This window comes from Pontibacter sp. 13R65 (assembly GCF_047525655.1).
GTDB lineage: Bacteria > Bacteroidota > Bacteroidia > Cytophagales > Hymenobacteraceae > Pontibacter.
This window is the reverse complement of record NZ_JBLIQL010000026.1, coordinates 1-56,800: the sequence shown is the minus strand read 5'-3', so window position 1 is coordinate 56,800 and position 56,800 is coordinate 1. Positions and strand designations below refer to the sequence as shown.

General features: G+C 45.2%; 43 protein-coding genes, 1 pseudogene and 3 riboswitches. Of the genes and pseudogenes, 25 read left to right on the top strand and 19 right to left on the bottom strand.

From position 1 onward, the window contains the following. Positions 1-268: 268 nt before the first annotated feature. Positions 269-1,840 (bottom strand): tyrosine-type recombinase/integrase, encoded by a 1,572-nt coding sequence (locus ACMA1I_RS20750; RefSeq protein ID WP_337070394.1) that lies wholly within the window; start codon positions 1,838-1,840, stop codon positions 269-271. On the opposite strand from ACMA1I_RS20750, the gene ACMA1I_RS20745 reads away from it, so the two are divergent. After that, a complete protein-coding gene (locus tag ACMA1I_RS20745; protein ID WP_337070393.1) occupies positions 1,832-2,218 on the top strand; it encodes a hypothetical protein in 387 nt (128 codons plus the stop codon). The two genes, ACMA1I_RS20750 and ACMA1I_RS20745, sit on opposite strands and share 9 nt — an antisense overlap. A 1,108-nt stretch (positions 2,219-3,326) precedes the next feature. Here the strand turns inward: ACMA1I_RS20745 and ACMA1I_RS20740 are convergent. Next, positions 3,327-3,617, bottom strand: coding sequence for a DUF983 domain-containing protein (locus ACMA1I_RS20740; protein WP_337070392.1), 291 nt, complete (start codon positions 3,615-3,617; stop codon positions 3,327-3,329). Between the two features lie 593 nt (positions 3,618-4,210). Between ACMA1I_RS20740 and ACMA1I_RS20735 the strand changes: the two genes are divergently transcribed. From ACMA1I_RS20735 to ACMA1I_RS20715, 5 genes are read left to right on the top strand one after another with little or no spacing between them, the layout of a single operon-like run. Then, on the top strand, positions 4,211-5,698 hold the full coding sequence (locus ACMA1I_RS20735) for a cobyric acid synthase (RefSeq protein ID WP_337070391.1): 1,488 nt from the start codon (positions 4,211-4,213) through the stop codon (positions 5,696-5,698). A 4-nt stretch (positions 5,699-5,702) separates the two neighbouring features. Then, entirely contained in the window at positions 5,703-6,722 is a 1,020-nt protein-coding gene (locus ACMA1I_RS20730) for a pyridoxal phosphate-dependent aminotransferase (RefSeq protein ID WP_337070390.1), read from the top strand. Then, a complete protein-coding gene (gene cbiB / locus ACMA1I_RS20725) occupies positions 6,701-7,639 on the top strand; it encodes an adenosylcobinamide-phosphate synthase CbiB (RefSeq protein ID WP_337070389.1) in 939 nt (312 codons plus the stop codon). Before ACMA1I_RS20730 ends, cbiB begins: the two co-directional genes overlap by 22 nt. A 20-nt stretch (positions 7,640-7,659) precedes the next feature. Beyond that, positions 7,660-8,187: an AAA family ATPase gene (locus tag ACMA1I_RS20720; protein WP_337070388.1), complete on the top strand. Its 528-nt coding sequence runs from the start codon at positions 7,660-7,662 to the stop codon at positions 8,185-8,187. 2 nt (positions 8,188-8,189) lie between these two features. Further along, the gene (locus tag ACMA1I_RS20715; protein ID WP_337070387.1) at positions 8,190-9,521 is read left to right on the top strand and encodes a cobyrinate a,c-diamide synthase; all 1,332 of its coding nucleotides are present in this window, start codon (positions 8,190-8,192) and stop codon (positions 9,519-9,521) included. 79 nt (positions 9,522-9,600) lie between these two features. On the opposite strand, the gene ACMA1I_RS20710 is transcribed toward ACMA1I_RS20715, so the two are convergent. The 4 genes from ACMA1I_RS20710 to ACMA1I_RS20695 form a co-directional block, all read right to left on the bottom strand. Further along, positions 9,601-11,562 (bottom strand): putative cobaltochelatase, encoded by a 1,962-nt coding sequence (locus ACMA1I_RS20710; RefSeq protein ID WP_337070386.1) that lies wholly within the window; start codon positions 11,560-11,562, stop codon positions 9,601-9,603. A 21-nt stretch (positions 11,563-11,583) separates the two neighbouring features. Next, complete coding sequence (gene cobN / locus ACMA1I_RS20705; RefSeq protein ID WP_337070385.1) at positions 11,584-15,876, bottom strand: cobaltochelatase subunit CobN; 4,293 nt, start codon at positions 15,874-15,876, stop codon at positions 11,584-11,586. Positions 15,877-16,002: 126 nt separating this feature from the next. Beyond that, on the bottom strand, positions 16,003-16,653 hold the full coding sequence (locus tag ACMA1I_RS20700) for a hypothetical protein (RefSeq protein WP_337070384.1): 651 nt from the start codon (positions 16,651-16,653) through the stop codon (positions 16,003-16,005). Continuing rightward, entirely contained in the window at positions 16,653-17,036 is a 384-nt protein-coding gene (locus ACMA1I_RS20695) for a (2Fe-2S) ferredoxin domain-containing protein (protein ID WP_337070383.1), read from the bottom strand. The genes ACMA1I_RS20700 and ACMA1I_RS20695 overlap by 1 nt, the downstream gene beginning before the upstream one ends. Positions 17,037-17,155: 119 nt before the next feature. Continuing rightward, a riboswitch (cobalamin riboswitch) is annotated at positions 17,156-17,344 on the bottom strand. A gap of 160 nt (positions 17,345-17,504) precedes the next feature. Next, a riboswitch (cobalamin riboswitch) is annotated at positions 17,505-17,715 on the top strand. Between the two features lie 26 nt (positions 17,716-17,741). Between ACMA1I_RS20695 and ACMA1I_RS20690 the strand changes: the two genes are divergently transcribed. The 11 genes from ACMA1I_RS20690 (at position 17,742) to ACMA1I_RS20640 (ending at position 31,223) form a co-directional block, all read left to right on the top strand. Next, the gene (locus ACMA1I_RS20690; RefSeq protein ID WP_337070382.1) at positions 17,742-18,968 is read left to right on the top strand and encodes an ABC transporter substrate-binding protein; all 1,227 of its coding nucleotides are present in this window, start codon (positions 17,742-17,744) and stop codon (positions 18,966-18,968) included. After that, on the top strand, positions 18,968-20,056 hold the full coding sequence (locus ACMA1I_RS20685) for an iron ABC transporter permease (protein ID WP_337070381.1): 1,089 nt from the start codon (positions 18,968-18,970) through the stop codon (positions 20,054-20,056). The genes ACMA1I_RS20690 and ACMA1I_RS20685 overlap by 1 nt, the downstream gene beginning before the upstream one ends. Then, entirely contained in the window at positions 20,056-21,108 is a 1,053-nt protein-coding gene (locus tag ACMA1I_RS20680) for an ABC transporter ATP-binding protein (RefSeq protein ID WP_337070380.1), read from the top strand. Before ACMA1I_RS20685 ends, ACMA1I_RS20680 begins: the two co-directional genes overlap by 1 nt. Positions 21,109-21,173: 65 nt before the next feature. Continuing rightward, positions 21,174-21,371: riboswitch (cobalamin riboswitch) on the top strand. A 106-nt stretch (positions 21,372-21,477) separates the two neighbouring features. Further along, complete coding sequence (locus tag ACMA1I_RS20675) at positions 21,478-23,673, top strand: TonB-dependent receptor (protein WP_337070379.1); 2,196 nt, start codon at positions 21,478-21,480, stop codon at positions 23,671-23,673. 78 nt (positions 23,674-23,751) lie between these two features. Next, the gene (locus ACMA1I_RS20670) at positions 23,752-24,348 is read left to right on the top strand and encodes a cob(I)yrinic acid a,c-diamide adenosyltransferase (RefSeq protein WP_337070378.1); all 597 of its coding nucleotides are present in this window, start codon (positions 23,752-23,754) and stop codon (positions 24,346-24,348) included. Continuing rightward, on the top strand, positions 24,345-24,857 hold the full coding sequence (gene cobU / locus ACMA1I_RS20665) for a bifunctional adenosylcobinamide kinase/adenosylcobinamide-phosphate guanylyltransferase (RefSeq protein WP_337070377.1): 513 nt from the start codon (positions 24,345-24,347) through the stop codon (positions 24,855-24,857). Before ACMA1I_RS20670 ends, cobU begins: the two co-directional genes overlap by 4 nt. A gap of 47 nt (positions 24,858-24,904) precedes the next feature. Continuing rightward, positions 24,905-26,578 (top strand): nicotinate-nucleotide--dimethylbenzimidazole phosphoribosyltransferase, encoded by a 1,674-nt coding sequence (gene cobT, locus ACMA1I_RS20660; RefSeq protein WP_337070376.1) that lies wholly within the window; start codon positions 24,905-24,907, stop codon positions 26,576-26,578. Further along, positions 26,578-27,369, top strand: a complete 792-nt coding sequence (locus tag ACMA1I_RS20655) for an adenosylcobinamide-GDP ribazoletransferase (RefSeq protein ID WP_337070375.1) — start codon at positions 26,578-26,580, stop codon at positions 27,367-27,369. The genes cobT and ACMA1I_RS20655 overlap by 1 nt, the downstream gene beginning before the upstream one ends. Before the next feature lie 47 nt (positions 27,370-27,416). After that, positions 27,417-27,908, top strand: coding sequence for a histidine phosphatase family protein (locus tag ACMA1I_RS20650; RefSeq protein WP_337070374.1), 492 nt, complete (start codon positions 27,417-27,419; stop codon positions 27,906-27,908). Positions 27,909-28,482: 574 nt separating this feature from the next. After that, on the top strand, positions 28,483-28,611 hold the full coding sequence (locus ACMA1I_RS20645; protein ID WP_337070373.1) for a hypothetical protein: 129 nt from the start codon (positions 28,483-28,485) through the stop codon (positions 28,609-28,611). A gap of 152 nt (positions 28,612-28,763) precedes the next feature. Beyond that, entirely contained in the window at positions 28,764-31,223 is a 2,460-nt protein-coding gene (locus ACMA1I_RS20640) for a TonB-dependent receptor (protein WP_337070372.1), read from the top strand. A gap of 275 nt (positions 31,224-31,498) precedes the next feature. On the opposite strand, the gene ACMA1I_RS20635 is transcribed toward ACMA1I_RS20640, so the two are convergent. The 4 genes from ACMA1I_RS20635 to ACMA1I_RS20620 all read right to left on the bottom strand — a co-directional run bounded on the left by ACMA1I_RS20635 (position 31,499) and on the right by ACMA1I_RS20620 (position 36,551). After that, complete coding sequence (locus tag ACMA1I_RS20635) at positions 31,499-31,720, bottom strand: hypothetical protein (protein WP_337070371.1); 222 nt, start codon at positions 31,718-31,720, stop codon at positions 31,499-31,501. A 113-nt stretch (positions 31,721-31,833) separates the two neighbouring features. Next, a complete protein-coding gene (locus ACMA1I_RS20630; protein ID WP_414703957.1) occupies positions 31,834-34,515 on the bottom strand; it encodes a LuxR C-terminal-related transcriptional regulator in 2,682 nt (893 codons plus the stop codon). 468 nt (positions 34,516-34,983) lie between these two features. Further along, the gene (locus tag ACMA1I_RS20625) at positions 34,984-36,051 is read right to left on the bottom strand and encodes an SDR family oxidoreductase (protein WP_337070369.1); all 1,068 of its coding nucleotides are present in this window, start codon (positions 36,049-36,051) and stop codon (positions 34,984-34,986) included. Between the two features lie 149 nt (positions 36,052-36,200). Further along, entirely contained in the window at positions 36,201-36,551 is a 351-nt protein-coding gene (locus ACMA1I_RS20620) for a helix-turn-helix domain-containing protein (protein ID WP_337070368.1), read from the bottom strand. Between the two features lie 180 nt (positions 36,552-36,731). On the opposite strand from ACMA1I_RS20620, the gene ACMA1I_RS20615 reads away from it, so the two are divergent. The 4 genes from ACMA1I_RS20615 (at position 36,732) to ACMA1I_RS20600 (ending at position 42,504) form a co-directional block, all read left to right on the top strand. After that, positions 36,732-37,856 carry an NtaA/DmoA family FMN-dependent monooxygenase gene (locus ACMA1I_RS20615; RefSeq protein ID WP_337070367.1) on the top strand — a complete coding sequence of 375 codons (1,125 nt, stop codon included), beginning with the start codon at positions 36,732-36,734 and terminating at the stop codon, positions 37,854-37,856. A gap of 26 nt (positions 37,857-37,882) precedes the next feature. Next, positions 37,883-38,683, top strand: coding sequence for an NADPH-dependent F420 reductase (locus tag ACMA1I_RS20610; protein ID WP_337070366.1), 801 nt, complete (start codon positions 37,883-37,885; stop codon positions 38,681-38,683). A gap of 220 nt (positions 38,684-38,903) precedes the next feature. Continuing rightward, complete coding sequence (locus ACMA1I_RS20605; RefSeq protein ID WP_337070365.1) at positions 38,904-39,917, top strand: LLM class flavin-dependent oxidoreductase; 1,014 nt, start codon at positions 38,904-38,906, stop codon at positions 39,915-39,917. A gap of 1,576 nt (positions 39,918-41,493) precedes the next feature. Beyond that, complete coding sequence (locus ACMA1I_RS20600) at positions 41,494-42,504, top strand: hypothetical protein (protein WP_337070364.1); 1,011 nt, start codon at positions 41,494-41,496, stop codon at positions 42,502-42,504. 148 nt (positions 42,505-42,652) lie between these two features. On the opposite strand, the gene arr is transcribed toward ACMA1I_RS20600, so the two are convergent. The 5 genes and pseudogenes from arr to ACMA1I_RS20575 all read right to left on the bottom strand — a co-directional run bounded on the left by arr (position 42,653) and on the right by ACMA1I_RS20575 (position 46,806). Next, entirely contained in the window at positions 42,653-43,069 is a 417-nt protein-coding gene (gene arr / locus ACMA1I_RS20595; RefSeq protein WP_337070363.1) for an NAD(+)--rifampin ADP-ribosyltransferase, read from the bottom strand. A 503-nt stretch (positions 43,070-43,572) separates the two neighbouring features. Then, a complete protein-coding gene (locus ACMA1I_RS20590; RefSeq protein ID WP_337070362.1) occupies positions 43,573-44,424 on the bottom strand; it encodes an SDR family oxidoreductase in 852 nt (283 codons plus the stop codon). A gap of 63 nt (positions 44,425-44,487) precedes the next feature. Further along, positions 44,488-45,304 (bottom strand): annotated as a pseudogene (gene ygiD, locus ACMA1I_RS20585) (4,5-DOPA dioxygenase extradiol). A gap of 392 nt (positions 45,305-45,696) precedes the next feature. Continuing rightward, positions 45,697-45,936: a Crp/Fnr family transcriptional regulator gene (locus tag ACMA1I_RS20580; RefSeq protein ID WP_337070361.1), complete on the bottom strand. Its 240-nt coding sequence runs from the start codon at positions 45,934-45,936 to the stop codon at positions 45,697-45,699. 357 nt (positions 45,937-46,293) lie between these two features. Beyond that, complete coding sequence (locus ACMA1I_RS20575) at positions 46,294-46,806, bottom strand: hypothetical protein (RefSeq protein WP_337070360.1); 513 nt, start codon at positions 46,804-46,806, stop codon at positions 46,294-46,296. Positions 46,807-47,258: 452 nt separating this feature from the next. Between ACMA1I_RS20575 and ACMA1I_RS20570 the strand changes: the two genes are divergently transcribed. The 4 genes from ACMA1I_RS20570 (at position 47,259) to ACMA1I_RS20555 (ending at position 52,841) form a co-directional block, all read left to right on the top strand. Further along, positions 47,259-47,804 carry a hypothetical protein gene (locus ACMA1I_RS20570; protein ID WP_337070359.1) on the top strand — a complete coding sequence of 182 codons (546 nt, stop codon included), beginning with the start codon at positions 47,259-47,261 and terminating at the stop codon, positions 47,802-47,804. Between the two features lie 236 nt (positions 47,805-48,040). Further along, on the top strand, positions 48,041-48,178 hold the full coding sequence (locus ACMA1I_RS20565) for a hypothetical protein (RefSeq protein WP_337070358.1): 138 nt from the start codon (positions 48,041-48,043) through the stop codon (positions 48,176-48,178). Between the two features lie 102 nt (positions 48,179-48,280). After that, positions 48,281-51,964: a phosphoribosylformylglycinamidine synthase gene (gene purL, locus ACMA1I_RS20560; RefSeq protein ID WP_337070357.1), complete on the top strand. Its 3,684-nt coding sequence runs from the start codon at positions 48,281-48,283 to the stop codon at positions 51,962-51,964. A 580-nt stretch (positions 51,965-52,544) separates the two neighbouring features. Further along, a complete protein-coding gene (locus ACMA1I_RS20555) occupies positions 52,545-52,841 on the top strand; it encodes a hypothetical protein (protein WP_337070356.1) in 297 nt (98 codons plus the stop codon). A 116-nt stretch (positions 52,842-52,957) separates the two neighbouring features. Here ACMA1I_RS20555 and ACMA1I_RS20550 read toward each other — a convergent pair whose 3' ends face one another. The 4 genes from ACMA1I_RS20550 to ACMA1I_RS20535 form a co-directional block, all read right to left on the bottom strand. Continuing rightward, positions 52,958-53,191, bottom strand: coding sequence for a hypothetical protein (locus ACMA1I_RS20550; protein WP_337070355.1), 234 nt, complete (start codon positions 53,189-53,191; stop codon positions 52,958-52,960). A gap of 29 nt (positions 53,192-53,220) precedes the next feature. Continuing rightward, positions 53,221-54,012 carry a GDSL-type esterase/lipase family protein gene (locus ACMA1I_RS20545; RefSeq protein ID WP_337070354.1) on the bottom strand — a complete coding sequence of 264 codons (792 nt, stop codon included), beginning with the start codon at positions 54,010-54,012 and terminating at the stop codon, positions 53,221-53,223. 471 nt (positions 54,013-54,483) lie between these two features. Then, the gene (locus ACMA1I_RS20540) at positions 54,484-54,888 is read right to left on the bottom strand and encodes a hypothetical protein (protein ID WP_337070353.1); all 405 of its coding nucleotides are present in this window, start codon (positions 54,886-54,888) and stop codon (positions 54,484-54,486) included. Between the two features lie 571 nt (positions 54,889-55,459). Continuing rightward, positions 55,460-56,428: an ROK family protein gene (locus ACMA1I_RS20535; protein WP_337070352.1), complete on the bottom strand. Its 969-nt coding sequence runs from the start codon at positions 56,426-56,428 to the stop codon at positions 55,460-55,462. Positions 56,429-56,800: the final 372 nt, after the last annotated feature.

Sequence of the window (56,800 nt, the reverse complement as noted above, 5' to 3'; positions counted from 1 at the left end):
GATTTAAAATCTTTATCCCGAATAATTAAAGTTACAGTTCCTCCGTCCATCCAGAGTTGAACATCTTCAATTGTTAGTTTATCTGAAGTATTGAACACTTTTATAATTTGTTATTTTCGCACAACTACTGTATATACGACAACCTACGCTTATCTGCACTATGTACGTAGTAGCAAAGCCCTCTTTTAGCGCCTATTTGCTGATCGTATCTGGTATTGGTGAGTGAGGTATGCATATGTTTATATTGTTAAGCGAATATATGTGATTACTAGAGATTATCCAACGGACTGACAATTTTATCCAAAGCATGGGTGGTAATATGGGTATATATCTCAGTGGTCTTGCTGCTCCGGTGGCCCAGCAGCACCTGGATGTAGCGCAGATCTGTCCCCTGCTCCAGTAGATGGGTAGCAAAGGAGTGGCGTAGCATATGGGGTGTAGCGGGTGCTTTCACCCCAGCCTTTTCTTTACAGGCCCGGAAAACGTGACGGATGCTTTCTACCGTATACTGCCCACCCGTCTGCCCCTCAAAGAGCCACACCTTAGGCTTGTATTGTTTGTAGTAGGCGCGCAAACTCTCCAGCAGCTTTTGCGAGAGCAAGGTGGTGCGGTCTTTCTTGCCTTTTCCGCCACGTATGAGCAGCAGGTTGCGCTCCGATTGTACATCCGTAAGCTTCAGATGAATCACTTCCCCAATCCTTAAACCACCGGCATACAAGAGTTGAAGCATGCAGCGGTGTTTTAAGTTCTCTGTCACAGACAGGATTTTGAGCACATCCTGCTTGCTCAGCACCTGAGGAAGGCGCTCTGGCTTTTCTGGTCGCTCTACCTGGTTTAACTGCACTTCATGCCGCAGTAGCACCCGCTGGAAATAAAACTTCACAGCATTGATGGATTGATTCACGAATGAAACAGAGTACGTGCCTGCCTGCACCATGCTGCGATGGTAGTGGTTGATCTGTTCTTCCGAGAAAGCATGTATCACATTCAGCTCCTTGACCTTGTGCGCATTCAAAAAGCGAAGCAGCAGGCTGTGGTAGGTACGTATGGTACTAAGCGAGTAGTTGAGCAGAAACAGCTTTTCCAGGTAGGCAAGCGGGCAAGGGAGGTACCCCTGGCCTTTCTGGTAGCTTTGTTCCCAAAGCCTGGCCTGCAGGGCCATGTCTTTGACCTGCATCGTTTGGGCCAGCCATAACTGGGCTACAGGTTCCAGTTCTGAAAGCAGCGAGTGCATAGACTGGCTTTGTGTATTAATCACAAAGCACTGCATGTCTGAAAGCCAGCGGGCCACCTGGCTCTGCTTCAGGCAGGAGAAGATCTCCTTGTTGTATTGGTAGCTTAGTTGTATATAAGCTTTGCCCTGGTGTTCCAGGGGCTGCAGGCGTACTACAGGCCGTACAGGCACCTTTTCCAGTGGTTCGGTTAAAACAGCACTTTCTTGCTGTAAAATGACCGTTCCGTGGGCTGGGCGCAGGCGCCTGGGTTTATATAAGTAACGGGTATCCACTTTAGCAAGCCCTTGGAAATGCTGGTGCAGCATCTCGATAACCTGATTACTGTGGTGCATGACAAAGCACTTGTAGGTCTTGCTGTACCTGATCCAGGCAGCTTCTTTTAAGCGCTTTAAGATAAAGGGGTTCGGCTTGTGCAAGATACGGATAAAGGATTTGCCCCCGTGCTCCAGCGGATTTAAGAACAATACAGGTAGTTGATGCAGATAAGCCATGGCAAATAAGGATTTACGACCTGTAAAAGTAAAATCTTTTATAGCCGTAGCCGCGTTTATACGCGAGTATACACGGATATACGCGCTTATAAACGCAGCTAAGTTATGAACCACTCCAGAACTTGCATCCAATGCGGAACAGCCATGGTGGGCAGAAGCGATAAGCGCTACTGTTCTGACTCCTGCCGACACCTGGCCAACAACGTGGTAAAGCAGCAAAATCAACACGAGCGCAGGATTCTCCACATCAATGCCACGCTCAGAAAGAACCGCAGCATCTTAAAGCAGCTTAGCCCGCAGGGCAAGACCACTATCCCCCGCCAGTACCTGGAGCTAGCAGGCTTCGACTTCCGCTACCTTACCCAGATCTACCGCACCCGGAAAGGAAACACCTACCACCTATGCTATGATTATGGCTACCTGCTCTTACCTGAGGAGAAGGTGCTGATTGTCAACTGGCAGCCCTACATGGATGAGCCTGGCAAAGAGTAGATGTCTTGAAAATATATTTTTGCTTTTCTATTGAAGAAAGGCTTCTAAAATAGAAAGATCTCTGTGGATAAAGTTCGATAATTCAATCCTTCGGTCTACTCGAAAGCCCTTTCAGGTAAAACTGGAGCGGCTTTTTTGGTTTGATAAAATTCCCTTTCGGCGAAGTACATAAATTCATATTCCTGAAACCATGATGATTTTATGATATTTTGTTTCTTTAAGTTACGGATTATATTCCCCCCCTAGACCGCCTTCAATACTTAATTTCATATTTTCCGTATCCTATGTAGTCACACATATTAGAGATTTATATAGCATAATTTTGGTCCGCTTATATCCCACGAACTGAATAATCAGCATAAATTTGTGCACTTTCATAACTTCTCAGAATAACACCTAAAAGTTATATTATGAAACACCATTAGAGCAGTTTACTTTTCCTGCTAATTCCCTTCATCAATAAGGCACAGGTAGTTCAGTAAATCCCTGCTTCAGATCCATATGGTAATCTTAAATAAGCCTTTAGATGTTTTATCACTTCCTCAGAAAGAGATTTATGGGCAAAACCTGAAATAAGCGTATAATTTTGTGCCTTTTCTCTATCAGCTCTGCATATTGAAAAAGAAAGGGTATAAAGATGTACCTTTCCTGTAAGCGTGGATTCGTAAGGAGAAAGAGCGTCTAAAAATTCCTATCCCTCTATAAAAGGCATGTTCAGGTCCAGAAATTTGAGTTTTGGCTGGTTATTTCTAACAATGTTACTCACCATATTCTATAACACCTCATTTGCATGGAAGTTTTTTTTAGTCTCTCAGAAAAATGGCTTATCTAGAGTGCATTACTTGTGATAAAAGTATTAATCTCACTATTATGTATGTTATGCATACCATTAGTCCGCAAAGAGTTAAGCAAGAGAATGAAACCTCCTATAACCTGTCCTAACTTGTCAGATACAAATGAGGTGTCCCATCTTGTACAATAATTGTAACAGAGTATAAAATAATTCTTTCTGCGACTGAAAGACAGCTTATGTTATAATTAACTCCGATGCCAAGAATAGCAGGTGCAATATTCTGTACACTCTGCTTACCATCTTTCAGATGCCTTATTAGCTTGTATGCTTTTTAGAAATATGGCTACAAGGCCCTTCATATCGAACGAATATATTAATCCAAAGTACTCGGGACAACCTGAAGATGATAGGTAATAGGGCAACCACAGTAACAGCCATCAGCCCCATCATCATAACCACAGTTACCTCTTCCACAAGCTTATACAGGATAAAGAACCCTGCCAAGAAGATGGCTACGTTAAAGGCAAAACTCACGTACATCGCCCCATAGTAGTAGCCAACTTCTGGTTCAAAAGCTTGTCCGCAACACGGACAATTTTTATGCATATCTGCAAATTTGGTTGTATATAAAGTACCTTTTGGGAACATATTCCCTTCACGGCATCTTGGACACTTTACCGTTAATATACTATTCAAAAATGAGGTTCGCTGCTCCATAACTATTTAATTACTTATAAAACCATAGTACAAATATAGGGAGAATACCTGCTTTCTATACGGAACAAAAAGTTTTATCAATCAGACTTTTCTCTATCTTTTGAGTTCCTCCACTAATACGTTCAAGTTATCGCCTACACCTAAATCAAGAGTCACAACATTTACTAGGTGGTCGTTATAAGACAATTTTCTACATTTCCTCTTTGAAGAAAGTATCATCTTACGAATCATCAATATTTCTGAATTGTCCCTATGTCCTTTTGCTAAATTGAGGAAACTTTATGTCTATATAGATTTTCAGGTCAGGGAAACAATTGTTTAAGGTTATTTTTAGCATTGTTTAAAATAACATTACATATGGCAGAAAAAGAATGTTTAGCAACTAGATGATATAGCCTCTTTACCTAAGAATATTCGATTGCATTAACAATTATGCCCCACTACTATGGTTTCACAGCTAAATTTGCAAGCTTGCAGCTGCAATGGAAAAGACAACACCCCTTTTAGGTCCCATTATGTTTGTCGGAACCGCCTCCGATGTTGGCAAAAGTGTTATTACGGCTGGTTTTTGCAGGATATTTAGGCAGGATGGCTATACGCCTGCCCCTTTCAAGGCGCAGAACATGTCGTTGAATAGCTATGCCACACCAGAAGGTTTAGAGATAGGCAGAGCGCAGGCCGTACAGGCTGAAGCAGCTGGAATCCCCTGCCACACCGACATGAACCCGGTACTCCTGAAGCCTACTACAGACAAGGACTCACAGGTAGTGCTGCATGGCAAGCCTGTTGGCACGCAATCAGCCTATGACTATTTCATGGGGAACAACCGACAGGAACTCTTTGTAGAAGTAAAAAAGGCCTTTGACAGACTTGCTAAACGGTATTCTCCCATTGTATTGGAAGGAGCCGGAAGCATCTCGGAGTTGAACCTGAAGCACCGGGATATCACCAACATGCGCATGGCCCTTCATACAGGGGCCGCCACCTACCTGATTGGCGACATTGACCGGGGTGGAGTCTTTGGCAGCCTGTACGGCACAATCGCGCTACTCACACCAGAGGAGAAGCAGTGCATCAAAGGAATCATTATCAACAAATTCAGGGGCGACAGCAGGTTGTTTGAGGAGGGCAGGCGGATGATTGAGAACTTATGCGGGGTGCCTGTGGTGGGTGTCCTCCCCTATTTCCAAGATATCTTCATAGAAGAGGAGGACTCAGTGTCGCTGGAGAAGAAATACAGATCGGCTGTCGCAAGCAAGGTGAACGTTGCAGTGGTTTTGATGAATAGAATGTCCAATTTCACTGATTTTGACCGGCTGGAGAAAGACCCTCGCGTGAACCTGTACTATACTGACCAGCCCGCAGAAATAGCCAAGGCCGATATAGTAGTGCTACCTGGCAGCAAGAACACCATCGAAGACCTGATCCACATCAAGAACAATGGTGTGGCACAGGCCATTTACGAGGCCCACAGGAAAGAGAAAACTATTATAGGCATCTGCGGTGGTTACCAGATGATGGGAGAAACAGTGGAAGACCCGCATCAGGTAGAAAGCAGTATCACAAACACTACTGGCCTAGGTCTATTACCGGTCCGTACCGTTCTTCAATCGGAAAAAACCACCCAACAGTGTAACTTTACCTACAGAGACTCTGCGGAAAAGTGCAAAGGCTATGAGATACATATGGGCCTCAGCACGCCCACCTGTGCAGCAAGTCCTGTTAATTTTTTCACTGATGGCCGCACTGACGGATTTTTCCTGAACAGGAAATGCTGGGGCACCTACCTGCACGGGGTGCTGGATAACACTGTTGTTGTGAACGACATTTTAGCAGAGTATACAACTGTGTCTGGAGAAGCTATTGATTACCAGCAGTACAAGGAGGAGCAGTATGAAAAGTTAGCTGCTGTTATCCGGAAACATGTAGACATGGACCTGATTTACCGCAGCTTACAAACTAAAAATTGAGTACATGTTACACGGACACGGAGACGATGCCTACCGTTACAGGCGTGAAATTAGAGCCGATTTTAGCACCAACGTATGGTATGGCGGTGAGCCAGCCGGTTTAAAAGAGCACCTGTTTAACCAATGGTCCCTGGTACAAAAGTACCCAGAAGTTTTGGCAGAGAGTTTAAATGAGCAGGTTGCACAGCATTATGATATAAAGCCAGAGCAGGTACTCATCAGCAACGGCACTACGGAGAGCATCTACCTGATAGCACAGGCCTTCAGAGGCAAGAGAACTACTATTGCCACACCTGCCTTTGCCGAGTACGAGGATGCCTGCCGGATGCAACAGCACCAGGTAGCATTTATACGCTGGGACGAACTTTACAGCAGTTCCAGGTTAGCGACAGAACTGCTGTTTATCTGCAATCCTAACAATCCGACCGGAAGCGTTTTTTTACCTTTAGAGGAGCTTATCTCTGGGAACCCCCAAACACTTTTTGTGCTCGATGAAGCTTTTATTGAGTTTACGCTTTCCATAGAAACAGCTGTTCCCCTACTTAGCCGTTATGAGAATTTAGTTATACTCCGCTCCATGACCAAAGCCTTTGCCATACCCGGCTTGCGCCTGGGCTATATATTGGCTCATGAGAAACAAATTAACCTGCTAAGAGACTTAAAGTTTCCGTGGTCTGTAAACACCTTGGCGATAGAAGCGGGGAAATTTATATTTGATAATTACGAACTCCTGCAATTACCAGTCAGGCAGCTTTTAGAAGATAAAGAGTCTTTTGCGCTCCAACTGCAACATACAGGAGTTACAGTATACGAAAGTCATACCCATTTTTTCCTGGCTGAAACAACACAGGGCAATGCTGCAGAACTGAAGCAATTCCTGGTTGAGCAGCATGGACTCCTGATACGAGATGCAAGTAACTTCAGAGGATTAAAGGAGACGCATTTCAGAGTAGCCACCCTTGCACCAGCCCAAAATCAATTTCTTATTAAGGCCCTGTCGACATGGAAAAATCACTGCTCCTGATTATCCCGCTCGCTTTAGGATACTTGCTGGACCTGTTACTTGGCGACCCAGAGAAATTGCCACACCCGGTGAGGTTTTTTGGCAATCTCATTTACAAGGGAGAGCAGCTACTGAACAAACAGAAGCATCGGTTCCTGAAAGGTATTCTGCTGGCGCTGGTGCTATGCCTGCTGACTTTCTATACCTTTAAAATAATGGTTGATTTGTTGCTTTCGCTCCACGCTTACCTTTACCTTGTATTTGCAGGAGCCTTTGTTTTTTATGGGTTGGCCAATAAAGGATTGATAGACGAAGGACGAGCGGTTTTCCAGGTACTGCACACGCAGGGGCTGGAGGCAGGCAGAAAACAACTTTCCCGGCTTGTTGGCCGCGACACTTCTAACCTCAACTCGCAGCAAATCAGAATTGCGGTGCTCGAAACCATGTCAGAAAACCTTAGCGATGGTGTAATTGCCCCCTTGTTTTACTATGCGTTGGCGGGCGTGCCGGGCATGATGGCCTACAAGATGATTAATACCCTGGATTCGATGCTGGGTTACCGGAACCAGCGGTACGAGCAGTTTGGTAAGTTTGCCGCCCGCCTCGACGATGCGGCAAACTTTATACCTGCCCGTGTCACCGCCTTGCTTATGGCGCTTGTAACCTGGTGCTGGCAGGCAATGGTATTTGTTTTTAAATACGGACGCAAACATAAAAGCCCTAATGCAGGCTATCCTGAGGCAGCATTGGCAGGCATTCTGAACTGTCGGCTCGGAGGGCCTAATGTTTACCATGGTGTGCTGGTTCATAAGCCCTATATTGGCGAGCAAAACAGAGCAATTGAGCACCAGGAAATCTACCGCGTCAGCAGGATAAACCACAGCACCTGTTTTGCCATGGTGGCAGCCATTATGCTGCTCAGCCTGCTAGTGCTCTAAATCAATCTTCCCAAACAGGTATGCACAGCTATATAATTTCAGGAGGACCCGGAGCAGGGAAAACTACCTTGCTACAGGCCTTGCACCAGAAAGGATTTGCCACCTCCGAAGAAGTTTCCCGACAGCTTATCATTCAAGAAGTTTCCAAGGGGAATAACTGTCTGCCGTGGGTAAACCTCCCCTGCTTTGCCCTTAAAGTCCTGAAAAGGATGATGCAAGATTATGAGCATGCCCAATCATACTCCGGCACTACGTTCTTCGACAGAGGTATACCCGACATTATTTCTTACTTGGAAGCAGCCAATCTTCCCGTGGATGAAGTTTACCAGCAAGCGGTGCAGCAACATCGTTATAATCGGGTTGTATTTCTGGCGCCCCCCTGGCAGGAAATTTATGTAAACGACAGCGAGCGCTGGCAGACTTTCGAAGAAGCCGTAACCTTACATAACGCCATTAAAGCAACCTATCAATCGCTACAGTACACCATCCTTGAGTTGCCGAAAGCTACGGTAGCGGAAAGGGCCGACTTTATTGTATCTCATCTTTAGCTATGACACAATTACTTAAGCCTCAGTTCCTAATTGCTGCACCCTCCAGCGGTTCTGGCAAAACTACTGTTACTTTAGGCCTGCTGCGGGCATTCGCGAACAGCGGCCTAAAGGTGCAGCCTTTTAAATGTGGCCCCGATTACCTCGACCCTGTGCACCATAAGATAGCAGCGCAAAGCACTAGCATCAACCTGGATACATTTATGGCCAGCGCAGCACATGTTAAGCAAATTTATCAGAAATATGCAGCAGAGGCAGACGTAGCGATTGCAGAGGGAGTAATGGGTTTGTTTGATGGTGCTGAGAAGATGAAAGGAAGCAGTGCTGAAATTGCTTCGCTGCTGGGAATTCCCGTTATCCTAGTAATCAACGCTAAAGCCATGGCCTACTCCGCTGCCCCTCTAATTTATGGCTTCAAAAATTTTTATGCGGGTATTTCCCTCAAGGGAGTTATTTTCAACAATGTAAATTCTGCTTCACATTACAGTTTTTTGCAGGATGCCTGTCAGGATGTTGGTGTTGAAGCGCTTGGTTATTTGCCGCACCAGGAAGATATTAAAATCCCGTCCCGGCACCTGGGCTTAAGCACCTCCTCTGCGATAGACTTTGATGCCTTGTGTAATAGAATTGCATTCTCTATTTCAAAAACAGTAAACTTAAATAGGCTGCTGGAAATCACCCAATCAACACTTGTTTTACCGGAAGTAGCTAATGTAGCTGCAGCATCGTCGGAGAAAAAGTACAAGATAGCTGTAGCCCTGGACGAAGCTTTTAGCTTTACCTATCATGAGAACCTGGAAGTGCTGCACCAGTTGGGGCAGGTGACCTTCTTCAGTCCTTTGCAGGATGAAGTTCTTCCGGAGTGTGATTTGCTGTACCTGGCAGGAGGGTATCCAGAGCTTTTTCTGGAGAGGTTGAGCCAGAATAAAACTATGCTCCGATCTATAAAAGCCTACTGTGGGTCTGGTGGCAGGTGCTATGCGGAATGCGGAGGCATGATGTATCTTGGCAAGTCTATTATTGACATTGCCGGGCAGGAATTTGAAATGGTGAATTTCCTGGACTTGGCAACCTCTATCGAAAAGCCAAAGCTGCATTTAGGATACCGCAGTGTCAGAATAAATGACACCGAAATAAAAGGCCACGAGTTTCACTACTCGACCTGTATAGAACTCGAAAATGCTAAAGTTCTAACATGCAAGGTTACTACTGCAAAAGGAATGGCCGCACCATGCAGCATCTATCAGAAACAGCAAACAATAGCTTCTTACATCCACCTGTACTGGGGCGAAAACATTGGCTTTATTCAGCAGTTAATAAAAGGTAACTTTTAGAACACGCCAGCGGATAAACAACAGGATTGGACAAGAGACAACTTCTTTATTTTAAACAGGCTTTTCTCAGGAAATCTTTTTACAACACTTTAGCTACTAATGGAGTTAATGTTTCAGCTGTTAGCTCCTGAATAGATACATACTGTGCTCCCAAGGCTTTAGCCAGTTCTGCGGCTCTTCCTAACTGCACATAGCTACTCTCTGTATTCAGCACTAAACCGGAAACGTTCTTCTCCTTTAGTTGAGAAGCCAGTTGTAAGGTCTGGCTCCAGGGCTCACCACCGCCAGGCAAGGCTACATTTGCTTTGCCGTCACTTAAAATCACCAATAGCGGCTGTAAATCTTTTTTGGGGTTGAGCTTGTTTAAGAGTTGGCAGGTTAGCTGCAAGGCATGCGGAAGCGGAGTTCTTCCTCCTGTTGGCAAATTGCGCATAGCCTGTTCGGCAAGTTCCACACTATTGGTAGGCGGCAGCAGCACCTGTGCTTCTATTCCCCGAAAAGCGATAAGCCCCACTTCATCCCTGCTTTGATAAGCATCTGTCAGAAGGCTAAGAACGGCGCCTTTTACAGCTTCCATACGCCGGCTGGCGGCCATAGACCCTGAAGCATCCACTACAAACAGAATCAGGTTGCCTACTTTGCCGCTACGGACTTTCTGGTGCAGGTCCTGACGTGAAACAGTAAGCTGTTCAGGGTCGCGCAGCAGGGACTGGTATACAGTTGCCTCTACTGCTAAATCAGTAGGACTGGTGTCAGGTACAGCACGAACAAAATGCCCTCTTTGCGTATGCATGGTTTTGTTTCTACGGCCAGCTGGTGGTGCCTGCAGCAAAAAGTTTTTAGCAGGCACGGTTTCAACTTGTGGCGATGCTATTGCCGGGGCAGCTCCAAATACCTGTTCTGCTGCGGGTGAATCTTTTTGTATTGCTTCCTCCTCCTCCTGTTTCTGCTCCGTATCAGGCGAGGTTTCCTCTGCTAGTTCAGAGGTAATCTCAGGCTGAGTAGCGGGATTATCATGTGGCTGGTTTTGGGGTTTGGAGGAAGCTTGTTGCATCAGCTCATCCAGTTTATCTCCGTTTAATTTATCTTCTGAAAAAGGTGTTTTGCGCTTCCGGTGCGTTAGAGCCAGTTCAGCAGCTTGGCGTACGTCCTCAGCCGTGACTTCAAGTCGTTTAGCCCATGCTGCCAAGGTCAGTGCGGTTTTGTATAGTACAATATCTGCCCGCAGGCTGGTTACCCCTAATTCAGTGCAGAGCTGGCTGATAAGGGTAAGCAGGCCTTCCGGAAAGATTACGGATGGGAGTAATTGTCTGGCAGCAATAAGCTGCTGCTGCAAGGCTTTCTGCGGCGTTTTATAATGTGCCCTAAACTTATCTGTGTCCGCCTCAAAGGCAATCCTGCGGCGCACGACCTCTGTCCTCTCCTTTATATCTCCCGGAGCTTCTACGTCTACCATTATACCGAACCTGTCCAGGAACTGGGGGCGAAGATTGCCTTCCTCCGGGTTCATCGTGCCAATAAGTGTAAACCGGGCCGGATGACTTACCGAAAGGCCTTCGCGTTGTATGGTATTTACACCCATGGCGGCTATATCCAACAGCACATCTACCAAATGATCGGGCAACAGGTTAACTTCATCAATATACAGTATCCCCTGGTGCGCAGCCGCTAAGAGTCCTGGCTGAAGTTTCTTTTTCCGCTCTGCCAGCACGCCCTCCAGATCCAGACTACCAATCACCCGATCCTCCGTAGCGCCTAAAGGCAGGTTAACAAAAGGTGACATGGCTTCCACTACCTGCACATCAGGCTGCTGGCAGGCAGCACAAACTGCTAGGAGTTTTCCCTGCGCACAATTGTACGGGCAGTCAGCTACTTTCAAAATAGGTGGCACTATTTCCGCAAGGGCGCGTGCTGCTGTACTTTTTGCCGTTCCTTTTTCACCCCGAATGAGCACACCGCCTATACCTGGGTTAATAGCGCTTAACAATAAGGCCAGCTTCAGCTTCTCCTGCCCTACAATGGCAGCAAATGGATAATTCATAATGGTAGGTGTAAATACATCTTATACTTCATGACGGGCTTCCAGCATTGTCTCACTGCTCAGGTAAACATCTTGTAATGCCTGGAGCACTTCAGTGGTTGGTGTAGCCCACATACCCCGTTGAGCGGCCTCTAGCAAGCGCTCGGCAACGGCATGTAAAGCCCAGGGGTTGTTGTCAGAAAAGAACTGCTGCATTTCCGGTTCGAGAGCGTAGGTCTCAGCTATTTTTTCATACATCCAATCATCTACTACATGCGCTGTGGCATCGTATCCAAACAGATAGTCTACGGTAGCTGTTAGCTCCAGACCGCCTTTATAGCCATGCCGCTTAATTCCTTCCAGCCATTTAGGGTTCACGACCCTGGAACGAAACACTCTGTTAACTTCTTCTTTCAAATCGCGCACCACCGGCCGGGACGGGTCCTGTGAATCCCCGAAATAGTTTTTAGGCTGTTGCCCGGTCAGGCTGCGGATGGTGGCAATCATGCCGCCATGGTATTGCAGGTAATCATCACTATCAAAAATGTCGTGCTCCCGGTTATCCTGGTTATGCAGCGCCACTTCCACCACTGAGAGTCGCTGGGCAAACTCACTACGGGCTTCAACGCCACTGGCACTACCGGTATAAGCATAGCCACCCCAATTAATGTAAGTTTGGGCAAAATCAGCATCAGAATGCCAGTTCCTTTCCTGTATAAGAGGCAATATACCGGCACCATAGCTGCCGGGCGGTGAGCCGAAAATACGGAAACCTGCCCGCTGCTCTGCTTCCTCCATAGGCATATCTCCCTGTGCCTGTAATGCTGCCAGGTCTCTTAAATAATGCTTGCGGACATAATTCTCTTCTGCCGGCTCATCCAGCGAGAGCACCAGTTGTACCGCTTCATCCAGCAGCTCAATCAGATGGGGGAATGCATCTCTGAAAAACCCGCTGATGCGCGTCGTAACATCAATGCGGGGCCGCCCTAATTCCTGTAACGGTATCACCTCCACCTTTACGACACGTCGGCTCTCTGTCTGCCAGACAGGGCGAACACCCAATAGCGCCAGGATTTCTGCCACATCATCGCCATGGGTACGCATAGCGCTGGTTCCCCAGATACTGATGCCTACGTTCTCAGGGTAAAGGCCTGACTCTTTCAGATGGCGTTCCAGTACCTCCCGCGCTAATTGCTGGCCTACCTGCCAGGCCGCCTGCGACGGCAAGGCCCTTGGATCGACGGTATAGAAATTACGACCGGTGGGTAATATATGGGCCATTCCGCGGGTTGGTGCGCCACTTGGTCCAGCAGGCACATAGCCCCCTGATAAACCATGCAGGAGATTCGTTATTTCATCGTAGGTATGTGCCAGGTTCGGCATTACTTTACGGCAGACAAACTCCAGCACCTGTTGTATGGGTTCCAGGCCTGCCTGTGCAGGCGCTATATTGAACGTTTCCTGCAATACGTCAGGAAGTGAAGCTATCTTGTAATTATGCTGGTGCAGGACCCGGAACAGATGGTTGCTTAATTCATCTATCACTTCCAGTGCATCTGCTCCTGTTACTACAGGTCTTCCGGCTAATGTTTCAAACTGCGTGGGCAGCGTATTTATCCGCTTTCCTTTGTGAGCTAAGAGGTCTGATATGTCAAATCCAAAAAGGGAAGCGACGGCTGCCTGAAGGCCTGGAACTTCTATGTTAGCAAGCCGCGTAAGCGATTGCAGCATATCAGTCAACGCTTCTCCGGCTGGCGCTTCCCCTAAGATATGCAGGCCGTTCCGGATCTGGGCGGCTCCCAGTTCACATAAATACCCGTCGATATCCTCAATCAAATGGGCAATATCCTTTCCGTCCATTTCAGCAAGGCTTGCCGGCACGCCTTCAGGTGTCATCTCGTCGTCCCAGTCATGCTTGTGGTCCCCGTGGTCGCGCTGTAGCATCACTGCCAGGTCTTTATCTAAATTCGTTTGTTTAATCAGGTCCCATATCTGCCGTTGCAGCAAAGGCAGTTTCGTCGGATCCAGTGTTTCCACCTGGTAGTATTCATCTACAAGCTGGGTTAACTGGGCCAGTTCACCATAGCTGTCAGCAGAGGTCATCGGAGGCGTAAGATGGTCCACCACCACCGCGTGGGCCCGCCGTTTGGCCTGCGAACCTTCGCCCGGGTCGTTTATAATGAACGGGTAAAATAGTGGCAGGTCTCCTAAGAAAGCATCCGGAAAACAATCTTTTGATAGCCCTATCCCCTTTCCCGGAAGCCACTCCAGTGTTCCGTGCTTCCCGACATGCACCATGGCATCGGCGCCCCACACATCGCGAAGCCAGCGGTATAAGGCGTAATAATGATGGGTGGGTGGTAAATCAGGCTGATGATAAATAGCATCCGGGTCCATGCCATAGCCACGGGGTGGCTGTAGCGCAACCAGCACATTGCCAAACTCCAGGCCTGCCAGCGAAATATGTCCGTTGTGTACATAAGTTTCTCCCGGCGGCGGTCCCCACTGCTTCTCTATTTTTTGCTGCAAGGCAGTAGGTAGTTGCGAAAACCAGGCAGCGTATTCTTTAGCTGGTACCCTGCCTATAGCATCAGTTAATTGCTCCGGTGTCAGGTAGGTTTCATCGTAAGAACAACGGCTAATCAGATCGTGAATGAGTTGCGTACCGGAAAAAGGAAGATCTCCTGTTTGATACCCTTCTGCCTGCATTGCTTGTAGGATAGTCATCAGGGATGCCGGTGCATCCAAGCCTACGGCGTTGCCTATCTGTGAGGCTTTGCTGCTGGAATTGGTAAAGATGAAGGCAATCCTTTTTTCCTGGTTAGGCAAATGCCGTAAGCGGGCAAATCGGGCTGCCAGGCCAGCAACACGTTCTACTCTATCCTCCAGCGGTTCGTATCCTTTTGCTTCACGCCCTTTTTCTTTAAAGGAAACAGGCACCGTGATAATGCGTCCGTCAAACTCCGGAATGGCTACGTTCATCGCCGTGTCAAGCGGATTTAGTCCACGGCTGGACGCTTCCCACGGCCCGCGCCCCATGCCGCTGGTGATAGCCTGCAGTATAGGAATATCCAGCTGACTCAGCACCTTTTCTCCGGACATGCCAGCTTCGGTTGCATTCCCATCACGCATGGCGAATGAAACAGTGTTGACTAAAACATCTATCCGCACATCGTTCTCTTCCCTAAAAAAGCCAAAAGCATACGGCCACCTTGTTTCAGGATCAATGGCTTTTAGGGAAGCTGTATAAACAGGTAGCACGTTCAGGCCTTTATCTTCCAAAGCCCTGACCAGTGAATCTATAAAAGTTGTATTGCCACTAATCCAGTGGGCACGGTATAAAGTGAGCCCTACTGTAGGATATGCTAGGTTTTGCCTTTTCACCCAATCCAGCATGCTGGCATTTTCAGGAAGATCAGGATGATAAATGCCGTGGTCAGGTAACATAACGGGCGCTTCGTATCCAAAGCCTGTCATGAGCAGGTGGTCAGACAGAAAGTGTAGTAGCGAAACTAGATTAATATGGCCGCTTGCCTCCAGGTACGCCTGGGCTTCATGCAGAACCGCGGGCGATACCGTGGAAACGGCAGCAAACTCGGGGTTAAGTTCGCCGGTGCCACTCAGCACAATTAAATGCTGCCCCTGGTTTTTAGCGCGGCGCACCAATTCACCAAAACCAGGAATACTGCTTGGGCGGCCTAGTATGCGCAGGATGGTGATTTGGGCAGCTGCAATCTCCCGGTCCAGTAACTGCGCCATGTGCGCCTCACTTTTTACAGCCAATAGGTTTATACCCATTGTTTTTGGGAAATCTTCAGGCAATACCTGCAGGGAGCGGTGCAGCGTCAGTAAATCGGTATCGGCGTGTGTGAGGAAGACGATGCCTCCATCTGGTTCAGGTACTTTATCGGAAGAAGCAGGAATCTCAGCGCCTTTCCAGGTGTAAAACTGGAAAACATATTCATTAAGCTCTGCGGGTGGAACCAGAAAACCATCCGCCGCAACCATGCTTTCAATATAATCGAAAATGGCTTTCACCTGCCATTCGTTATTAATAGAATGAAACCATACAGAGTGTCCGTCAAAGAGTAAGGTCACTACGTTGGCTAGCGTACAGGGCCCGAGGCATCCGCCTTTCGTCATGTGCACTATATTCCGCAGCTTGCGCTGCAGCCACTCGCTTTTATACAAGTCAACCGGAACAGGTGCATAGCCCCTATCCACCCTGCCACAGCAGCAAGCATTATAGCAGTAAGACAAATGCCCCCGGCGCTGCACGAGGTTAATGGCTTTCCCATCGGATCGTATCACCCGCTGACGCTTAAATTCTCTCATGTGGCTTCTATTTTGTTCTCCTTGATAAAAAATGAAGACCAGGCCTAGTAGAAGGTTATTCCTGATAGTATTGCCGGATCAAGTAAACTAGCCTTGACAGACTGCTTTCACCGCTATAAACAAACTTTATAGCAGCCCAAACACCTGTTCCAACACCGGATAAAGCCCTATGGCGATGGAGAAAAGTCCGGCTGCAGCCATCAAGTATTTAAAGAAGAACCTGCTCCGCTTGAACATATGGGAAAAGGACAGCGTGAGGAGGTAACCGTAAAGGGTCATGGTCAGCAAAATGCCCACAGACTGATAGATGATAATCCAAAGCGCAGCGTAGCCATCATCTGCGGCCATGGTTAAAGCTACCGTGCACGCACCTCCCGTACCTGCCACACCATGCAACATGCCTATGCCCAGAGAGCGGGGCACAACAGCAGCTTTCTTCTCCGCTTTTACAAGGGGAACCACCACTGGATTATCTTTTCTGAAGACTAAGCGCATCGTACTGATGCCAATCCAGACCATCATAGGCCCAACCACCCATTCTGCCACTGTACTAATACTGGCAGGCAGGGAAGATTTTAGCAGTAGTACACATATACTTAGCAGAATCAGGGTAAATGAATGCCCCAGCGCCCATTGGCTGGATTTCCAGATGACGTTGCGCAGCTTAGCATTGCTGTCTTTTTCAGAACTGAGTACAGACACGGCTGCCATATGGTCGGCCTCAAAAGAGTGCTGTACGCCCAGTACAAAAGACTCAATAAGTAGAGGGGATGGCATCAGTTACATGCAGGTTTAGATGAAGTAACTTCTGCCGGGTCCATGCCATCATCTCCTTCATTAAACAGGATATTTTCCAGCAACTGCCCCTGCATTACATGGCTGGTGACAATTCTTTCCGCCCGGCTTACGGTCATCTCCCTGTACCAAACACCATCGGGGTGTACAAGCATTGTTGGGCCACTTTCACACTGGCCTGTGCACAAAGTTTTGATAGTATGTACCTCCGCTTCTAAGGCGTTTTCTTTAATAGAGGCTCTTAGGGCTACGATATTTTCCTCGCCTCCTTTTTTGTTGCAGGTAAACCCGCTACACATAAAAATGATTTTGTTTACTTTGGTCAGGTCCTTACCCACGGCTTTATCGTTGTTTATAGAAAACATAACCTGCCTGTACACAAACAGATAGCATAAGCTTCTGTTGGTGCAGCAGCAGGATTGATTACAATAAAATAGTTAAAGGAATACAGGTTTAACTATCCCAAGCCTTTTACCCGAAAGCATTGGAAATTGCTTGTACTGGCAGGTCTTCTGACTTACTCTGATTTGTCGGGCCTTCCCATCCGGTACATGGATAGTGGCAAGAGGATTGACAAAACGCTACTCGAGCTTACAGCAGCGGGAACTGTTCCGGACTCTCACCGGATTCCCTATTAATTCCCTCCCGGGAAACCAATACAAGGCAAAAGTAGACAATTATTTGAGATACCACCAAATATAAGCAGTATGGCCTGGCAGAATGTGTAAAGAAATGGCAGGCTCAAAAGGCCTGTTGATGCAATTTCATTCTGGAGAGGCTTTAACATTTGCAGTAGCTTTTACTTCGTCTAGCTTTAAATTCATAAATCTTTATACCTTTGCCTGTACATAGGTAGCTGGACCCGTACTTCAAAAAAAGTACGGGTCTGCTTGAAAAGGGAATACCGGTGAGAATCTGGAACAGTCTCCGCTGCTGTAACCTCATGATAATAAGCTGACAATATAATGCCACTGTTCTGTATAGAATGGGAAGGCTGTCAGCTTTGGGGAAGTCAGAAGACCTGCCTTTGTAGATACCACTCACAGCTTTCGGAAGAAAGGCTAAGAGCTATGATAAAAAAAAGCAGGAAACCCGCGAAGGCCTGCAGGAAAGGGATTTTCCTGTTCGCCTACCCCCATTCTTTTGTTTGTAACTGCCTCATCGGTCTGTTGCTGTTGGCCAGCTCCTGTGAGCAAACTCCCAAAGAAGTCTCCCAAAACACTACTGCTACGCCACAAAACCTTTTCCCGGAAAAGGCTGAGGTAAAGCACGCCAATGGATTTACTCTATCATACCACGGCAACTACAAAGTGGTGCATATTCTGAATCACTTCGAAAATAAATCTGATACATTACAATACATCCTGGTTCAAAGAGGCACCCCTCCTCCCCCACATTATCCTGATGCCCAGTTAATAGAGATTCCGGTACGCCATTTAGTTGGTATGTCGTCTATGCATGTGGGGCTTATAGATTTTGCGGAGTCTGCCGATGTACTGGTGGGGCTTGGAAATCTGAAGTATGTTTCTTCATCTCACGTGATACAAAACATAGCCGCCGGTAAAGTGAAAGAAGTAGGCCGAGGCAGCGAGATGAACGATGAGTTACTTATTGCCATGCAGCCCGACCTCGTGATGGCAGTAGGAAGCCCCGACGCCACCTTTAGCCGTTATCAAACCTTGATTGGTGCAGGTATTCCGGTGCTACTGAACACCGAATGGCTCGAAACCACCCCTTTGGGCCGTGCAGAATGGGTGAAGCTGATGGCCGCACTCTTAAACAAGGAAGAACTTGTAAATGAAAAATTCGCTTACGTAGAGAAGGAGTATCTCCGTTTGGCCGCGCTAACTAAGAGCACTACGGATAAACCAAGCATCATCACCGGAATGCCGTACAAGGACATCTGGGCGGTGCCCGACGGAGACAGCTATATGGCCCACTTTCTTAAAGATGCCGCTACGACTTATCACTGGTCTCATGTAGCGGAAAAAGGAAGCCTTCAACTGGACTTTGAAGCCGTTGCGCCAGTAGCTTTACAGGCTGATTTCTGGCTGAATGTGGGCTATGTGTATAGTAAGAAAGACATCGCCGCAAAAGATGTGCGTTATAAAGACTTCAGGCCTTTTGAGCGGGGCACCATCTACAATAATAACAAACGGGTAAACAACAGAGGCGCCAACGATTACTGGGAGTCCGGGGCTGTAAGCCCGCACCTTATACTTGCAGACATCATCAGGATACTGCACCCTGAATTACTGCCGGAACACGAACTTGTGTACTACAAGCAGCTTTTGTAATGGCAGGAAAATTATATCCTGTTCCAGAGCCTTCGGTAGTACACCCGGAGAGCCAGGTAAGCCATATAGCAATTTACGGGCTCCTTTTGCTGGTAGTCCTTTGCTTTATCCTGGATGTAGCGCTAGGCTCTGTTTCTATTCCACTCAGCGAGGTGGTTTCTATTCTCTCAGGGCAGGGATCTGATAATGCGGCATGGGTCTATATCATAGAAAAAATCAGGCTGCCCAAGGCGCTGACTGCCGTTATGGTAGGTTGTGGCCTTTCGGTAAGCGGTCTCCAGATGCAGACCCTTTTCCGTAATCCGCTGGCCGGCCCGTCCGTGCTGGGCATCACCTCCGGGGCCAGCCTGGGCGTAGCATTGGTCATGCTCTCTGCCGGAAGCATTACCAGTCTGTATACCATCAAAGAGCTTGGTATATCCGGCAGCTGGCTCATTGTGCTTGCTTCTACACTGGGGGCAGCTTTTATCCTGCTCCTTATTGTGGCCATCTCTGCCAGACTAAAAGACAATATCATCATGCTGATTGTGGGTGTCATGATTGCCAACATCACTATTTCTATTATCAGCATCTGGCAGTACTTCAGTGCGCCGGAGCAGATAAAAGAGTACCTGATGTGGACGTTCGGATCATTGGGAGGAGTGACGGAAACGCACCTGTATGTGCTGGCAAGTGTTGTTGCCTTCGGTTTGCTTCTCTCTTTTTCCTCCTCTAAGCTCCTCGATGCCCTGCTGCTGGGAGAGAACTACGCCAGAAGCATGGGTCTGACTGTTAACCGGGCACGCCTGCTCATCATTACGAGCACCAGTATCCTGGCTGGCGGCATAACCGCTTTCTGTGGTCCGATTGGCTTTATAGGTATTGCTGTGCCGCACCTGGCCCGCTCCCTTTTTCATGTATCAAACCACCGGGCGCTTATTCCCTACTGCTGCCTCACAGGCACAGTGTTCATGCTCCTTTGTGACATTATCGCGCAGCTACCCGGCAGTCAGACCGTGCTTCCTATTAACGTAATCACAGCACTGATTGGCTCTCCTGTCGTTATCTGGATTATCATCAGCCGAAACAATTTAAGAGCTTCTTTCTGATGGACCAGACCCAACAGCCCATTTTACAAGCCCTCGATTTGACCATCGGATACAAAAAAGGGGCAAAACGCGAGATGAAGGTAGCGGGTCCGCTTCAACTAACGGTGTATCCAGGCCAGCTGATATGCCTGCTAGGACCTAACGGAGCAGGTAAATCAACTTTAATACGCACGCTGGCTGGCCTCCAGCCTATGCTGCATGGTACTGTAGAGATAACTGGAGAAAGTATACACCAGCTGAAGCCGGCAGAGATGGCCCGGAAACTGAGCATGGTGCTGACAGAAAAAGTCAGAACTGGGAACCTGAATGTTTATTCCCTCGTGGCCCTGGGTCGCTATCCCTATACAGGCTGGCTCGGCACTTTAAGTACTGCAGATAAAAAGGTTATCCACTGGGCCATTGAGGCTACTAAAACAGCGCCATTTCTGCACCGGAAAACAGACCAGCTGAGTGATGGTGAGAACCAGAAAGTAATGCTGGCCAGGACGCTGGCACAGGACACACCGCTCATTATATTGGATGAGCCAACTGCCCATTTAGATTTGCCAAACAGGATAGAGCTCATGCGCCTGCTGCACCAACTGGCAAGGCAAACGAAAAAAGCTATTCTGCTGTCCACACACGAACTGGACCTGGCGCTACAGGCGGGCGACCAGGTGTGGTTGTTAGATGCTGAAGGAAAGATGAAGCAAGGTGTACCTGAAGATCTGGTGTTGGACGGCTCCTTCGAGGCTGCCTTCGATAAGGCAGGCTTTCAATTCGACAAAGCCACCGGCACTTTTAATATGCACGAGCCGAAAGACCGACACATACACATGATTGGAGAGGGCGCTACAGCCTTCTGGACCCGAAGGGCGCTGCAAAGAGAGGGCTTCGCTGTCTCAGGCGAAAGCCAGGAGGATGATACGGTTGAGGTGATTGTGCAGGGCGACAAAGCCAGATGGGTAAGTAAACTTGACGGCACCTATACAGAACACCACACTATAGCTGACCTGCTGGCGGCTTTAAAAGCAGTGGCAAGCGCAGCTAATAAGGCCAAACAACGGATATAACACTGACAGAAAATAACTATTAACTATAACCACCCAGAATGAAAAAATAGACGACCACAAACTAAAACGACACACCGTATACAGGTGGCTATGCCGCAAAATGCATGGCCTTAAAAGGGAATCCGGTGAAAAACCGGAGCAGTCCCCGCTGCTGTAATCCTGCGAAGCGCCTCTGATAGTATGTGCCACTGTTCTGCAACAGAATGGGAAGGCCATCAGAGGTCAGGAGAGCCAGAAGACCTGCCTATGTACAAAAGAGCACTATGCATTCGGGTGAAATGCTGGCAGGCCCATTTTTCATGAAGAATAAATATGCCTGTGGCAATCAGAAAGCCCACATCCAAATCCTTGTAATCAAAAACTAATACAATGAAGCCAAAGGCACATTATTCTATTCTCAGAAACGCATTTATTCTGGGGGCTACCTTCGCCACCTTTCCTGTTGCTGCACAACAATTTCCAGCCGATACCCTAAAGGTTAAAAACTTATGCGAAGTGGTGGTGACAACCACCCGCTCAGCTGTTGAAAAAAACAAAACTCCACAAAGTATAGAGGTTATTTCGCAGCAGGATATTGAACTAACTCCAGCACAGGATTTCACAGACATCCTGAAGAAAAATTCTACTGTCAATGTGATACAATACCCAGGGCTATCTGCCGGTGTAGGTATCAGAGGTTTCCGCCCACAGTTCAGTGGCTTAAACCAGCGCACCTTGTTGCTCGTTGACGGGCGACCTGCCGGAACTGTAAACCTGGCTACTATCAACCCGGCCGATATTGAGCGCGTTGAGGTTCTGAAAGGTCCTGCATCTGCCCTTTACGGCTCACAGGCAATGGGTGGCGTGGTAAATGTGATTACCAGAAAGTCGAGCGGTAAAATCAGGTCTTCTGTATTTGCAGAGTATGGCTCCTTCGAAACGGTGAAAGCTGGTGCTATCACAGGCGGTAACATTACAAAAAAGCTGGACTACGACCTTTCCTTTACCACCTTCGACAGAAACAGGAACATGAAACTGGGAGAAGGCAATTTGTTTCGGGACATGCTGAATGCGGGCACAGCCACTAAATATTACGCCGAAGGCCCTGAGGAAGTAGATGACAGCCGAGGCGATGGTTTGCGACGGGAGTATACCCGGTTAAACTACAACACAGGGAGCCTGCGCTTAGGTTACCAGCTTAGCAGCAACTGGCGCGTTGATGTAAAAGGCGAGCGTTTTGTGGCGAAGAACGTAGAGGCTCCCAGTGATATTGCTTTTGGCAACGAACAGCCAAGCATAAAAGATATCAGCAGGGCAAACGGCGAATTAAGCTTATCTGGTAACTTCAGAAATCACCAACTTTCTTTAAGAGGCTATACGGCAGAGGAAAACAACTATAATAATACACTGGTGTCGCGCGGCGCTCCAATTGTCCCCTACCTTTCCTTCCAAAGCAGTACTGCCTGGCAAGGCATACAGCTGAAAGACGTTTACCAGCTGAACCAGCACACCATTATCGCCGGCGTAGACCATAACAATGCCTCTACCAGATCCCGGTCCTTTAACAGCGATAACACCGAAAGGACACCATACTCTCCGAGTTACAGCCTGGTATCATCAGCCGTATATGTGCAGGGACAGTTTCGTTTTCTAGAGGAAAAATTAATTGTTAACCCGGGCGCGCGTTACGACCTCATTACCTACAATGTAAAGCAAACACCGCTCCTGAACACCTACATGCCGGGCAAAGAAACCAACCCCTTCTTTAGCCCAAGCCTGGCAGTGCAGTACCAGTTGCTGACCCCACTTACAGTGCATGCTTCAATCGGCCGTGCTTTTGTAACGCCGGATGCCTACAATGTGGCTGGCTATTCAGAGTCGGTGGCCGCTAACGGCAAGGCGGCTGTTACGCAAGGCAATCCAAACCTGGAAACTGAAAACAGCACTACCTGGGATGCAGGGCTTCGCTTTGGAAAAACAGGCTCAGGCTTTACAGCTGATATCACCTATTTCCGAACCCATGTTAATGACCGTATCACCACGATAAGAACGAACCCTGAAACGGCAGAGTATACGGAAAGTGGCTATGAAATAGCCTCCCGTACCACCTATGTAAACGCCAATGAGGCAAACATAAATGGCCTCGAAGCTGAAGTAGGTTACGACTTCGGAGCTTTGCAAAACCACAGCTATATACTCCGCCTGTTTGCCGGCGCTACTTCTATCAGAAGAGCAGAAGAAGTGACCATAGCAAGCGATGGTTCTGCTACGGCTAAAGATATCGCGAATGTGGCAGACCTCACCATGAACTATGGTTTGGAGTACAGCAATCTTAAAGGACTGAACCTACGCCTAAACGGGCGCTATGTAGGCAATAGAAAAGACACGGATTTCAACGACCCAAAATACCCGATAATAGAATATCCGGCTTTTATGGTGCTGGATTTCAGCACAGCCTACACCTATGCGCAGCAGCATACCATTACCCTGTTAGTGAACAATATCACAGATGAAAACTACTACGAGAAACGTGGCTATAACATGCCAGGCCGTAACTTCACTGTCAGATACGGTTTCACATTCTAAGGGAATGATTCACCTGCTCCGCCGGATGTAATTATCTGGCGGAGCAGATTTATTTTAAAACATGAAAAAAAGAAACAAATGAAGATATATACTAAAAAAGGCGACAAGGGCACCACGGGTCTGTTTGGCGGCAAGCGCGTTTACAAAGACGATGTGCGCGTAGACTGCTACGGCACTCTGGATGAGGTAAACTCTACCATAGGCTTGTTGCGTGTAAAGCTGGGCAATGACCACGCATGGCAACCAAACCTGCACAAGATACAGAAGGACATGATGGATATGATGTCGCACCTGGCCCGACCATCTGATGCTAAGAAAATAAACACGAACCCAATGCCGGAGGATGGCGCTGCCTTTTGCGAAAACTGGATAGATGAACTGGAGTCGAATATGCAAACGGCTTCTGATTACTTCCTGCTGCCAGGCGGGAACGAGGTGTCTGCCCTTTGCCACATGGTTCGCACCCAAATGAGACGGGGCGAGCGCCGGCTGGTAACCCTGATGAAAGAAGATGAGATACACGTGGCCATCCCAGCCTACATTAACCGCCTCTCCGACCTGTTCTTTACACTAGCCAGAGCCGAAATGGACAAAGCCGGGGTTGCGGAAGAGAAATGGCAGCTGTTCTTATACAAGCGCTTTAAGAAAGCAGAGCCAGATCATAAGGAGGCATGATAACGTTTATCACAGGCGGAATTCGCAGTGGGAAAAGTAGGTTTGCACAGGAAATGGCTCTACGGCTAAGCCAGGCCCCTGTGTATATTGCCACTGCCAGAGTGTGGGACGAAGATTTCAGGCAGCGCGTGAAGCGTCATCAAGATGAGCGCGGCCCGGAGTGGACTAACTACGAAGCTTATACAGATTTGTCACAACTCCCGCTTCAAAACAAAGTGGTGCTGATTGATTGTGTGACGCTCTGGCTTACCAATTTTTTCATGGACTTTCAGAATGACCTGGAGAAATCATTGGCTGCATTCAGGAAAGAAATAGATAACATCAGCCAATTGCCCGGCACTTTCCTTATTGTTTCAAATGAATTAGGCATGGGCTTGCACGCCGACACAGAAGTTGGCCGCAAGTTCACAGACCTGCAGGGCTGGGCCAACCAGTATGTGGCAGCCAAGGCAGAAGAAGCCATTTTTATGGTATCAGGATTACCCTTGTATATAAAAAGGCAGGACTAAGTTTCTAGTCAACTCAACCGGTAAGTATAGGACAAAGAACAATTTTTATGTTAGAAAATATACTCCGTGCAAGGAGAGACACCCGTCATTTCACAAGCGAAGTTGTGCCCGATGAGGTGCTCCAAAAAGCACTAGGGGCTGGCCATATGGCTCCTACTGTAGGACTAACAGATGCTACCCGGTATTATGTTATCAAAGAGCAGGAAGTAAAGTTGGAGATAAAGAAGCTTTTTCAAAAGTATAACCAGAAAGCCGCTGACCTGATAGAGGAAAAAACACAGAAAACCGCCTATGCCGCTTTAAAGCTGGAGGCTATTGTAGATGCTCCCCTTGGACTGGTGGTGTGCTATGACCGCTCCGTGCTGAACTCTTTTACCATCGGCACCATCGCCAGTAACGACACCATCAAGTTCAGCGCCGTATGTGCCGTTCAGAATATCTGGCTGTCGTTAACGGAACAGGGCTACTCCATGGGATGGGTGTCTATACTGGACTACTACCAATTCAAAAATTTATTGGGGTTACCCGAGGATGTGGAGCCTTTGGGGTATTTCTGTGTTGGCAAGCCAGCTACAGACTACGACAAGCAGCCCATGCTCCAACAGCAGGGTTGGAAGCAAAAATCCGCTGCGCCATCTGTAACGGAAGTTAAAGAAGTGAACCAGAACGTTACTCCCGCATTTGCACAACCACAAGTTCATACACCCCAACACGAAACCCTGGCTGAACGGCTGCAGTACATCATCGACCAGAAAACAAAGCCAACAGGGGCATTAGGGGTATTGGAAAGTCTCGCCCTGCAAATAGGTAAAATATTTAATACAACTACTCCTGAAATAAAACACCCGCACCTGGTCGTTTTTGCCGCTGACCACGGCATTGCACAACATGGGGTAAGTGCCTACCCTCAGGAAGTGACCAACCAGATGGTGAAGAACTTTATAGAAGGGGGTGCCGCTATCAATGTTTTCTGTAGGCAACACCACATCACACTCAGCATAGTTGATGCAGGTATCAATTACGACTTCCCTCCTAACCTGCCCATTATGCATCATAAAATGGGAAGAGGCACCCATTCCTTTTTACATGGCCCGGCCATGACACCAGACCAGGTGCACATTTGCCTGCATAAAGGAGGGGAAGTCATAAATAGCATACACAAAAGTGGGTGTAACACCATAGGTTTTGGCGAAATGGGCATAGGAAACACGTCTACTGCAGCTGTTTTAATGAGCCTGTTGTGCAACATCCCTGTTGAGCAGTGTACCGGGAAGGGCACTGGTGTAGCAGATGAGAAGCTTCATAAAAAACAGCAGATACTGAAGCAGGCAATACAGAATTATACAGGAAGCAAGGAATCTTTTGCACTCATGGCACATTTTGGTGGCTTTGAAATTTTGCAGATGGCCGGGGCTATACTGCAGGCAAAAAGAAAGGGTATGCTGCTGCTGATAGACGGTTTCATTTCTAGTGTCGCTTTTCTGTGTGCCTATAAAATCGACCCGAAAGTAAAAGACAATGCTGTTTTCTGTCATCAGTCCGATGAAGCAGGTCACAGACTTTTGCTTCAGTATTTAGAAGTAAAGCCACTCCTTCGCCTGAACATGCGTTTAGGAGAAGGGACAGGATGTGCCGTTGCTTTTCCTCTACTGCAAAGTGCGACTGCTTTTTTAAATGAAATGGCCAGCTTTGAGAGTGCGGGCATAAGTAACAAAGCCTGATGAAACGGGAGATTAGCATCTTTTTTACAGCACTAACCTACTATACCCGTATCCCCTGCCCCGGCTGGGTTGGCTATCAGGAGAGTTACCTTCACCAGGCAACCCGGTACTTCCCCTTAGTAGGCTGGATAGTAGGGCTTGTTGCTGGCCTCCTTTATCTTGCCGGCACTTACCTGTTTGGGGCTGAACTGGGAATTCTTTTGTCCATGGCAGGTTCCATACTTTTAACCGGGGCTCTCCATGAGGATGGTTTCGCAGATGCATGCGACGGGTTCGGCGGTGGATGGACAAAAGAACGCATTTTGGAGATAATGAAGGACAGCCGCGTCGGCACCTATGGTGTGGTCGGGCTGATACTTATACTGGGCTTTAAATTCTTTTCGCTACAACAGTTGGTAAGCAACAACAGCATACAACCTATCACTCCCCTTCTTTTGTTTATCACGGCTCACGCACTCAGCCGCTTTGTGGCATCCACCTTTATTTTCACACACACTTACGTTCGCCTTTCCGAAGACAGTAAAGCAAAGCCTGTTGCCCTGGGGGTAGAGAATGATAATTTGGGTATAGCGGCTGCACTGGCTTTTATACCACTACTCGCTTTAACCTATTTTGCGGGTAAGCCTTTACTGGCCATTGTCCTGATTCCATTGTACCTCATCAAACTGTACATGGGCCGCTATTTCACCAAATGGATTGGCGGGTACACCGGTGACAGCCTTGGAGCAGCACAACAGATTTGTGAAATCATTATTTACCTGACATTCATCGTGCTGTGGAAATTTACCTGATTCGCCATACAACACCAGCTATAGCTAAGGGGCTTATTTATGGGCGATTGGATGTACCCTTAGCCGATACGTTTATTGAGGAGAGAGAAAAGATTCTTAAGAAGCTACCATCAGAATTAGGTGTTATATACTCCAGCCCTTCCACCCGGTGCACACTGCTTGCCGCCCATATTTCAAAAAGCTACAAAACAGACGAGCGGCTTTGTGAGGTCAACTTTGGGCGCTGGGAGGGTAAAACATGGGATACGCTTGATAGGGAAGAATCACATGCCTGGATGCAGGATTTTGTACATGTCTGCCCACCCGAAGGAGAAAGCATGTTCCAAATGCAGCAGCGGGTCATGCTGTTCTGGCGAGAGCTGCTCCGACTTTCTACTGACAGTGCAGCTGTTGTAACGCATGGAGGAGTGATCCGCATCATCCTGGCAGCTCTCCAGCCTGTACCGTTAAACTCCTCTTTCGAAATCAAGGTAAGTTTAAGTGATGTGATTTTAGTGCGCCCGCACCTCGATAGAAAGTTTGAAATTGTAACTATGTAATAGCATTACAGTCTATAATGTATAGATTCTTCAAGGACTGTAAATCAAATAAACATCAATCAGTGTCTCTTGTTCTTCATCCTTCTTTTAAAAAGCCATCAAACAAGTAGTAATATTTTTAATCCTTTTTCGGGACCTTACCTCCTACTACTGAGCATCAGCATGCCCCTGCTGATGGAGATATTCGAAACAGAAACACATACCGCCACCTGCCCGGCTAATTCTGGGACACTAGGCAGCACCAGTAATATTGCCCCTTCCTACAAGGTCTGATCGCCATCAAAGTTTTCCTGCTTATTCAACTGCCCTTTATGGGTATGCCTGTTGTGTTTTGAGCGTTAAATCCAAACTCATTATAAAATTGATTCTCGGTATGAAACAGGAGGGAAACAAAGCATCTACCACTTAGTTTTCCTGATTGGTTGGCAACATTTTTTTTAACCTACGATCCTGAGCGCTTGCAGGACTTTCAATGTAATTGGCTTTCCTAAAACTAGTGCACCCACAAAATTCACCCTCTGAAACACCCGCCCGGGTGTTTTTTTCACCTAGTGTGCCCACTACTTTTGACAATATGGAAGTAGCAATCAAGAACAAGCTAACCAGGATGATCTCCCTTGCAAGCATGGTCTCCAAGTGGCTGGGCTACTCTAAAACCATGACCATCCGGCACCAGAAAAGCCGGCCTATTCTGCAGGTGTAGCTGATGCAGAAGGCGCAACAGCAGGCCATACGGTGACTCAACCTGATCTTGTACCTGAAGCTGCTCTCCGGGTATATCCTCAAAGCTAGCTAACAGCTAACCTTCAGGTTTTTCTAAAATAATTGTCAATAGAAACTAATTCGTAACATACCATGAAAAACTTACTATCTCAGCTCTTTTTAATAATACTCTTCTACTTGATGGCTCTTTTCTCCAGCCCGGTTTTAGGACAGACCTTATCTCAAACTGTACGAGGAATCGTAACCGATGCAGATAGCCAGGCTCCGCTTATCGGCGCGATTGTAACAGTGCTGGGTTCCAATCCGCTGAAAGGAACGGTTACTGACCAAAGCGGTTCCTTCCGGTTAGAAAATGTTCCGACAGGCCGCATCACCTTAGTACTATCTTTCATCGGATATGAACCTAAAGCTATTCCTGAAATTGTAGTTAACTCGGGTAAGGAGGTATTGCTGCAACTGAGTATGCAGGAATCTGCTGTTAACATGGCTGAAATTAAGGTTAAGCCCAATCAGGTAAAGGGGCAGGCCCTGAATGAAATGTCACTCATAAGCTCCCGTTCCATTTCACCGGAAGAAACAAGCCGCTACGCAGGGGGATTAGGATTCAACGATCCATCCCAAATTGTTTCAAACTTTGCAGGAGTAGCCAATAATCCGAACGGTAATAATGATATTATTGTCAGAGGCAATTCGCCAAAATACATGCAATGGCGGCTGGAAGGAGTTCAAATTACCAATCCTAATCATTTCGCAGACCAAGGTGGTATAGCTGGAGGGATCAGCGCCCTGAATAATAATATCCTGGCATCCTCTGATTTTTCTACCGGTGCCTTTTCTCCGGAATATGGAGATGTACTATCAGGTGTATATGATGTAAAACTTCGGAGTGGCAATAATGAAAAAGTTGAATCAGTACTGGGTATAGGGTTGCTAGGAACAGATTTAACTGTAGAGGGACCGTTTAGAAAAGGATATGGCGGCTCCTTTCTCCTGAACTACCGTTATTCCACTATTTCTTTGCTTACCAAAGCAGGTATTACAAATGTGAAGGGAAATCCAAATTTTCAGGATGGTGCTTTTAAAATAGTTTTGCCTGCTAGTAAACTTGGTACCTTCTCACTATTCGGGTTAGGCGGCAACAGTCATGCACTGCTGGATGAGGTGAATCCCGATATTGCGGAAACACCAGGCGACCGCTCTATGCTTCCGGGTATCCGGGAAGATATAGAAATAGGCTCCTATCTTTTAAACCTAGGAGTAAATCATACGCTGTCTCTGGGCAAAAACAGCTACTTGCAAACTACTTTAGCGCATTCAAAAGAAGGAATAAAGGACCAGGTTTTCGAATCAAATGTCAAGAAGGAATACAATGACGCAGGAGAATATGTTGGAGAAGTTGTAACAAACAAACATACTAATTACATAAGTCGATTATTTAAATCATCTTACAGAGGCGCATTAACCTATCATCACAAAATTGATGCCCGTAACAAAATACAGGTTGGATCTCAATACACGCTGTTTGATTATGACTACGGCCAAAGCAGGTTAGTTGAAGATGCTGAAGCCCGTGTTAGTTTAATTGATTTTCAGGAAACGATTGGTACCCTCCGGAATTATATCAGCTGGAAACACCGGTTTAATGAGGCTGTTACACTGGTAACAGGTGTGCATAACATGAATGTTCTTTATAATAAAAAAAGCACTCTGGAGCCAAGACTCTCCCTGAACTGGCAGCTAAACACTACAAATTCATTCCAGGTTGGCTATGGAAAGCATAGCACAATGGAGAGCCCCCACAACTATTTTGCTAAGGTAAAGCAGGAAGATGGCAGCTTCACGGAGCCAAACCACAACCTGGACCTGCTGAAAGCGCACCATTTTGTGGTAGGGTATGAAAAACGGTTTTCGGATGTTTTAGTAGCCAAAGCAGAAGTTTATTACCAGGACCTTTACAATTTACCGGTTGAAAATAAGACAAACAGCACTTTTGCCACTATAAACGAAGGTCCTGATTTTAATTATGTAGAATTGGTGAATGCAGGCACCGGGAATAACTACGGAATAGAACTAACGCTGGAAAGGTTCTTTAAAAATAATTTTTATTACTTATTAAATGGGACTATTTATAATTCAACTTATAAGACATTAGAAGGGAAAGAAAGAAATACGCCATATAATGGGAAATACCTGGTTAATGTGTTGTTTGGTAAAGAGTTTGTGAAACTAGGTAAACACCAAAATAAAACACTGGGTTTAAATGCTAAAGCTTTCTTTGGGGGCGGTAAAAATATAATCCCACTCTTACGCGACGAAAAAGGGAATGTTGCCGTTAATCCGGAGCAAAACCAATTCTGGGACTATGATAAAGCGTATGAAACGTCGTTAGGTAGCCTCTACCGATTAACATTATCGGCCAGTTATAAATGGAACAGGCTGAAAACCACGCATGAAATATACATTAACCTCGATAATCTCACCAATGCTCAGGGCAAACTCACAGAATACTACGACTCATCCAAGCCTGGTTCTGTGGGACATACCACCCAAATAGGTTTTATTCCGAACCTGATGTACCGCTTATATTTTTAAATTAAACCTTTAAAAGAAGTGAACAGCAGATATAATGGCAGGAGCAGTTTGAAATGTTACTATTTCCTAAAGTATTTTATTCAGCTTGTGAGCATCAATGGAAGGTACAAAATATGAGTTGGCATAAGAGGGGCTGGTTTAATATCATATTTTGCACTGCACTTGACTTCAGTAATTTCTGCTTTATGAATTGAGTAATTAGTTTTACGAGAAGAAATCCAGGAAGAGAACTAAGATGGAGGAATAGAATGGTCGAGCTATAATCCAGGCAATTTTTAATTAGATTCAGAAATGTTTACAGAAATCAAATTCAGATTTAAATCCCGTATGAGATTTAGAATCCCATGTAGTTGCGCCTGATCCTTTAGTTTTACCTGAAGGATGGTTATGTCATCTAAGTACCTGATAGTCATTCCCTCAAAGTAGTCTTCCCATTTAGGGTCAAGTTTTTCCTTTATTTTTATTTCTGTTATGCCTGTCATATTTTGGTCCTTCATTTAGTTCAAAAATATGACAGGCACACAACGATTAAAACACCCCGGCGGGTGTTTCAGAGGGTGAATTTTAATTGAAGAAGCGAGAAATGCACATAATTTATATTTTTAAAAATCTAAATTATGTGCATTTCTTTTGCTTTCTCAACCGCTTTGGTGCGACTATCTACCTCTAGCTTTACATAAAGGTTCTTCAACCGGGTCTTAACCGTATTCAAGGATATGAAAAGTTTATCAGCTATTTCCTGATTGGAAAGATTTTCTGCCATTAATTCGAGCGTTTCTTTCTCACGGATTGTCAGACCAGAATTGTCTGCAGGTTGAATTTTTCTTGAATCAACAGCACGCTTTAATTTTTCCAGAAAAAGCTTTGGGAGTTCTACTTTTACAGCTAGTGGCTTTCTAAAAACCTCCTGTAACAAAGAATTTATCTGTTCCAGATAATTTAAGTGGTACATTAAAATTTCGTCAGGGGCTGCATACCTTAAAGAATCAATTAAGCTGGTCATGGCTTCTTCCTTTTCACCTCTAGTCTGGTAAATAATGGAAAAAAAGATTTTGATTTCAATCATACGCTCAATGCGGCTTTGAGCACATGCCATTTCATACAGCTGGGTTAGCAAGGAGAAAGCTTCGTCCATTCTGGCTTCTGCCATAAGCAACAAAGCGTATGAAATATAGCAGTATTCATTTGTATAAGTAATAACTTTGCCAGCTCCTACACCATGTTCTTCTAAAAATTCATGCGCTTTTTCCAATTTATTTTGATGAACCAGGAAAGTTGCGTTGCACCCAACATACATTGACTCCAGGACAGGAGCAACCTTATTCTTCTGAAGGATGGCTTCAATTTCTTTTAGTTTTTTCCCCGCCCCAGCGAAATCTTTCTGGTTATGCAGTAGCACTGAGTAAAATATCAATACCAATACTTTGGAAGTAATATTGGCTTCATTTATACAAAGGTTATGCGCTATCTCTATATTCTCAAAAGCCCCCTCAAGGTCGTTCCAGAAATACTGGATAGCAGCCATGTTGGCATACAAAACTGCATAAGTCCAGTCTGTTTTTACAAGAGCGCCATAACCTCTTTCTTTCATGAATTCTAACAGGCCGGCGCTCCTTTCATAAGAAATTTTATAAAGGCCTAACCGGCCTTCATTGAAGCCTAAAGTAATGCCAATAGTTGTAATGAGGTAAATGTTGCCAGATTGTTTGCCAAATGCTAAAGCTTTTTTTAATGCCTCTGTGCTTTCGTAAATGTTTTCATTGGCTAAATGGGCCATGCCCACGACATACCATCCCCAGCTAAACCATAAGGGATCTTCTTCAGACAGGTTTGCCATGGCTGTATGGCAGTACTCCAAGATAATATCGGGCCTACCTAAAAAAGAGTTTTGATAAGCAACGGCAACAGCAATTTTACCTAATAGTTTTTTTAGATGTTCAGTGGGACTTCCCTCTGCCTCGCCTGTTGCAATTCTATTCCTGGTTATAGCTTCAGCAGAAGCCAGAAGTGGAGCAGCTTTTTGAATTTGCCCGCTCGTAATTAATACCCAGCCATAAAACAAGCAAAACTCCGGATACTTGATAGTTACTTCACTCGGCATAAGGTCACCGAATTCCATAATGGAAGAGTGCTGTCCTTTTTCCCACATAACCTCTCCTGTTTCAGAGAGCAAACGAATGGCGTCTTCATATTTTTTAATATGAAGCAAATGCCCAATTGCCAAGGAATGTAATTTACTTTCATGAAACCAGGCACTTGCTTTAATATGAAGTTGCGTAATTGTCGATTTGTCAGTTGAAAAAAGCCGCTGTTTAAGTAGATCTGCAAAAAGATGATGGTAGCGATACCACTTCCGCTCGGCATCTAAAGAAACTATAAACATATTATTTCTTTCTAGTCTTTCCAGAATCATTTGACTATCCTGACGCTCCAGAACAGCATTGCAAAGCGGGGCAGATAATTGCTTTAAGTGCGAGGTCTTTAATAAAAAATCTTTTATCTCTGGTTCCTGAATTTTTAAAACTTCTTCTATCAGGTAATCCATTATATACCGGTTGTCGCCTTTTAAATTTTGAATAAAGGCTGCCGAATTTTCATTACCCCGCAACGAAAGTGCAACGAGCTGTAAACCTGCTATCCAACCTTCCGTTTTACCAGCTAGGGATTGTACCTCAGGCAAGCTCAACTTGATATTGAGTTTTCGATTAAATAGGGAATAAATTTCATTCACCGAAAAACAAAGATCCGCGAGCCTTAACTCTACCAGTTGGTGCTGACTTCTAAGTTTAGCAATGGGTAAAAGGGGATCCGCTCGGGTGAGTATGGCAAGGTGAGTGTTTGATGGCAGGTGTTCAATAAAATAAGCAAATAACGCTACTACCTCGTGATTAGTAATTAAATGAAAATCATCTAGCACTAACAAAATCTGTTCAGGAAGAGCAAATAACTCATTAATGAGAAGCCTTAGAATAGATTCCTTACTTACCTGGTTAGGAGAAGCTAAAAGAGTGAGCGCGCTCTCACCAAAATCAGGGGAGATACTTCGCATAGCAGTGATCAGGTAACTAAAAAAAACAGTTACATCATTATCGCTGGCATCTATAGAATACCAGGCAGCAAGGATTTTTTGCTGTAAAACCCAGTCACTTACTAAGGTTGTTTTTCCGAAACCTGCCGGTGCAGAAATAAGCAATAATTTAGCTTTAAGGCCAGCATCCAATTTTTCAAAGAGCTCAGAGCGATGAACGGTCTGAGGCCCTGGGGGAGTAATATGTAGTTTCGTTATTAGCACCCCCTAAATTAATACTTTTAATATTAAATTATTAATGTTACATACTAGTTAGCACGTATTCTTAATCATGTAATTTAAGGAACAGTTAAACTTCTGATTCTTATGTATAAATAAAATTTTAGATACACATACAGTACTTGAAGTTCCAAAGGAAGATATATTAGGTCAAATTGCTTACTTCCACCCATTCAACCTGCTTAATATCCCTTAACTTGAAACTGAAAGCTACTAAGCATATAGATCCTCTTCCACCTGCAGGTACTCCCATCGACTCAAAATCTATATGGTTATGGTTCGATCTTTCCATCCTTGGGTCTACTACAGCAAAAAAGCCGCTCTAAATTAATTGGAGCGGCTTTTTGGGTTTGTAACTTAGGCAAAATTCTTTTATCGTAGGTTATCATTAACCCTCCTACAGGCAATAGAATATTTGAGAGCTTTGGTGCCAAGATCAGGGTAATAAAGGTTCTAGGGGATTAACCGGTCTGTCCGCAGTTGCGTGAATAGGTCGAAAAACGACTCTTCTGTTCGCTCATAAATGGTGAAGCCCAACTTGCGGCTCTTCGACATGTCCGTCATTACCTCAATAGGGCGTCCAAGGTCCAAATCAGTATGCCAAGGCGATGCGAGTCGGCCCAGATCGGACTCGACTAAGTTGTAACGACTGGCTATCTGACGCCATAACGGACCGTCTGGAGCCATCTGTTCCTCCAGGGGATGAATGGTACCATCAAAGCCAACAGACTCAATACCGAACCAAGCAGCCAGGCGCTTCCACAGCCATTTCCAACGGAAGTACTCCCCGTTCACTACGTTGAAGGCCTCATTACGGGCTCCTTCCGTAATTGCTGCCCATACCAAATGTTTGGCCAGCACCCGAGCATCAGTCACATCCGATAGGCCATTCCATTGCGCTTCTGAGCCTGGCCATCGGAACGGACGCTTCGTTTCCTTGCAGATAGTGGCGTAAACGGCCAGGGTGGTTCCCAAGTTCATCTGGTTACCTACTGCTTTTCCAATGACTGTGTGGGGACGATGAATGCTCCAGGTGAAGCCATCACGTGCAGCAGCGCCGTACACCTCATCTTCCTGCGCATAATAAAAGTTCTCTATGTCCAACCGGGGCTGTTCCTCGCGCAAGGGCGTTTCAGGCAGAAAACCTTCTTTAGCATATGCTTCAAAAGGTCCTAGGTAATGCTTAAGTCCTGTCACCAGGGCCACGTGCTGCACCGATTTCTTTGGAGCCAAAGCATCCAGCAGGTTGCGAACCATTGTTGCATTCACTTTAATGTTTTCTGCCTCAGTTTCCATGCGCATCCAGCTGGTGAAAAACACGTGCGTTGGAGCAACTTCGGCAAGGGCAGTTGATAAGCTTTCTGGGCTAAGAAGGTTCGCTGCAACGGGCCGTAAGCCTTGTATACTAACATTAGGATTTCGAGCCAGGCCATAGGTAGTCCACCCTTTTCTGACTAATTCTTCTGCCAGATTACTGCCCGTGATCCCACTTACACCCACAACTAAGGCTATTCTGTTCATGTTTCCTTCCTCCGTTTTAAGTTCATCTAAAGCTTATAGATACGGCATTTAGCTTCCGGAGGCTACCAGCAAATAAAAAGTCTTCTATTGTGAGGTTAACTAACCTAACAATAGTAAAACAGAAAGTCATCCAGGTAACTATTCCTAAATTAATCCTTTTCAAAAATTTTCTTTCGATGGTTCAGCCCCCACACCTTCAACGCATCTATAATAGGGGTTAAAGTATCGGCATAGGGTTCCGGTTTATATAAGATCTTCACCGGGTAATCGTCTACCACCACCCGCTTGATTAGTTGGTGCTGCTCCAGGCCCTTGAGTTCCTTGGCCAGAACTTTTGGAGTAATGCCAGGAATACTTACCTGAATATCAGTGAACCGTTCATTGCCCGTCATAACGGAGATGATGATGGGCAATTTCCATTTGCCATTAATAACATCGATCGCATCCCGTACCGGCTTTACTGTGTCCAGACAGGACAGGTATCCCATTTTATTAGCCATAAGTCATGATATAAAGCATTCCACTATCCTTTAGGAAAGCACTATACAAAGTAAAGTGATTTTTTTTAAATTTGCAACCATAATTATCCAGGGCCATCTGAAAAATTTAGATAGCGGCGCTGAATACTCGCCCATGTAGAAGTTCCGGCATGGGTAAAATGGGCATCAATTACAATTATTATGGAAAATAGAAAAAAGTTAAAGCTTGCGGCTAATATTGATGGGCTGGGATGGAATTTTGTGGGATGGCAGCATTACGATATGCCCGCTGATGCTAGCGAAAATATTGATTTTTATATTCAACAGTCCAAACTTGCCGAAGCAGCCAAGTTTGATACGCTCTTTTTGGTCGACGTGAGCCATGTTGGCCCGGGAAATATCCCACATTACCTGAGCATGTTCGAAGGTGTTTCTGTCATGTCTGCCATTAGTATGCACACTAAAAACATAGGGCTTTCAGTTACCATTTCAACCTCTTATGCCGATCCTTATAGTGCTGCCCGGCAAATCCTGTCGCTAGATAAAATCAGTAAAGGCCGTGCGTCTTTAAATGCCATTACTTCAAACCCTGGAGGCATGGTCAACTTCAGCCGTGGTCATTTAGGCAAGGCAGACCAGTACCCTATGAATAAAGAATTCATGGAGATCGTGCTGGGGTTGTGGGACACTTATGAAGATGATGCTTTTATCCGGGATAAAGAAAGTGGCTTGTTTTTAGATCCCCGAAAAATGCATACAGTGAATTATAGGGGAAAATATTTTCAGGTAGACGGGCCTTTAAATCTTAGCCGTTCTGTTCAGGGGCGGCCGGTGTTATACACAGCAGGCAGATCCCAAACTTTTATAGATCACGCCACAAGCTATACAGACGGTGTATTTACTCATGGAAATACATTGGAGGAAACAGTGACAATTGCTAACGAATTAAGAAACCAGCTAGTTGAAAAAGGCAGAAGACCGGAAGATTTTATCGTGTCAGTCTCACAGAATCCAATTGTTGGCAGCACAGAACAGGAAGCGCGAGAGAAATATCTGGAACTGTTGCAGTTAATTCCCAATAACAGCCTCCCGCGTCCCCTGTTTTTTGGGTCAGCCGAAAAAGTAGCCGATCAGGTGCAGCAGTGGTATGAGCAGGGAGCAATGGATATGTTGATACTCCGCCAGGATCATCCCCATGGCCTGAGGGATTTCATTGAACTAGTGGTGCCTATTTTGCAGGAACGCGGCATATTCCGCACTGAGTATGAATCTGAAACACTGAGAGGCAATCTAGAATTGCCCAAGCCAGCTTTTAGAAAGATCTAATCAGCAAGACATACCAAGAGTCATGTATGCCGGGCTTTGCTGAACAGGGTACAAAAACATTAACATTTAAATGGAATATCATGAAAATAGGAATCATCGGGACAGGAGCTATCGGAAGCATTCTTGCCAAAAAATTGTCTGATGCAGGTCATCAGGTAAAAGTCACCAACACCAGGGATATGGCCACGCTTAAAGAAATAGCTAACCATTTAGGCGCAGAGGCCGCTACTATCCAAGATGTTGTAAAAGACGTGGAAGCTATTGTATTCTCCCTTCCTTTCAAAGTATATAAAGATCTGCCGAAGCATTTACTTCAGACCTTAGGCCCGGAGGTCATCATTATGGATACCTCCAACTACTATCCTTTCCGGGATGGTGAGCTACCTGGCTTAGAAGGCAAAACGGAAAGTGAATACATTTCTGAAACCTTGGGAAGACCGGTTATTAAGGTGTTTAATAGTATAATGGAATACACCCTGCAGCATAAAGGAAAAGCTGCCGGCGAAGAAGGAAGGGTAGCAATTTCAGTTGCCGGTGATAACGAGGATCATAAAAGAGTAGCTGCTGAACTGGTTAACCAGACTGGTTTTGATACCGTGGACGGTGGAAGCCTTGCCGAATCGTGGAGACAAGAACCGGGTAACCCTGGCTATTGTACAGAACTGAATGCAGCTGAACTTAAACAAGCGCTTGCTGCAGCAGAAAAGGGTAAAGGTCCTGTAGCACGGGATGCAGTAATGCAGAAATTTCAAAGCTTAAACCCATTTCCTTCTCACGAAGAAATGGTAGCCATCAATAGGGCATTTGCCGCTGAAAACCTGCAGTAGGTTTATTTGTTTTTGCACCAGACTTAAGGGTTATTATCAGGATCTTTAGGTTGCTCACTTATGCTGATAGTAGTACTTTCAGCAAGAATTCCCTGCCCTTGCTAACATGGGAGGCCGAAAGAGAAGCCAGCAAAGTAGATATAAAGAAGTGACTGCTTGGTTAGTAAACAGCTATACCGGTAAAGAGAAACGTATAAGAATTTTATTAGCATCAAATACTATGGATCATAAAGAAATAGCCTATTCCATCTTAGAACTTGCCATTGTTTCGCAGGGAGAAACTATACAACAGACCCTGCATAATTCTTTGGCATTGGCAAAAGAAGCAGAAGCAAATAACTATAAACGCATTTGGTTTGCTGAGCATCATAATTCAGATAATATTGGCAGTAGCGCCACATCGCTGCTCATTGGTTACGTGGCTGAAAATACCACCACCATCCGGGTAGGATCAGGAGGTGTGATGCTACCCAATCATTCTCCCTTGATCGTAGCCGAACAGTTCGGGACATTGGCCCATTTATACCCGGGCCGCATTGATTTAGGCCTAGGAAGGGCACCTGGTACAGATCAGCAAACTGCTCGTGCTATTCGGTCAGATTTTATGGAGGCCGCACATTCTTTTCCTCAGGAAATAGAAAAAATTCAGCAGTATTTTTCCATAGAAAATAAAGCTGCAAAAGTAAGGGCTCCTATTGCAGAAGGTACAAATGTGCCGCTGTATGTACTAGGCTCAACTACCGATAGCGCACATATTGCGGCTGAAAAGGGATTGCCTTACGCTTTTGCCAGCCACTTTGCATCTACACATTTACATAATGCAGTACGAATCTATGAACAGGAGTTTCAGCCTTCCAGGTTTTTAGAAAAACCCTATACCATCGCCGGAGTGAATGTTTTGGTTGCCGATACCGATGAAGAGGCTGAAAAACTCTTCACTTCATTGATCAGAATGTTTGTGGGGGTATTGACCGGCTCCCGAGCCCCATTACAGCCACCAACCGAAATGACTGCAGAGTTGAAAGAAACATTCCAGCATCCAACTTTACAGCAAATGCTCAAATATTCATTTGTCGGTAGTAAGCAAACAGTGAAAATTCAAATTCAGGAATTTCTGGAAGAAACGGGAGTAGATGAATTGATAACTGTATCTAACATATACAATCTCGATGACCGTTTAAAATCAACCAAAATATTCGCTGAAATCATGATGGAGCTAAACGAAAACAGGTAAGAAGAGGAAAGGCAGAATTTATTAATTTTTTAGAAATAGTGGGCTGCCTTGATATTCATTTAAGGCTGTATGCAAAACAAATATCTTTGCTCCTACCCTACCTCAAAAAAATACTTAAGGAGGTCAGTGAATTGTTTATAAAGTTTCATAATTCTATCCTTTGGTCTACTTTAAAGGCCTTCAGTTAAATGCTGGAGGCCTTTTTATGTTTGATTCGGACATTAATACAGATACTCTTCCTGCTCTATTTACTGCCTAATACAGGATTAAGAATATGCTTGTATGGAATGTAATAGTAAATGATAAATCTCTTAAGCTTTTAGTATTGCTAAATCAGCCCTTATATGGGACGGTTGTTATCAAGCTATATTATAGGATTAGACAACTTTGTGCTCCCTGGCGTCCCATCAGTTTCATCCTTTCTTGATGAATTACGCTTAGCTTTTTTTGCTGCAGCTTTAAGCAACTCCTGATGTTCTTTCCTTTCCTTGAATTCTTTTTGGCGCTGCTTCTTCTGTTGGTCTCTTGATCTGGTACTCATTACTTGATTTACATTTTTTGTTACTAATTTTTGGTCTTTGCTATGCCCTAATTTAATATAATCTTATTTATACACTTAAACGAAATCAAAAGATTTTTTTGCATTGGGGGTAATTGGGTGAAGAGAATTTTCCTATTCAGAAAGATGTTCACATAGCCTAGAAGCCTTTCTATAGGAGTCAACAGCTTAAATGACGCTTCCAATTCTTTACTAATCAGGTCATCTGATTACCGCAGAGCTTCTACAAGGCAAGCGCCAACTTCTGCCCATAGGCTGCTACTAATGTTACATTGTTTGGTAACGTTGCTATGGTGAGAGACACAACTATTACTAAAACAACTGGAGAGATTAGAGAAAGTTAATACTACAAACTGGGAAGGATGCTACGTAAAGCCTATAGGTAAAAATAGGCAAAGCACCTCTTGAAGGCACTTTTCATTAGCATAATTCATTTCCAAACCCGCCACACATCACACCATGCTACAAACAGCACATCCACTAAAACTGTTAATGGCTGAAGGCCATATAAGTGTAACAAATAACCATCTGGCGGGGGAGGCTGAGCGGTTCATCAAGCTATTATGGGAAATAAGCGGTGGAAAGCCAACTCACAGGCGCACCTGATATCCGAAATGCCGTTCAATTGTGTTTCAAGTCGAGGAAACCAAGATGGGCAATGCGTTTTCTTGCAATTAATAACATATTGACCTAATGTAGGTCCCGAATTCCTTGGATTGCCTACTGCTTTTCCAATAACCGTGTGCATTAAAAAAGTTTCAAAGCTACCAATAAAGGAAAGTAACAAAGTAAATCACCCGTTGCGCATGCCTCACCGTAAAGTCCTTTAACATTTAACGCCTTCGTTTGTAATAAAACGTATCACACACTAAACAAATTATTTAAGATATCTCTTACAAATAGGAAAAACAAAGTGTCATAATTGCTTTTCTTATTTCATTTGAAAACATTCGGAATGTTTGAAATAGATGATATCGACATGAAATTTACTACCCGAAGTATTTTTTGAACGATGTAATGGAGAAAAGAGAGAAACCCGATACTACAGGTTTATTTTTAACCAGTAGGTCAATAATGCACTGTCGGAAATGGAAGATAAGTTTTAAAAGGCTTTTCACATTTTCCTGGTTAGTGCTTATGGTTTCCTGCGCTTCTCCCGAACATATTCTTCGCTCGAGTGCGGACAGCAGATATTGCGAGCCTAGTCTGCAATATACCTATCATTCCAGCTACCTGCCCCAAGGTGAAATTGAGCTTGTGCTGGCTAAGGATAGCAGCTTAACCAATCTTTTTTCCAGGCACGATCTGCTAATCGCTAATGCGATCGGTGTATTGCCTTTGTTGCAGGACCTGATACGCCTGCAACAGCAGCATGACAAAGATACCCGCTTGGAGCAGGCAGTTTTGTATCGTAAGATTCAAAACCGTGTGCTGCTAGCTTCTACCGAAATTTCCAGCATCGTAGCAGAACTTGATTGTGAAGGAGAACGGGCAGATCAAATAGCTAATTATTTAGACCAGCGAGATCAGAGACGCATCAGGAACTTAACGGTATTTTCCATAGTGGTTGGTTCCGCAACCGCCGTTGTAGCTGCCTTTGTAACGAATAACAAGGCCGAAGATGCCTTTAGTATCGGAGGAGGGACTATTGGTGCCGGCCTAGGCGTAGCGGCAGCATTTTCCTCTAATCGGTCAGTTCATTTCATACACAAACGAAACTTGTTATCCGATGTTTGGGGAGATTCAGAAGAGTCATCCATCTACTCGCCTTTCATTTGGTATGTACTCAATGAAAAGTTTTTCAGCAACAGTGGGCAATATTCAATGCGTCACAACATACGGCAGCGTTGGAAGGACTATTTGCTAAAAGGTACAACCGCTGAGCAACAAGAATTGTATTTCGGTTCAGGAGGAGACTATCAATCCGATGATTTACACGCACGGTCTAATATGCTGAATCAACTGCAGGCTTCTTTATTAACCATTAATCAGAACCTACAGAGCCTAGTCTCTAATTTGCCTGACTAAGCGCTGTTTTTCTATCAATCTGTACTTCGCAGAAGCAGCAGTTCGTTCAGCAGTAGAAGTGGTGTATTTCAAGCATTTCATTACTGACTCCACGTAGAATCACAAAATTCAGATAAAATAAATATTTACTAACAGGTTTCTTTTTTGTTTAATCCTCAATTGCCTCAATCCCTAGTTGCTTCAGGTGATCAAGGTGATCTTTCATTTGTTTAAGAACTAAAGGAGGGTGCCCTTCCCATTCCGTTACTTCTCCAGTTACCCGAAGAGGATTTTGAGAACGATATGATTTTGTTGGATTACCTGGGTATTTCTTGTCCGTCAGGTTGGGATCATCTTCTATTGGGCCAGTAGGTTCTACTAAGTAAATTCTACCTGGTTCTTCGCCCAAGGCAAGCTCGGCTCCCCAAATAGCAGCATCCAAAGTGGCAGTTAGGTAGACATAGGCAGCCTTCTTGTTTTTACCGTAGTTCGAATTAAAGCCAGGCACAATCAAATCTCCCAGCTTCAACTTAGCCTTAGTGCCATGATAGAACTTCTGTGAACTTAGGTGGTTTTTCAATTCCATTGGCTTTTCATCCTTTCAGTTTGCAGTTATAGCCTTCGCATTAATTGTACCATCCTCTTATACAAGCCGATATTCGCTGGTCTAAAACACGCTTCGGTGAGTATAAAATATTTGTTACAACTAGCATATAAACGTGTTACTTGCAGAATCCTTTATTGAAATTAGTAAATCTAGTTATCCAATTCAAGTAAAAAATTTGAGAAATATGAGGGAAAAGTACATTGAGCTAATCCGAAATAAAAAGGATTATTCCTGCTATATAAGAATGATTTATTTTGCTCCTCCCCTACAGCCCAGCAAACGGTAAATTTTGCACATGCTTTTGGAGAAAAATAAAAACTCCAATATTGGGGCGCCAAAACGCCCTATTAGATTGCTCTAATAAGGCGTTACAATTTATTCCAACCAATTTCAGATATCAGCCCTTTAATTAGGTTAAAGTAGCATGAATGGCAATGTAACCTAATTAAAGGGCTGATATGACTAGGAACAAATGTGGTTGATCAGGATACTTGTAGTGCTTCAGCTACCGTTTCGGACAGAGGAGTGGTTGGGCGCCCGATAAGCTTCGAAAGCTGGCGACTATCATCAAACAAAGCTCCTTTTGATGCAGCTACATCCCATCCGGCAATCGCTTTTGCCAGGCTCTCAGGCAAACCAAAGCTGGCGAGAGCTCCAGCATACTCCGCCTCGGGCAGGTTCTTGTAGGGGATATCTTTTCCTGTTTGGCGGGAAACCTCCGCAGCCAGATCACTGAGTGTATAAGCTTCATCTCCTGCCAGTTCATACACCTTGCCTTCATGGCCCTGGCTAGTTAACACAGCCACTGCTGCCTCTGCAAAATCTTCCCGTGAAGCCGAAGAAATCTTTCCAATGCCGGCGCTACCGATAAATGTGCCACCAGCTATTGCTCCCGGAATTGACCCTGTATAGTTTTCGGTATACCATCCGTTGCGCAGGATAGTAAAAGGTATGCCAGCATCTTGCAACATAGCTTCTGTGGCTCGGTGCTCATCAGCAAGGCTAAGGGAAGAGGTATCTGCATGAAGTAAACTGGTATACACAATCCAGTTTACACCGGCTGTCTTTGCGGCTTTAATAACATTCTTATGTTGTGCGGCACGTTGTCCCACTTCGCTCGATGAAATCAGTAAGAGAGTATGTATACCTTTTAATGCAGCTCCCAGCATTTCTGGTTTGGTATAATCCGCTTCACGGGTTTCAATAACCAGATCTTTGGCTTTTTGCAGCGTACGCACAAGCGCTACAATACTTTCTGATGAAACTTTTTCTTTTAGTTTTTCTACAACAAGCCTTCCAAGCTGACCTGTTGCTCCAGTGATCGCTATTTTCATATTAGTTTACTTTTTGATTTATATTTCTTTTTATTCCAGACGCGCATAACAGCTATACATGCCCTACCCCATTTTTACGGAAGTCATAGTCAAGGAACCACCTACCGCCCTGTCGTTGAAGAATTCTACTGTATCTTTACTTCCTTTCATCCCTAGGGTATAAAGTAATGGCCAGTAATGCTCCGGGGTCGGAATGACCAGCATGGCTTCTCTGCCCAATTTTTCATAGTTTATCAACTCGTCATGACTCCCTTTCCGGAGCAGGTCTATGAAGGTTGTGTTCATCTGCAAAGCCTAATCAAAACCATACTCCGGCTCGCTGATCTTATCCCAGGCTATCAGGCGCAAGTTGTGCACCATATTTCCACTCCCTAAAATAAGTACTGCTTTTTTACGCAGATTTGTTAGCTCTTTAGACAGCTCATAATGATATTGCGGCCCTTTCGTGTAGTCTATGCTGAGCTGAAGCACAGGTACACTGGCCTCGCACTGTCCAAGCACCGTGGTCAAGTCCCCAATCATGGTCAATTTCAACTGTAGCAGATTGAATCAGGGAGGCTATTTTATTCGCCAGCTTAGGGCTGCCCGGTGCCTTATACTGCACATCGAACAGCTCCTGTGGAAAACCGCCGAAATCGTCAATAGTTTTTGGAAGATCCATGGCCGTAATGCGGGTGCCTTTGCTGAGCCAAAGGGCCGAAACAACAAGAACTGCTTTAGGTGTCGGAATTTCTCTCCCCAGTTGCTTCCATTTCTGGCTGAACTCGTTGTCCAAAATTCCATTCCTGGGGGAGCCATGGCCTATAAATATAACCGGCATCATTTGCTCCTGCTCACTTAGGCCATCTGTAAATTGGATAAACGCAGACAATGTAGTCATACCCATTGCTCCTGTCATAAGTGTTTGAATAAACTGACCTCGTTGCATCCTAACATTTTTACAAAGCTACCGCCAGGTTATGCCTTATACATTGCGCCGGATCAAGAAAAATTATTGACTTTCATCAATGATCAGGAAGTTGGGGTTACTTCCGATTAGCCATTTTCTTCCTGATCCGGCTCAGTGTTTCAGGAGTCAGACCCAAGTAAGAGGCGATCATATGTAGTGGCACTCTTTGGGCAATGTCAGGATATTTCTCTGTAAAATTTATGTAACGCTCTTCTACAGACAAACTAATAGTAGAAGTAAGATGCCTTTGAAGAGCAACATAAGCTTCTGTAATGAGCAAGCGTATATATGTTTCATATTTTGGCTGGATCTTTAAAAGTTGTTCATGCGCAGTCCTGGTTATATAACCAGGACTGCGCATCCTCCATTACATCTACATTATAAGTGGCAGGTTCATTAGTCAAAGAACTGAGCAGGTCTGAAATAGTCCAACCCTCAATGGCAAACTGAATGATACGGTCACTCCCGTTTTCAATCTTAATTTCCCGCAAAGCACCTTTTTCTACGAAGGCAATGGCTTTACATACCTCTCCCTCCTGTAACAGGTACTGCCTTTTACGCAATGTTTTTGAGGCAAGCTACGCCTTTAAATCTTCCTACTCGTGAGGTAACAGGCGAATTTTCTCATTAAATTTCTGAAAAACCAAATCGAAAATAGCGATTGGTGTAAATAAGACAGGCGTTTCAAGAGACTAATTAAGTTGCAGGCAATTTATTAAGTACAACTCAACCAACCACAGAAGGTTAAATTATTTCACTGCATGAGCAACGGTACCTGCTTTGGTTATTTCTTGATTGCTTTCTGAGCGGTGAGGACCAGGTAATGGGTTTTAATTGTGTAGGAATAAACTGAATTGAAAAGGAAATGAACCGAAACCACAGTAGAATAAATTTAGGATCAAAAAGTTTACTAAATACAGTCAGCCCGGCAATAATAGCCACTCTATGGCATCTTGCTCGGTTAAAAAATACTCAGTACTAAAAGTAGGTGTTTCTGTTTTCACTCTGCTGTCCAGGGTTTCATTAGTAAGTTGTTGAAGCATATCGAAAGAAGAGACAATTGCCAGCCGCTGCAACCTGCTTTGTGAGATAACTTCAACCGAAATCCTGGCAAGCCATCCTTGATCCTCTATGGTTAATACACCCATGCGGTGGTTATTCACCAGCAACCTTTCCACACCAAGTTTCACAAGGAAACGCCCGGCTGTCTGAATACCATTCCTGTACTCACTGCTCACGACCGGCCTTAGCCATCGGACTAGCAACATCTCCTTTTGCCAATCCAGCACTATATTTACATAATCTGATTGATACAGCAGTGATCTGCCATTATCAATAGTAAATTTGTCAGCTGCAGCCATAGCAGTTACCATGTTACGAACGAAAGTGGCACCTGCATTTTTTTTATGTAGCCCCACCTTTAACTCTTCCACACGGTAGACGGAATGAGGCCCAAACACAAAACAGGTACTATAATTGATAAGTTTACGCTCAATAAAAGGGAGTTTCATACCTCCTTTCTTCTAGGAAAGAAGGTAAGGCCTGCTAGCTTTAGTTCTTCCTTGCGTACTTTATTATTTACGCTAAAAATTAAGATAAAAGTAACAACATGCTTCTCATTTTTGCAGAAAGATCCTGCTACTTTTCCATAAGTTTAATTAGATAATTCCGGATCAAATATATTCTAAATTAATGTCTTTTCTGCTATTAACTAAGTCTAGCATCTCACGTTAATAATTTCATTAGCTTAACCTTTATTCCAACGAAGCGATGCATCCACATATTCTGGTGGCTCCTGCTACCACTTCTGCTCCTACACTTTAGCAGCCCGTGGGTTCACGCTCAGGATGTAACTGCTGAGGTATTTGCCGGCACCGCCTGGAGTTTGCCCCTGCCCCTACAGGTGAAGCAGCCAGGAGAGGCCTCCATTCGCTTTAAAGCCCGCTACAGCACCCGCCCCTGGAAAGGCTCCCCATATTACACTTACCGCCTGGGATATAGAAACTGGAGCGCAGAATTGGTACATCATAAACTCTACCTCGATAATCCGCCATCGGAAATAGAGCACTTTGAGGTGTCGCACGGTTACAACCTGATAATGGTGAGCAGGTTAATGGCACACAAGGGAGGTTCACCTCCTGTTTTCCGGCTTGGTATAGGTATGGTAGTGGGGCACCCGGAGGGGCGCATACGAGGTAAAACCATTAATCCGGTGCGCAGTTTGCCTGGTGGTGGTTACCACATTTCCGGAATATGTCTTCAAGCCGCGGTGGGTCTGCCTCTGGGAATAGCCGAGCACTGGTATCTTCGCCCGGAAGCAAAACTTACAGCAGCATGGGCCCGGATGCCACTGGCTGGGGGCGGAACGGCTACTGTGCCAAACATTGCGCTACACACGCTTTTCGGCTTCGGCTACCGTAGCCAACACTGATGTCATGTAAAGAACAGGCAGCCGTAACATATTCCGAGAAAAGGCAAGTAAAGTAAGTGGCCTCTCTACTATTGTGTTCGACATACTCCTGTCGGGCTGTAAACACAACAAAACCATCATGGCCTTATTATATGTGTAAGCCAGCCTTAAATGATCTATCACAATGAAGCTTACGGTTTTTTCATTCTCTATCTATATTAGTTAGAGAATGTCTTTTTTAGCAACCCGACTGCGAAATGTGGAAACAAGTGGATAGAAGCGAAAGGGAGCAAATAGAAAATGATGAAGATTATATCACTGCTAGTACCATCAGCCAGTCAGATAAAAGAAAAGTAAGTGCGGGTGGTGACATACCGATTGCTTTCTATCTGTAGCTTTGCTTTGCCTAATCCAAATTAAGCTGCACTAACAGCTATCTCCACCTCTCCCATTTTCAAAATTAAAACCCTACCTTTGCTGCTTGAAAAAAACTAAGCATGCTTCACTTCTTTTCTAGTCAGCCCGAAACAGTTTACGCCTTACAGAGTGAGGGGGAACTGACCGCAACAGACATATCAAAACTCGAATGGCTTTTCGGCAATGCCACAATAGAGCAGAAAAAAACCCTGAGTGGTTATTTTGTGGGCCCACGTGCGGCCATGATTACACCATGGAGTACTAATGCCGTAGAAATTACCCAGAATATGGGCATTCAGGGGATTATACGGATTGAAGAGTTTAAAACAGTAACAGAAGATTTCACGGATTTTGACCCAATGCTTTCCCAAAAGTATAACGGTCTTAATCAGGAGATCTATACGATCCATATTCAGCCGGAGCCTGTGCTGCCGGTAAACGATATTGCAGCCTACAACAAGCAGGAAGGGCTTTCGCTCAGCGATGAGGAAGTGGATTATCTTAACAGCCTTTCCGAAAGATTAGGCCGACCACTGACCGACTCTGAAGTATTCGGATTTTCGCAGGTGAACTCGGAGCACTGCCGCCATAAAATTTTCAATGGTAAGTTTGTGATTGATGGCGAAGAGAAATCTACTTCGCTGTTCAAATTGATCCGTAAAACATCAGAAGCCAATCCGAACGATATTGTTTCGGCCTACAAAGATAACGTGGCCTTCATCAAAGGCCCAGTGGTGCAGCAATTTGCGCCTAAACGTGCCGATGAACCCGACTTCTACCAGGTAAGTGATTTCGAATCGGTTATTTCAATCAAAGCGGAAACCCACAATTTCCCTACTACTGTAGAGCCTTTCAACGGTGCCGCTACCGGTTCGGGTGGTGAGATCCGCGATAGGCTGGCTGGGGGCCAGGGTGCGCTTCCTTTGGCCGGTACAGCTGTTTACATGACGGCTTTATCACGCCTGGCAAAAGACCGCCCTTGGGAGAAGGCTACGCAGGAAAGACAGTGGCTGTACCAAACGCCTATGGACATCCTGATCAAAGCTTCTAACGGTGCGACTGATTTTGGCAATAAATTCGGACAACCGCTTATTACAGGTTCGGTTTTAACTTTCGAGCACGACGAGAGAGCAGATGAACTGGAAGCTCCAAGAAAGCTGGGTTACGATAAAGTAATTATGCTGGCTGGGGGTGTTGGCTACGGTAAAGCCAGCCAGGCGCAGAAACAGCATCCGAAAACCGGCGATAAAATTGTGATCTTGGGTGGTGAAAACTACCGCATCGGTATGGGCGGTGCAGCGGTATCTTCTGCCGACACAGGCCAGCACGGTTCAGGCATTGAGTTAAATGCCATCCAGCGCTCGAACCCGGAAATGCAGAAACGTGCCGCTAACGCTATCCGTGGCATGGTGGAGAGCGAACAGAATACGATTGTTTCTATACACGATCATGGTGCCGGTGGCCACTTAAACTGCCTTTCGGAATTAGTGGAAGAAACAGGCGGTAAAATTGACCTTGATAAACTACCTGTAGGCGATCCTACCCTATCTGCGAAAGAAATTATCGGAAACGAGTCGCAGGAGCGTATGGGGCTGGTGATAGGTGAAAAGGATATTGAGACCCTTCAAAAGATAGCGGATCGCGAACGAGCTCCTATGTATACTGTGGGCGATGTTACCGGCGACCACCGCTTTACCTTCGAATCAGCCTCTACCGGCCAGAAGCCAATGGACCTGGAACTGAGCGACATGTTCGGCAGCTCTCCTAAAGTGGTGATGACCGACAACACTGTTAACAGAACGTACCAACCGGTATCATACGATAAAGATCAGCTGCAGACTTACCTGGAGCAGGTGCTGCAGTTAGAAGCCGTAGCTTGTAAAGACTGGCTCACCAATAAGGTAGACCGTTGCGTGGGTGGCCGTGTGGCGAAACAGCAATGCGCTGGTCCGCTGCAATTGCCGCTGAACAACTGCGGTGTAATGGCACTTGATTTCCAGGGCAAAGAAGGTATTGCCACTTCGGTTGGACATGCTCCGATTTCAGCACTGATTGATCCGGCAGCAGGTAGCCGCAATGCCATTGGCGAATCTTTATCGAACATAGTATGGGCTCCGCTAAAAGACGGCTTGCAGAGCGTTTCGCTTTCTGCAAACTGGATGTGGGCCTGTAAGAACGAAGGAGAAGATGCCCGTTTATATAAAGCGGTGGAAGCCTGTTCGGATTTTGCAATTGCCTTGGGCATCAACATCCCGACTGGTAAGGACTCTCTTTCGATGAAGCAGAAGTACAAAGAAGAGGAGGTTATTGCACCTGGTACGGTCATTATTTCGGCTGGTGGAAATTGTAGCAACGTACGCCAGGTAGTAGAGCCTGTTTTGCAGCGTGATGGTGGTAACATTTACTACATCAACCTCTCTAACGATGCTTATAAATTAGGCGGATCTTCTTTTGCGCAGGTAGTAAACAAAATTGGCAACGAAACACCTGATGTTACCGATGCAGATTTGTTCAAGAACGCTTTCAACACGCTGCAAGGACTAATCAAAGAAGGTAAGATAGAAGCAGGCCACGATATTGGTAGCGGTGGTTTAATTACAACGTTGCTGGAGATGTGCTTTGCCGACAATAACCTGGGCGCAAGCATCGACCTGACTTCACTGGGTGAGGCAGATAGCATAAAAGTATTTTTCTCTGAAAATATTGGTGTTGTATTTCAGGCATCGGCAGACGTAGAAGCTACTTTAGAGGCAAACAATGTTCCATTCCACAAGATAGGTACCAGCACAGGCACTGCCACGCTGGAACTGAAGAATGCAGAAGATACTTATAGCTTCGACATTGCTCAACTACGTGATACTTGGTTTAAAACCTCTTACCTGCTGGACATCAAACAAAGCGGTCCGGTAAGTGCCAAAGAGCGTTACGACAACTATAAGAAGCACGAACTGATCTACAAGTTTCCGGAAGGATTCGACGGTAAAAAGCCCGTAATAGATGCTGCTAAGCCAAGAATAAAGGCTGCCATTATCCGCGAAAAAGGAAGTAACTCCGAGCGTGAAATGGCCAACGCAATGTACCTGGCAGGCTTCGATGTGAAGGACGTGCACATGACGGACCTGATCTCTGGAAGAGAAACACTGGAAGATATTCAGTTTATTGGCGCTGTGGGTGGTTTCTCTAACTCCGACGTATTGGGCTCTGCTAAAGGATGGGCAGGTGCCTTTATGTACAACGAGAAAGCGAAATCTGCTTTGGAGAATTTCTTCAAACGTGAGGACACGCTGTCGGTAGGTATTTGCAACGGCTGTCAGCTGTTTGTGGAGTTAGGCCTCATTAACCTGAATCACGACAAGAAGCCTAGAATGCACCACAACCTGAGCGGGAAGCACGAAAGTATCTTTACTTCTTTAACCATCAAGGAAAACAAATCGGTGATGCTTTCCAGCCTGGCTGGCTGCACCTTGGGTGTTTGGGTGTCGCACGGTGAGGGTCGTTTCAGCTTACCACTTGTTGAAGATAAGTACCAGATCGTATCGAAATATGCTTACGAAACCTATCCGGCTTGTCCGAACGGCTCCGACTTCAACACTGCCATGCTATGCGATGAAACCGGTCGCCACCTGGTAATGATGCCTCACATTGAGCGTTCGCTCCTGCAATGGCAATGGGCACACTATCCGAAAGGCCGCCACGACGATGTATCTCCTTGGATGGAGGCTTTTGTGAATGCCAGGAAGTGGCTGGAAGCAAATGGAAAATAAGTAGACCCATCGTATCCCAATTCTTAAGGAGAATAAACTTCTATAGATTATCCTTCCATAAGGAAGCCCCGCATTTTCTGCTGCGGGGCTTTTTTTATGTCCTTTAGTGTCATCCGAACTTTGTTACTCACTTCATTCGCGTCTCATCAACTTGACTCTCTATACTTTGCCATGAGAAGAAAAAANAGGAAGCCCCGCATTTTCTGCTGCGGGGCTTTTTTTATGTCCTTTAGTGTCATCCGAACTTTGTTACTCACTTCATTCGCGTCTCATCAACTTGACTCTCTATACTTTGCCATGAGAAGAAAAAAAATGATACTCTAAAATCAAAGCTTAACTTCTTGAGTAATGCACAAAAGCCACATCCCAAGTTACCACCTTCTTATTAATTCAATTCCAGACAATTCTGCCATTTACAATAACCATTAGGGTAAGATAACGTGTTTAGTAGGGTAAGGTCTTTAAATTGGTACCTTTGTAATAGCTCAATCGAGCTGCAAACATATTTTCAATTCATCAAGAAGAACTGCCCTTGCCTTTTTCAGTCATTTGAAAAGGAAAGGCTATACCTTAGAAACCTATGAATTCGAGTAGAAAATGTCCAGTGTGTGGTCAGTGGTCCCAGTGGAACCAGAACCCGACCGACCGCTGCGAGCACTGCCAGAGCATTCTTGATCCCATTGCCGTGTCCCGTGAGCAGGCCCGGGAAGAACGCAGACAAGAGGAAAGTAAACGTTTTTCTGTTGATTTTATTAAAATAGACCCAGAGGACCCCTGGTATTTAAGTCTTTTCAAGAGAGTAGGCCTGGGAATTCAAATTACATTTGCAGCCATTATTTCATTTATCCTGTGGCTTATTGCCTTTCTGGCCGGCTAAGTTATGCTACCCTTAGCCCAACATTTTGGGTGCTAACCGCAATATACCTTGGGCATCGGGCATGGCGCTGGATGGGTTTTCCCAGGCCATGGTGGATACGCCACTACCTGGATGATTTACTCTGCATGCCGCTGGTGCTCACCGTTGCCCTGTTTGTGCTGCGCTGCCTGTATGGTCCCCAGGTCCGCCTTTCCAGGTACCAGGTAGCTTTTGCGGTGCTTTATTTCACAGTTGCCTTCGAAGTTGTCTTTCCGAGGTTCATGCCCCGCTATACCGGCGATTGGGTAGATGGTCTTCTTTACGCAGCCGGTGGCATCATCTTTTATAGGTTCCTGAATAAGTAGCACCATTGTCTGGCTCTTTGCACCCTGGCCTGGGTTTACAGTACAGCTTTCTTTATTCCTTTGCCCCAGAAGATGCCTAATTTGGCAGCACCTTCTTTGTTCGGATGCAAATAAAACATCCCCTGCTTTCCTTGTTCGTGCTGAAAATAGGTAAGATGCTTTTTGCGGAAAAATTTGTAGGCTTTGTTGTCTCCTTTAAATACACGGTCTGGATGGGTGGTGGCATAGCTGGCAACTAAGGCATCCAGTTCGGGGAAATAGCTTTGTAACCGGTCCAATCCTTCCTGCAGATACTTGGCACCATTGTTTTGGGTAGTAGGGCTATACCACAGCGGGCGATGTAAAACCAACAGGCTATTTGGGTAATCAGCCAACAGCTTGTCTGCCATGGCTTTCAGGTTGTTGCGGTACTGGTCTGGAGAAACAGGTGCACCAGTGGGTCCTTCCATGGCACTGTCGTTGGTGCCTAACATGATAGAAAACACAAGGGTCGCCTGTGCATCAGCGTTATACACATCTGCTGCTTTTGCTACGTTAAGAAAGCCTTTAGAGGTGGCAGGCAAGAAATTGATGGTGGTATAGCCACCTACACCCTGGTTCGAAAACCGGACATTACCGATCTTCTTTTGGTTTTGCAGGTAGGCTACAGCATGTACAGGTGCCGCTTCTGTATCGCGATTGGCAAGTCCTGATCCCCTTGTGATGCTGTTGCCTATAAAAACAATGTTGAGGTTCTTCTGCTGCTGGGCCAATAGCTTCTGCACGGGCAATAAGGCAAAGAACAGATACAGGAAAAATAAGATAGTTCCATTTCTATTTGGCAGCATATTTAGAAGGAGCAGTTATAAGGTTAAGAGATAGTGTTTCCATTAAAATGGTTAAATCTATAGAATTCTAACTGAAGATGCACAAATTCCTATAGGAACCAGTGTTTACAGGATAGGCGCTCCATAAAGAGGAAATGCTACAGGAACTGGAAGACTGCCCCCTGTACCTCCCAGGAAATAAAAGCCATGCAGCACCAACTCTTCTCTACTGCCGATGATTGGCCAATAGCCAATACATGAAGCGTAGAACAATCCAGAACCTCATAAGCCCTTGAGGATTTAATTGAAAAAAGCTCTGGAAGGCTTTTTTCATTTCAATAATTTTGTACTGATATACAGCTAGTGTAGCCACGATCTGATGTGGCGGAGTTGTAGTATACCGCCGCTACATCAGAGTACAGGTAAACTAAGTCCAGTCGATTTTATTTAATAAATGCACCACTAAAATGAAAAGTGACGATTGTTCAGTCGTTACTTTAAAGTTATAGGCTTGCTGCTTTTCTCTTTAAGTATTATCCAGATTAAAATGGAGGAAGCAAGCGTAAGAACTGCAAATGATTTTTCGAAATATGTTTTGGCAAACAAATTTCCAATCGTGTTCAAACCAAATAGGAATAGAAAAGCCCACAAAATAATATTCACTACTCTTATTGAAAGCATCTGTCTGATAAACTTCCCTTTTATGAGCAGCATTAAGATCAAAAATACATTCAGCAGAATAGATAATGATTCGAAAACATACATTTCAGAATCGTTTTCTAGCCGCCCTCCCCATGTAATTTCGTAAGGGATCAGTTTTAATATAATGCAAAGATGAAAGAGAGTTACAGCTGTAAAAAGCCATAACATGATTTTGATGGCAGCTCTAGAATTCATATCGCTTTATTGTAATAATTTACACTTACAGCCAGTACACGGGTGATGTATTTCCGAAGGTTTAGTATTATCTTTATTTGGTTCTTGTATTCTAATGTTTCTTGCAGTCTTTTATTTCGTAATTGGCTGCAAGACATTCTGCTGCGAGCCTATCTTCTATCCCGTACTTGCTGATTTTTTTCACCGCCCAATCAAGAACAGCAGTTCTGTATTCTGTTACTATCTATTTTGATAGCATGAATGTAGGTAAAAAAATAAAGCCAGTAAAATTCACTTAACTGGTTAAACAAGTAACCTAGTATAGTTCCAGACTTACAGATGGAAAATACAACCTCTTAAACACACGTAAGCGAATCAGTTTTATTGAAAAAGCCGTTTTATGGCCCTAAGTCAAATCAGAGTTTAACCCAAAGACTGATTCGGTTTATTAATAATAAAATCACTTGCCTTTCAGTCAAAAAATAAATCGCCACGCTATCTTAAAAAGCTTTGGCGATTTATTTTTTATTTAAGTTGGAAGCCAAACAAGAGGCTTTTTAGAGAGCCTTCCACTGAATTAGCTGAAGCATTCTCAGCTTTGCATTGCCCAAACCAAGGCACTTGCCCCAAGTATGGCAGCATCGGCTTCGTTTAGTTCGCTAAAAGTTATTAGCACTTTATTTCTGAATACTGCCAGTAGGTTCTTCTCCATGTGTTCCCGCACAGGGTTCAAGAGCATATCGCCTGCCTTTGTAACACCACCAAACAGGATAATGGCCTCTGGCGAAGAAAACATCACAAAGTTGGCAAGCGCTTCACCCAGGATCTGGCCTGTAAAGGCATAAACTTCCTGCGCCAGCGCATCTCCTTTCATAGCGCAATCATACACTGCCTTGGAATCAATAGCATCCTCAGGGTATTCCCGTAGTAAACTTTGCTGGTCTGATTCGGCCAGCTTTTCTTTTGCTGTAATGGCAATGCCTGTAGCGGAGGCATAAGACTCCAAGGTTCCGTATAAGCCGGTAGACCAGTGCAATCTGCCTCCAGGCCGAATCATGGTGTGGCCTAATTCTCCGGCAAAACCATCGTGTCCGTAAATGAGGCCTCCACCTGATAGTATGCCACTACCTACGCCAGTTCCCAGCGTTATCACAATAAAATCTTTCATGCCCTTTGCCGCGCCATAAATCATTTCGCCTACAGCGGCAGCATTGGCATCGTTGGTAATGGAGCAGGGTAAACCAAATTTCTCTGTTATCAGGTTGGCAAAAGGAACCACGCCTTTCCAGTTCAGATTAGGTGCATTTACAATGCAGCCGGTAAAATAATTGGCGTTGGGAGCTCCTACACCTATTCCTTTTATGTTCTCTTTACCTACCTCCTCTATAGCAGGAAGCAAAGCGGCATATAGTGCTTCCACAAACGACTCTGCGGTAGCGTAAATGTTGGTAGGCATGCGGTCGTTATAAGAAATTTCTCCGCGGTGGTTCACCAGGCCGAATTTAGTATTGGTACCGCCTATATCTACTCCTATGGCGTATTGTTTTATCTGGTTGATCATATATCTTACCTATAAAATAGCACTTCAATAGCAGGCTATGTTATATGCCGTTTATAAAGGTGGGCTTTGTTTACCTACTTAACTGGCAGGTAATTTAAAGAATATGCAGCAACCAACCATAATTTTGGTCGAAATTCACCAGATCGTTACCGAAACTTACCGATTATGAGTGGTAGCTGGCATAAACCTGTTGAAGAAAGAGGTCAACATTTTAAATTAAACAGAGGTTTAGCAGCTCATCTACTTGAGATCATGTTTAAATTTTAAAGAATGGGTAAAAAGAGCGAGTCAGTCCGTAAGCAAAAGTGACCAAACTTTAAGGCTTATGGAATCTCAATACAAGAGACTAACTGACTCGCAATGGGAAGTGGT

What these genes read in the sequence shown, in the direction of transcription:
- ACMA1I_RS20655 (WP_337070375.1), top strand. Translation starts at nt 26,578, where the DNA reads ATGAAACGGGAGATTAGCATCTTTTTTACAGCACTAACCTACTATACC.
- ACMA1I_RS20605 (WP_337070365.1), top strand. Translation starts at nt 38,904, where the DNA reads ATGGATCATAAAGAAATAGCCTATTCCATCTTAGAACTTGCCATTGTT.
- ACMA1I_RS20680 (WP_337070380.1), top strand. Translation starts at nt 20,056, where the DNA reads ATGGACCAGACCCAACAGCCCATTTTACAAGCCCTCGATTTGACCATC.
- ACMA1I_RS20740 (WP_337070392.1), bottom strand. Translation starts at nt 3,617, where the DNA reads ATGCATAAAAATTGTCCGTGTTGCGGACAAGCTTTTGAACCAGAAGTT.
- ACMA1I_RS20700 (WP_337070384.1), bottom strand. Translation starts at nt 16,653, where the DNA reads ATGCCATCCCCTCTACTTATTGAGTCTTTTGTACTGGGCGTACAGCAC.
- cbiB (WP_337070389.1), top strand. Translation starts at nt 6,701, where the DNA reads ATGGAAAAATCACTGCTCCTGATTATCCCGCTCGCTTTAGGATACTTG.
- ACMA1I_RS20640 (WP_337070372.1), top strand. Translation starts at nt 28,764, where the DNA reads ATGAAAAACTTACTATCTCAGCTCTTTTTAATAATACTCTTCTACTTG.
- ACMA1I_RS20710 (WP_337070386.1), bottom strand. Translation starts at nt 11,562, where the DNA reads ATGAATTATCCATTTGCTGCCATTGTAGGGCAGGAGAAGCTGAAGCTG.
- ACMA1I_RS20730 (WP_337070390.1), top strand. Translation starts at nt 5,703, where the DNA reads ATGTTACACGGACACGGAGACGATGCCTACCGTTACAGGCGTGAAATT.
- arr (WP_337070363.1), bottom strand. Translation starts at nt 43,069, where the DNA reads ATGGAATTGAAAAACCACCTAAGTTCACAGAAGTTCTATCATGGCACT.
- ACMA1I_RS20735 (WP_337070391.1), top strand. Translation starts at nt 4,211, where the DNA reads ATGGAAAAGACAACACCCCTTTTAGGTCCCATTATGTTTGTCGGAACC.
- ACMA1I_RS20590 (WP_337070362.1), bottom strand. Translation starts at nt 44,424, where the DNA reads ATGAAAATAGCGATCACTGGAGCAACAGGTCAGCTTGGAAGGCTTGTT.
- ACMA1I_RS20715 (WP_337070387.1), top strand. Translation starts at nt 8,190, where the DNA reads ATGACACAATTACTTAAGCCTCAGTTCCTAATTGCTGCACCCTCCAGC.
- ACMA1I_RS20620 (WP_337070368.1), bottom strand. Translation starts at nt 36,551, where the DNA reads ATGGCTAATAAAATGGGATACCTGTCCTGTCTGGACACAGTAAAGCCG.
- ACMA1I_RS20645 (WP_337070373.1), top strand. Translation starts at nt 28,483, where the DNA reads ATGGAAGTAGCAATCAAGAACAAGCTAACCAGGATGATCTCCCTTGCA.
- ACMA1I_RS20745 (WP_337070393.1), top strand. Translation starts at nt 1,832, where the DNA reads ATGAACCACTCCAGAACTTGCATCCAATGCGGAACAGCCATGGTGGGC.
- ACMA1I_RS20635 (WP_337070371.1), bottom strand. Translation starts at nt 31,720, where the DNA reads ATGAAGGACCAAAATATGACAGGCATAACAGAAATAAAAATAAAGGAA.
- ACMA1I_RS20565 (WP_337070358.1), top strand. Translation starts at nt 48,041, where the DNA reads ATGTGGAAACAAGTGGATAGAAGCGAAAGGGAGCAAATAGAAAATGAT.
- ACMA1I_RS20675 (WP_337070379.1), top strand. Translation starts at nt 21,478, where the DNA reads ATGAAGCCAAAGGCACATTATTCTATTCTCAGAAACGCATTTATTCTG.
- ACMA1I_RS20685 (WP_337070381.1), top strand. Translation starts at nt 18,968, where the DNA reads ATGGCAGGAAAATTATATCCTGTTCCAGAGCCTTCGGTAGTACACCCG.
- ACMA1I_RS20535 (WP_337070352.1), bottom strand. Translation starts at nt 56,428, where the DNA reads ATGATCAACCAGATAAAACAATACGCCATAGGAGTAGATATAGGCGGT.
- ACMA1I_RS20550 (WP_337070355.1), bottom strand. Translation starts at nt 53,191, where the DNA reads ATGGTGCTACTTATTCAGGAACCTATAAAAGATGATGCCACCGGCTGC.
- ACMA1I_RS20625 (WP_337070369.1), bottom strand. Translation starts at nt 36,051, where the DNA reads ATGAACAGAATAGCCTTAGTTGTGGGTGTAAGTGGGATCACGGGCAGT.
- cobN (WP_337070385.1), bottom strand. Translation starts at nt 15,876, where the DNA reads ATGAGAGAATTTAAGCGTCAGCGGGTGATACGATCCGATGGGAAAGCC.
- ACMA1I_RS20555 (WP_337070356.1), top strand. Translation starts at nt 52,545, where the DNA reads ATGAATTCGAGTAGAAAATGTCCAGTGTGTGGTCAGTGGTCCCAGTGG.
- ACMA1I_RS20720 (WP_337070388.1), top strand. Translation starts at nt 7,660, where the DNA reads ATGCACAGCTATATAATTTCAGGAGGACCCGGAGCAGGGAAAACTACC.
- ACMA1I_RS20540 (WP_337070353.1), bottom strand. Translation starts at nt 54,888, where the DNA reads ATGAATTCTAGAGCTGCCATCAAAATCATGTTATGGCTTTTTACAGCT.
- ACMA1I_RS20600 (WP_337070364.1), top strand. Translation starts at nt 41,494, where the DNA reads ATGGAGAAAAGAGAGAAACCCGATACTACAGGTTTATTTTTAACCAGT.
- cobT (WP_337070376.1), top strand. Translation starts at nt 24,905, where the DNA reads ATGTTAGAAAATATACTCCGTGCAAGGAGAGACACCCGTCATTTCACA.
- ACMA1I_RS20670 (WP_337070378.1), top strand. Translation starts at nt 23,752, where the DNA reads ATGAAGATATATACTAAAAAAGGCGACAAGGGCACCACGGGTCTGTTT.
- ACMA1I_RS20615 (WP_337070367.1), top strand. Translation starts at nt 36,732, where the DNA reads ATGGAAAATAGAAAAAAGTTAAAGCTTGCGGCTAATATTGATGGGCTG.
- cobU (WP_337070377.1), top strand. Translation starts at nt 24,345, where the DNA reads ATGATAACGTTTATCACAGGCGGAATTCGCAGTGGGAAAAGTAGGTTT.
- ACMA1I_RS20545 (WP_337070354.1), bottom strand. Translation starts at nt 54,012, where the DNA reads ATGCTGCCAAATAGAAATGGAACTATCTTATTTTTCCTGTATCTGTTC.
- ACMA1I_RS20695 (WP_337070383.1), bottom strand. Translation starts at nt 17,036, where the DNA reads ATGTTTTCTATAAACAACGATAAAGCCGTGGGTAAGGACCTGACCAAA.
- ACMA1I_RS20610 (WP_337070366.1), top strand. Translation starts at nt 37,883, where the DNA reads ATGCCGGGCTTTGCTGAACAGGGTACAAAAACATTAACATTTAAATGG.
- ACMA1I_RS20690 (WP_337070382.1), top strand. Translation starts at nt 17,742, where the DNA reads ATGATAAAAAAAAGCAGGAAACCCGCGAAGGCCTGCAGGAAAGGGATT.
- purL (WP_337070357.1), top strand. Translation starts at nt 48,281, where the DNA reads ATGCTTCACTTCTTTTCTAGTCAGCCCGAAACAGTTTACGCCTTACAG.